40 protein-coding genes, 1 tRNA gene, 3 pseudogenes and 2 CRISPR repeat arrays (1 of these 46 running past the window's edge) are annotated in these 57,671 nt (G+C 68.0%); of the genes and pseudogenes, 16 read left to right on the forward strand and 28 right to left on the reverse strand.

Features of this window, described 5'->3' with window-relative positions:
- Positions 1-853 precede the first annotated feature (853 nt).
- The gene (locus RM609_RS31780; protein ID WP_311615679.1) at positions 854-1,210 is read left to right on the forward strand and encodes a hypothetical protein; all 357 of its coding nucleotides are present in this window, start codon (positions 854-856) and stop codon (positions 1,208-1,210) included.
- Between the two features lie 2,714 nt (positions 1,211-3,924).
- Here RM609_RS31780 and RM609_RS31785 read toward each other — a convergent pair.
- Positions 3,925-4,236 carry a hypothetical protein gene (locus tag RM609_RS31785; protein ID WP_311615681.1) on the reverse strand — a complete coding sequence of 104 codons (312 nt, stop codon included), beginning with the start codon at positions 4,234-4,236 and terminating at the stop codon, positions 3,925-3,927.
- 91 nt (positions 4,237-4,327) lie between these two features.
- On the opposite strand from RM609_RS31785, the gene RM609_RS31790 reads away from it, so the two are divergent.
- Together RM609_RS31790 and RM609_RS31795 are read left to right on the forward strand one after the other, a co-directional pair.
- Positions 4,328-4,474, forward strand: a complete 147-nt coding sequence (locus RM609_RS31790) for a hypothetical protein (protein ID WP_311615683.1) — start codon at positions 4,328-4,330, stop codon at positions 4,472-4,474.
- 648 nt (positions 4,475-5,122) lie between these two features.
- A CRISPR array of direct repeats spans positions 5,123-5,700; the repeat unit is 28 nt; unit sequence GGACCATCCCCGCGTGCGCGGGGAGCAG.
- Between the two features lie 559 nt (positions 5,701-6,259).
- Complete coding sequence (locus RM609_RS31795; RefSeq protein ID WP_311615685.1) at positions 6,260-6,424, forward strand: hypothetical protein; 165 nt, start codon at positions 6,260-6,262, stop codon at positions 6,422-6,424.
- A gap of 4,232 nt (positions 6,425-10,656) precedes the next feature.
- Here RM609_RS31795 and RM609_RS31800 read toward each other — a convergent pair.
- Positions 10,657-10,959: a hypothetical protein gene (locus RM609_RS31800; protein WP_311615687.1), complete on the reverse strand. Its 303-nt coding sequence runs from the start codon at positions 10,957-10,959 to the stop codon at positions 10,657-10,659.
- Here RM609_RS31800 and RM609_RS31805 point away from each other — a divergent pair.
- The 3 genes from RM609_RS31805 (at position 10,958) to RM609_RS31815 (ending at position 15,459) form a co-directional block, all read left to right on the forward strand.
- Entirely contained in the window at positions 10,958-11,080 is a 123-nt protein-coding gene (locus tag RM609_RS31805) for a hypothetical protein (protein ID WP_311615689.1), read from the forward strand. The two genes, RM609_RS31800 and RM609_RS31805, sit on opposite strands and share 2 nt — an antisense overlap.
- 540 nt (positions 11,081-11,620) lie before the next feature.
- Positions 11,621-11,955: direct repeats of the CRISPR family, unit length 29 nt; unit sequence GGGGTCATCCCCGCGTGCGCGGGGAGCAG.
- Between the two features lie 1,497 nt (positions 11,956-13,452).
- Positions 13,453-13,998: a Uma2 family endonuclease gene (locus RM609_RS31810; RefSeq protein ID WP_311615691.1), complete on the forward strand. Its 546-nt coding sequence runs from the start codon at positions 13,453-13,455 to the stop codon at positions 13,996-13,998.
- Positions 13,999-14,982: 984 nt separating this feature from the next.
- Positions 14,983-15,459: a hypothetical protein gene (locus tag RM609_RS31815; RefSeq protein ID WP_311615693.1), complete on the forward strand. Its 477-nt coding sequence runs from the start codon at positions 14,983-14,985 to the stop codon at positions 15,457-15,459.
- Between the two features lie 69 nt (positions 15,460-15,528).
- Here the strand turns inward: RM609_RS31815 and RM609_RS31820 are convergent.
- Positions 15,529-15,762 (reverse strand): annotated as a pseudogene (locus RM609_RS31820) (transposase); the annotation flags it as partial.
- 421 nt (positions 15,763-16,183) lie between these two features.
- Here RM609_RS31820 and RM609_RS31825 point away from each other — a divergent pair.
- Positions 16,184-16,263 (forward strand) — tRNA-Asp (locus RM609_RS31825).
- A 509-nt stretch (positions 16,264-16,772) separates the two neighbouring features.
- On the opposite strand, the gene RM609_RS31830 is transcribed toward RM609_RS31825, so the two are convergent.
- From RM609_RS31830 to RM609_RS31870, 9 genes are all read right to left on the reverse strand, one after another.
- Positions 16,773-17,141, reverse strand: a complete 369-nt coding sequence (locus RM609_RS31830) for a hypothetical protein (protein ID WP_311615696.1) — start codon at positions 17,139-17,141, stop codon at positions 16,773-16,775.
- Between the two features lie 4,754 nt (positions 17,142-21,895).
- A complete protein-coding gene (locus RM609_RS31835; RefSeq protein WP_311615698.1) occupies positions 21,896-22,744 on the reverse strand; it encodes a helix-turn-helix domain-containing protein in 849 nt (282 codons plus the stop codon).
- Between the two features lie 18 nt (positions 22,745-22,762).
- Entirely contained in the window at positions 22,763-23,287 is a 525-nt protein-coding gene (locus tag RM609_RS31840; RefSeq protein WP_311615700.1) for a DUF6879 family protein, read from the reverse strand.
- A gap of 1,865 nt (positions 23,288-25,152) precedes the next feature.
- Positions 25,153-26,043, reverse strand: coding sequence for a helix-turn-helix transcriptional regulator (locus tag RM609_RS31845; RefSeq protein WP_311615701.1), 891 nt, complete (start codon positions 26,041-26,043; stop codon positions 25,153-25,155).
- 1,806 nt (positions 26,044-27,849) lie between these two features.
- On the reverse strand, positions 27,850-28,077 hold the full coding sequence (locus tag RM609_RS31850; RefSeq protein ID WP_311615703.1) for a hypothetical protein: 228 nt from the start codon (positions 28,075-28,077) through the stop codon (positions 27,850-27,852).
- Positions 28,074-28,373: a hypothetical protein gene (locus RM609_RS31855; protein WP_311615705.1), complete on the reverse strand. Its 300-nt coding sequence runs from the start codon at positions 28,371-28,373 to the stop codon at positions 28,074-28,076. Before RM609_RS31855 ends, RM609_RS31850 begins: the two co-directional genes overlap by 4 nt.
- 1,164 nt (positions 28,374-29,537) lie before the next feature.
- Positions 29,538-30,011 carry a hypothetical protein gene (locus RM609_RS31860; protein ID WP_311615707.1) on the reverse strand — a complete coding sequence of 158 codons (474 nt, stop codon included), beginning with the start codon at positions 30,009-30,011 and terminating at the stop codon, positions 29,538-29,540.
- A 468-nt stretch (positions 30,012-30,479) separates the two neighbouring features.
- Positions 30,480-31,154 carry a nucleotidyl transferase AbiEii/AbiGii toxin family protein gene (locus RM609_RS31865; RefSeq protein WP_311615709.1) on the reverse strand — a complete coding sequence of 225 codons (675 nt, stop codon included), beginning with the start codon at positions 31,152-31,154 and terminating at the stop codon, positions 30,480-30,482.
- Positions 31,151-31,513, reverse strand: coding sequence for a hypothetical protein (locus RM609_RS31870; protein ID WP_438828588.1), 363 nt, complete (start codon positions 31,511-31,513; stop codon positions 31,151-31,153). Before RM609_RS31870 ends, RM609_RS31865 begins: the two co-directional genes overlap by 4 nt.
- Before the next feature lie 1,336 nt (positions 31,514-32,849).
- On the opposite strand from RM609_RS31870, the gene RM609_RS31875 reads away from it, so the two are divergent.
- The 5 genes from RM609_RS31875 (at position 32,850) to RM609_RS31895 (ending at position 36,253) form a co-directional block, all read left to right on the forward strand.
- A complete protein-coding gene (locus tag RM609_RS31875) occupies positions 32,850-33,116 on the forward strand; it encodes a hypothetical protein (RefSeq protein ID WP_311615711.1) in 267 nt (88 codons plus the stop codon).
- Positions 33,097-33,612, forward strand: a complete 516-nt coding sequence (locus RM609_RS31880) for a DUF6879 family protein (RefSeq protein ID WP_311615713.1) — start codon at positions 33,097-33,099, stop codon at positions 33,610-33,612. The genes RM609_RS31875 and RM609_RS31880 overlap by 20 nt, the downstream gene beginning before the upstream one ends.
- A 6-nt stretch (positions 33,613-33,618) precedes the next feature.
- Entirely contained in the window at positions 33,619-34,467 is an 849-nt protein-coding gene (locus RM609_RS31885) for a helix-turn-helix domain-containing protein (protein ID WP_311615716.1), read from the forward strand.
- Positions 34,468-34,558: 91 nt separating this feature from the next.
- Positions 34,559-34,768, forward strand: coding sequence for a hypothetical protein (locus RM609_RS31890; protein WP_311615718.1), 210 nt, complete (start codon positions 34,559-34,561; stop codon positions 34,766-34,768).
- An 804-nt stretch (positions 34,769-35,572) separates the two neighbouring features.
- Positions 35,573-36,253 (forward strand): DUF6087 family protein, encoded by a 681-nt coding sequence (locus tag RM609_RS31895; RefSeq protein WP_311615720.1) that lies wholly within the window; start codon positions 35,573-35,575, stop codon positions 36,251-36,253.
- Positions 36,254-36,674: 421 nt separating this feature from the next.
- Here the strand turns inward: RM609_RS31895 and RM609_RS31900 are convergent, their stop codons facing one another.
- The 14 genes and pseudogenes from RM609_RS31900 to RM609_RS31970 form a co-directional block, all read right to left on the reverse strand.
- Positions 36,675-37,247, reverse strand: coding sequence for a transcriptional regulator (locus RM609_RS31900; RefSeq protein ID WP_311615722.1), 573 nt, complete (start codon positions 37,245-37,247; stop codon positions 36,675-36,677).
- A pseudogene (locus RM609_RS31905) lies at positions 37,247-38,828 on the reverse strand (helix-turn-helix domain-containing protein). The gene RM609_RS31900 and the pseudogene RM609_RS31905 overlap by 1 nt, the downstream one beginning before the upstream one ends.
- A gap of 506 nt (positions 38,829-39,334) precedes the next feature.
- Complete coding sequence (locus RM609_RS31915) at positions 39,335-39,772, reverse strand: hypothetical protein (RefSeq protein ID WP_311615724.1); 438 nt, start codon at positions 39,770-39,772, stop codon at positions 39,335-39,337.
- 707 nt (positions 39,773-40,479) lie between these two features.
- Positions 40,480-40,806: a hypothetical protein gene (locus RM609_RS31920; protein ID WP_311615726.1), complete on the reverse strand. Its 327-nt coding sequence runs from the start codon at positions 40,804-40,806 to the stop codon at positions 40,480-40,482.
- On the reverse strand, positions 40,803-41,102 hold the full coding sequence (locus tag RM609_RS31925) for a hypothetical protein (RefSeq protein WP_311615727.1): 300 nt from the start codon (positions 41,100-41,102) through the stop codon (positions 40,803-40,805). The genes RM609_RS31920 and RM609_RS31925 overlap by 4 nt, the downstream gene beginning before the upstream one ends.
- Positions 41,103-41,182: 80 nt before the next feature.
- On the reverse strand, positions 41,183-41,428 hold the full coding sequence (locus tag RM609_RS31930; protein ID WP_311615729.1) for a hypothetical protein: 246 nt from the start codon (positions 41,426-41,428) through the stop codon (positions 41,183-41,185).
- Between the two features lie 499 nt (positions 41,429-41,927).
- A complete protein-coding gene (locus tag RM609_RS31935; protein ID WP_311615731.1) occupies positions 41,928-42,125 on the reverse strand; it encodes a hypothetical protein in 198 nt (65 codons plus the stop codon).
- Between the two features lie 836 nt (positions 42,126-42,961).
- Positions 42,962-43,270, reverse strand: a complete 309-nt coding sequence (locus tag RM609_RS31940) for a calcium-binding protein (protein WP_311615733.1) — start codon at positions 43,268-43,270, stop codon at positions 42,962-42,964.
- On the reverse strand, positions 43,267-44,460 hold the full coding sequence (locus RM609_RS31945) for a DUF7986 domain-containing protein (RefSeq protein ID WP_311615735.1): 1,194 nt from the start codon (positions 44,458-44,460) through the stop codon (positions 43,267-43,269). Before RM609_RS31945 ends, RM609_RS31940 begins: the two co-directional genes overlap by 4 nt.
- Before the next feature lie 639 nt (positions 44,461-45,099).
- Positions 45,100-45,807, reverse strand: coding sequence for a type I-E CRISPR-associated protein Cas6/Cse3/CasE (gene cas6e, locus RM609_RS31950; RefSeq protein WP_311615737.1), 708 nt, complete (start codon positions 45,805-45,807; stop codon positions 45,100-45,102).
- Entirely contained in the window at positions 45,804-46,652 is an 849-nt protein-coding gene (gene cas5e / locus RM609_RS31955) for a type I-E CRISPR-associated protein Cas5/CasD (RefSeq protein WP_311615739.1), read from the reverse strand. The genes cas6e and cas5e overlap by 4 nt, the downstream gene beginning before the upstream one ends.
- Positions 46,649-48,028, reverse strand: coding sequence for a type I-E CRISPR-associated protein Cas7/Cse4/CasC (locus RM609_RS31960; protein ID WP_311615741.1), 1,380 nt, complete (start codon positions 48,026-48,028; stop codon positions 46,649-46,651). Before RM609_RS31960 ends, cas5e begins: the two co-directional genes overlap by 4 nt.
- A complete protein-coding gene (gene casB / locus RM609_RS31965) occupies positions 48,025-48,594 on the reverse strand; it encodes a type I-E CRISPR-associated protein Cse2/CasB (protein WP_311615743.1) in 570 nt (189 codons plus the stop codon). The genes RM609_RS31960 and casB overlap by 4 nt, the downstream gene beginning before the upstream one ends.
- Positions 48,591-50,126 (reverse strand): type I-E CRISPR-associated protein Cse1/CasA, encoded by a 1,536-nt coding sequence (locus RM609_RS31970; protein WP_311615745.1) that lies wholly within the window; start codon positions 50,124-50,126, stop codon positions 48,591-48,593. The genes casB and RM609_RS31970 overlap by 4 nt, the downstream gene beginning before the upstream one ends.
- Before the next feature lie 126 nt (positions 50,127-50,252).
- Here RM609_RS31970 and cas3 point away from each other — a divergent pair, with 126 nt between their 5' ends.
- Complete coding sequence (gene cas3 / locus RM609_RS31975) at positions 50,253-53,186, forward strand: CRISPR-associated helicase Cas3' (protein ID WP_311615747.1); 2,934 nt, start codon at positions 50,253-50,255, stop codon at positions 53,184-53,186.
- Positions 53,187-53,413: 227 nt separating this feature from the next.
- Positions 53,414-53,548: pseudogene (locus tag RM609_RS34565) on the forward strand (helix-turn-helix domain-containing protein); the annotation flags it as partial.
- 415 nt (positions 53,549-53,963) lie between these two features.
- On the opposite strand, the gene RM609_RS31980 reads toward RM609_RS34565, so the two are convergent.
- Positions 53,964-54,791, reverse strand: a complete 828-nt coding sequence (locus RM609_RS31980) for an SDR family oxidoreductase (RefSeq protein ID WP_311615749.1) — start codon at positions 54,789-54,791, stop codon at positions 53,964-53,966.
- A gap of 100 nt (positions 54,792-54,891) precedes the next feature.
- Between RM609_RS31980 and RM609_RS31985 the strand changes: the two genes are divergently transcribed.
- Positions 54,892-55,644 (forward strand): NUDIX hydrolase, encoded by a 753-nt coding sequence (locus RM609_RS31985; protein ID WP_311615751.1) that lies wholly within the window; start codon positions 54,892-54,894, stop codon positions 55,642-55,644.
- A gap of 454 nt (positions 55,645-56,098) precedes the next feature.
- Here RM609_RS31985 and RM609_RS31990 read toward each other — a convergent pair whose 3' ends face one another.
- Entirely contained in the window at positions 56,099-56,716 is a 618-nt protein-coding gene (locus tag RM609_RS31990; RefSeq protein WP_311615753.1) for a TetR/AcrR family transcriptional regulator, read from the reverse strand.
- Positions 56,717-56,839: 123 nt separating this feature from the next.
- Between RM609_RS31990 and RM609_RS31995 the strand changes: the two genes are divergently transcribed.
- On the forward strand, positions 56,840-57,671 hold the 5' portion of the coding sequence (locus RM609_RS31995) for an amidase (RefSeq protein WP_311615755.1). It continues 620 nt past the right edge of the window; 832 of the gene's 1,452 nt are visible here — the first part of the coding sequence; the start codon lies at positions 56,840-56,842; the stop codon falls past the right edge of the window.

A 57,671-nucleotide genomic window follows, 5' to 3' on the forward strand; every position in this document is an offset into this window, starting at 1 on the left:
GTACCGGCTCCGGCGGTGTAGGTGTCTTTCACCTTGACCTCGGTAACACCCCGGCCCTCAGGGAAGACACCGCGCCAGTCACCGGTGACATGGAGCTCGTCAGTACCCATCACACGAACGACCATAAAGCCCACGTCACCCGCAGACCGCCAGGGGAACGGCAGGCTTGGTGCTCTCTACTGCAGCCGTAACAGGAAACACGCTGACGCCCCGCTCCACGGTTCGCCGGCCGCCTTCCACCTCACAGCCACGGCCCCGCACCCCACCCAGTAAAACCAAAGCAAGACCACACAACCACCTTCAAAACGAAGACGCCAGAGCGCAGCAGCGCCTTCGAAACAAACCGCCCAAGCACCCCCGGGTACCGCCCGGACACATCCCGCGCCCGGGCGGAAGGCCGTTCCCCAACCGGTGACCGTGACGAACACCGACAACCAGGCAACCACCACAGCCGAAAAAATGGGCAGTGGGGCCCGTCGTCACAACCGGCGGGACAGGAGCGGCACCGGCGCGGCAGGAGGGAACCGCCGGAGGCTGCCGGACCAGCACGGCGCCACCCGCCAGCGACATCACGCAAAGGGGGGCTCCCGGACTTGATCCGGAGCCCGGCTACGACACCAGCCCCTGCCCACCCTGTATCACGCTCCGGCCGCCCGTTGCCGAGCCTCCCTCCGGCATAACGCCCTGCCGACGAGCGCGGACTTGTCAGACGTGAGTACTAGCGTGTCCGGCTATGGCTGACATCTTCTAACTCATACTCACACTGGACCTGCGCGACGAATTGTCCGAGGCGGAACTCGCCGAGCTCCGGTGGCACCTCGGGCTGGGCCCCCAGCCGACGGCCCTCCGCATCGTGACCGATTTCCCGTTCGTGACGGAGGGCGATCACGAGGAACTCATCATCGAGAACCGTCCCGAGCCCCTTCTGGGCCACCACGGCGAAGCGACCAAGTCAGGCGGGGCACTCGTCTCGGTCCTGCTGCGCAAACAGGACACCCGGCCCGATGCCTGGGCCCTGACCAGCAGACAGGAAATCCACCCCGACGACTTCGAGCGCACCGGCGAACTCCTCACCTGGCTCGCGGACAAAGCCGGCGACCCTCACCAAAACCCCGACGGCAGCATCACCCTCGGATGGACCCGGTCCCATGAAGAGCACCAACCCGAACCACTGGCGGTACATGACGGCGCAGTCATCTGGCCGTCATAACCGCATCCTCAGCCGACCGGCACCGACCACGTACAAGCCCCGGTGACAGTCCCACGAAAGACACCGCCTTCCCACAACCCACCGACGCCCCGTGCTCCCCGCGGTGCTGAGGCCCAGCCGTGCGAGCACCTTCCCACAGCCCGACACGCCAGAACCCCGGAGATGTCCAGCCCCGTCGCCGACGACCCGCACAACCGGAACACACCCAATAACCACTAACTCGCTAGCCAGCCGGCTAGCGAGTTAGTGTCCATCCCCGCACACGCAGGGAACAGCTCCTCTTCGCGGCGACAGCCGACCGTCAGAAAGGATCACCCCCACGCGTGCGGGAAGCAGACCAGGGACAAGCAGTCGCACCAGTGTGCGGGGGGCATCCGCGCGAGCACGGGAAGCGGGGCCTTGGCCGACGGGCGCAGCGCGGTCATGAGGCACCATCCCCGCGTACGGGGAGCAGAGGCCAGGCCGTACCTTCCGGTGACAGCATCAGGGACCATCCCCGCACGTGCGGGGAGCAGTGCGGATTGCCCGGGGTCCTTCAGACAGCACTCGGGTGCATCCCCGCGCACGCGGGGATGCAGACCACCGACACGTCCGGGCCTCCGCTCCCGCCGGGACCACCCCCGCACGCGCGGGGAGCAGGAGGTGAGCTGCATCGGACTGTACGTCCATGTCAGGTCCATCCCCACGGGCGCGGGGAACAGCGGGTTTCCACGCCAGCATATTCCGGTCGATGGGGTCCATCCCCGCAGGCGCCGGGAGCAGCCAGACCGCCAGCGGTCAGGGGTCATCCCCACACGTGCAGGGAGCAGGGGCTGCGGCTGCGTTCCTCGCCAGCCTCGGGGGTCATCCACGCGAGCGCGGGGAGCAGCTTGCCCGCCTCGTGGAGGAGGTGTCCGGCCCGGGGGAAGCAGTCTCGGACGGACGGTATCGCCCCACCGGCCGTCGGGGTCATCCCCGCGCGGGGAGCAGCTCTTCTGAAGTTCAGGGGCTGATCTTCTCCTCGGGTTCATCCCCGCACACGCGGAGAGCAGTCCAGTGGGACCGCGAGATTAGCAAGACCGTCCGGGCCATCCCCGTACGCGCCGCCGGGAGCAGCATCAAGCGGCGTCCTCGTGGTCATCGAGCCCGGGACCATCCCCACGCGTGCGGGGAACAGACAGCGTCCGGCCCGTTCGTCATGTCCAGCGCGGGTACATCCCCGCACGCACGGGGAACAGCCGCCATCGGCCAGCCCCGACGAACCCCTCGCGGGTCCTCCCCACGCGTGCAGGGAACAGGCGAGCATATGCGCATCGCCGGTGGGATGTTGGGTCCGTCCCCGCACACGTAGGGAACAGCGACCCTCATAGTTGAAGTCAGCGTGGAGGCGGGAGCATCCCCGCACGCGCCGGGGAGCAGGCAAAGCCGCCGGTGCCGACCTCCGGGCGGTGAGGACCATCCCCGCGTGCGCGGGGAACAGTTGTGAAATCCACGGCGGTGTCCTTGAGGCCCGGGGGCATCCCCTCGTACACGGGGAGCAGATCGCCAGGTAGCGCGAGTCCTTCTTCGTCGCGGGGTCATCCCTGCACGCACAGGGAGCAGATGAGCGGGCCGATCAAGCCGCCGCCGACCGCGGGACCATCCCCGCATGCAGGAAGCAGAAGTTCTCAGCCTCGGCCCACTCCAGATAGCTGGGTTCATCCCCGCGTATGCGGGGAGCAGCCGACGTTCGGATCGCGGGCCGACGGCCCCCGGGGGAACATCCCCGCACGCGCAGAGCAGTGGTTCCACCAGGCACAGCACTGGCCTCGGTGGGGTCCATCCCCGCATGCGCGGGGAGCAGTTCAGCAGCGGCCAGGCCGGTTTCTTGGTCTCGGGTCCATCCCTGCATGCGCAGGGAGCAGGGCACCGATGCGTCGCTGCCGGATCTCGTGCGGGGTTCATCCCCGCGTACGCGGGAAGCAGCCCACACCGCCCTGTTCTGATCCTGGTCGGCGGGGGTCCATCCCCGCATGCGCGGGGAGCAGATCGCGGCGTCCAGGTCCGGGACGCCGTCCGGGGGTTCATCCCCACGTGCGCGGGGAGCAGATGTCCGTGGTGCCGTCGTAATAGAACGGGACGGGTCCATCCCCGCACGCATGGGGAGCAGCCGTCTGGTCCACGAATCCCGCTCCGCCTCGCTGGGGCCATCCCCGCGTGCACAGGAAGCAGCTACCTTGCGAATCAGGGACTTTGACGCATCTTGGTCCATCCCCGCATGCGCGGGAAGCAGACAAGAAAAGGAGCCGGTGCTCGCGTCGCCGCGGGCCCATCCCCGCGTGCGCGGGAAGCAGCTGCTCGGAATCGTCATCGTCCTGTGCGTCATGGGTCCATCCCCGCACGCGCGGGGAGCAGTCCCGCCCGCACACACGGCCTTTCCGGGTACCGGGAGCATCCCTGCGTGTGCGGGGAGCAGCTAGTCAACGTGTCCGTGGCCACCGACTTCCCGGGGCCATCCCCGCACGCGCGGGGAACAGCCGCTTCTGGCCCTGAACGGCCTTCGCAGCCGGGGGACATCCCCGCGTGCGCGGGAAACAGGCCGGCAAGTGGCGCAAGACATACACGTCCACGGGTCCATCCCCGCACGCGCGGGGAGCAGGACCCAGCGTGCCGCATCTGTGGCGCCCGCCCGGGTCCATCCCCGCGTGCGCGGAGAGCAGACCTTCGACCGCATGTCATAACTCTGGGCAACGGGATCACCCGCACGTGCACGGAGGACCGGCGATTTCACTACTTTGTGGCGTGGCCACCAGGGGTTGACGGGGTGGGATGAGGCTGAAGACTGCCCACAGGCTTCTGCCATCGGGGTCGGTGTCCGTGCCGCAGCTGCCGACGTCCTTGCGTGCGGCGATGGTGCGCAGTGTCCCCTCATCGGCCGGGGCGAGGCCCTGATGGTGGCTGAGGAGCACGATGAGGATCTGGTCGTCCTTGGGGGCCATGTGCAGGCTGATCCGGCCCGTGCCGTCCGAGACAGCCTGGCCGGTGAGATCGGTGACGAGCTCGGCCACCGCTCTCTCGTCGAATCCTGTGTGGCCCCACTCCCTCAGCTGCGCAAGGACACGGCGGCAGGCGGTCCTCGCCGTCCAGGGATACACCGTCATGGGCCAGTTGACGCCGCGCCGGTTGGCCATCATCGGACGGCCACGACTGCCGGCCGGTGGCGTCCAGGTCTCCACCGCGGTCTGCGGGTCCGGCGGGTCGGGGCTGATGGGACGCTTCGGTGGCGGCGGAGTCTTCGGCGGGTAGGAAGGCGGCACCTTCGGCCCCGGGCTCTCAGCTGATGGCAGTGGCGATCTCACCGGGTCCTCCCCATGGGGCGACGTCTCCCGTGGCCCAGTACCGTACCGCCACCACCGGGCACCCATCCAGGACAGGCACCGGTTCTCTCCACGGACCGGCATCGCAGGGAACCACGCATGCTCACCAGCCCGTGACCATCACCAGGCAGCCGCCGCACCACCCCTGACCCGAGCAACACGTCACCTCCCGGTACCGGAAGAGCAGCACCTCGACCGCACCCCCACCCCACCAGCACCACACATAAAACAACACCACACGCACACCCCGGCACGCCCGGCCACGGATCTCCTCCAGAGACCACTTGCCGACGAGCCGTATGGGGACAGTGCCGAGAGCGGGACCATACCCGCACGAGCAGGGAACAGACCCCGCGGGATTCGTCTTCCGCTTCCCCGCCAGGTCCATCCCCGCGTGCGCGGGAAGAGGCAAGGGCTACGTCCAATGGGGCCCTAACTACAGGCCCGTCCCCGCGTACAAGGGACCATCCCCACGCGGACGGGGAGCAGGAAGACAGGCGCATGATGGCGAAGACCGCCTGGGGTCCATCCCCCGCGCGGGAAGCAGCTCAGGACGTGCGGCATTGTCAGGGGCTTGGGGGCATCCCCGCGTGCGCGGGGAGCAGCAACTGCGCCTCGATGAGCTCGCTTCCAATCCGGGACCATCCCCGCGCGTGCAGGGAGCAGCTGCCCAGACCGGCCAGAGTCGGCCCGGCCAGGGGACCATCCCCGCGTGCGCGGGGAGCAGGGAGTAGCCGGTCACCGCCCCGACCGCCTGAATGGGACCATCCCCGCGTGCGCGGGGAGCAGATCACCAGCCGGGGGCCGACCCGCCAGGGCTCGGGACCATCCCCGCGTGCGCGGGGAGCAGAGCTGATCGTGCCGTCGTACCTGGGCGGCATCAGGACCATCCCCGCGTGCGCGGGGAGCAGTTCTCGAACTTGTCCTTGCCAGCGTCGTGCATGGGACCATCCCCGCGTGCGCGGGGAGCAGCGATGCAGCTGCTGGTCACCCCGTCCGTCCTCGGGACCATCCCCGCGTGCACGGGGAGCAGAGGCGGTTGCGACCGCCGATGACGAAGAAGCAGGGACCATCCCCGCGTGCGCGGGGAGCAGCTCCGGCGCCGACCACGAAGCCACGAACTCCCGGGACCATCCCCGCGTGCGCGGGGAGCAGACTCCGCGACCTGCACCTTTACAACCGGGCGAAGCCGTTTCCGAGCACTTCCACCGACTCCGGCATACAGAACATTCCGTCTCTGCTTGTTCTCTGAAGAGCTGACTGGCGGTGGCATGGCGCAACCAGCATCGCAGACCCGGCCGCCCGCCGGCCGGTGCCCGTCAGGAAGCGGCCGGGACGCCGAGAGGACCGCCCCCGCGCCACGGGGAACGCCCTGGCCGGCAGGCCCGCCGGCATACGCGTCCGAGGGCTTCCCCCACACAACGGGCCGCATACGATCCAGCGCGGCGCAGCACGCAGGGTGCGGGCGCGCCGCGTCCCCGCGCCCGGCGCAGCGCAGAGTCGCGGTGCCCGCCAGAGAAAGGCCCCCGGCCGGGATCCCCGGCCCGGCCGTGAGGGCCCGTCACTGCGCAAGACGGGACAAGGGAGCAAGGAGGCGCCCAGATAACCGGAACAGAAGTTCGGGGGCTGGTGGTAGCGCGGAACGCCATGTCTCGCCACCTGTCCGCGGCAGCGGCACTGGCACTAACCTCGGTCAGTGAGGAGGAGGCTGAGGATGGCCCGGGAGCAGGAAAAACAGTGCGACGCCTGCAAAGGTGACGGCCTGACCGAAAAGGAGCAGCACTCGGTCGAGCTCGGCGAGAACGGCAGCCAGGTCGCCGTGACACACCGTTTCCTCTCTTCCTGCACCCACTGCGGAGGATCAGGAAAGGCACGATGAACCAGAAAAAGGAGACTGCTGCGGACCAGGGCGGTCAGATGCGCCCCGTGTTCACCTGCCTGAGCTGCGGGTGCGTCTACCTGCCGCCGAAATCCATGGAATACCCGGACCCGGGCACGAAAGCCTCACCCCTGCACTGCAGCGCGGAAAGGTGCCGCGAGCAATGCGAAGAACTGCCCGAACCGGTACGCGCCATGATGAGCAAGGCCGCGTGGTCACGCGCCGAACCCTGGACGAACCGGGAACTGTCCCCCCTGCCCGAGCGAGCACGCGCCCGCACCACACGGCGAGCAGGCCCCCGGACCCACCGCTCAAAACTGCACTGACCAGACCCCGGTAAGCCCAGCCACAGAACACCATCGGGGGCCAGGGGACATCCCCGCACGCGCGGAGAGAAGGTTCCCCGCCTCATGAGCTTCGCCAGCCCGAAGGGGCCATCCCCGCGTACGCGAGGAGCAGCCGACCACGGCGTGGTGCGTGTACCGCTCGCGGGGAACAGCTTGGCGCGTGCGGGGAGCAGCCGAGTGGCCCGTGCGGGCTTCCGTAGATCTTGGGACCATCCCCGCGAGCACGGGGAACAGGGCTCACGCCTGCACCCAACTACTTGCCGGGCCCATCCCCGCGCGTGCGGGAAGCAGTACGCCATCGCCCCGCAACGCCGTATCGAGCTGGGACCATCCCCACGTACGCGGGGAACAGTCGTGCGCCCACTTGGAGGGATCATCCCCGCACACGTGGGGAACAGCCGCTGGGGCCGAGGGCATCGGCGTTCCCGCCGGGACCATCCCCGCGCGTGCGGGGAGCAGCACCCGGGCCGCGATCGAGAACGCCCCGCGGGGGGGACCATCCCACGTGCGCGGGGAGCAGCACCTCGCGCAGGCCGATTTCCAGTGGGCCGAGGGACCATCCCCGGACGTGCGGGGAGCAGCGACAGCAGCACGCCTTGCAAGTGGCACTGCCGGGTCCATCCCCACACGCGCGGAGAGCAGCAGGTGCTCGATCACCTGCCATGTGGCCGGCCGTGGCCATGCGGGGAGCAGTCGCACGGACGGCAAGGCGTCCTTACTCCTCGCGGGACCATCCCCGCATACGCAGGGAGCAGGTCTTGCTGCGGTGCATGATCTCGAAGACACAGGAGTCATCCCCACATACACGAAGAACAGCTCAGGTGGTTGGGATCACCGAGCGGGGTGAAGGGCATCCCCGCGTGCGCGGAGAGCAGCCGGTCGCGGCCCTGATGATGGCCGAGAAGGAGGGGTCATCCCCACACGCCCAGGGAGCGGCTTCAGCCGCTCGCCCCACGATGGCTGGCGCCGGGTCCATCACCGCGTACACAGGGAGCAGGAGGGCGGTCTGACAGACGCGGAGGTCAACGCAGGGTCATCCCCGCATGCACGGGGAGCAGGCGAGCACCGCGTCGCGGAACCAGGACCAGTGGGGTTCATCCCCGCACGCGCGGGAAGCAGAAGACGGTGTTCGTGGTGGGCTGTCCCGTCCAGGGGCCATCCCCGCGCGCACGGGAAACAACCCGCGCGCAGACCAGCCGCATGACAGCGGTGGGACCATCCCCGCGTGCACGGGGAACAGTAGAGCGTGACGGTTGGTGCGTCGAGCATGCGGGGTCCATCCCCGCGTCCGCGGGGAGCAGCACTCGTGGCTCAAGGGGCGGGCGGAGCGCGAGGGACCATCCCCGCCCACACGGAGAACAGACGCAGACCGACTTCGCTCTGGCCGCGTGACCAGGCCATCCCTGCGCGTGCGGGGAGCAGATGCCCACCCCAGCCTTCCCCAGGAGCGGGACGCCGGGGACCTGGGCCGTGTACCGGCTGGTGGGTTCATCCCCGCGTGCGCGGGGAGCAGAAGGCCCTGGGGATCCGCTCCCCGTCCCAGGTGGGTCCATCCCCGCGTGCGCAGGGAGCAGGACACGGCGGGGGCCTGGCGGCTGACGGTCGCGGGTCCATCCCCGCGTGCGCAGAGAACAGCCTCGATCACCGGAGAGAATGACGTATCGGTTGGGACCATCCCCGCGCATACGGGGAACAGAGCAACGATGCGCCGCTGCCGGATCTGGTGCGGGGTTCATCCCCGCGTGCGCGGGGAGCAGGTTGACGGTGCGGGTAGCGGCGCGGAGCTCAAGGGTCCATCCCCGCGTGCGCGGGGAGCAGACTCCGTGACCTGCACCTTTACAACCGGGCGAAGCCGTTTTTGAGCACTTCCACCGACTCAGACATACAGAATATTCCTCCCCTGCTTGTCGTGGAAACCGATGGATAGCAGCACAGCCAGCCCAGCATCCCAGACACAGCCGCCGGCCGGCTGACCTCAACCCATCCCCGCACGCACGGGAAGCAGCTCCGCAGGATCAGGGAGTAGAGGCCGGGCTCGGGGCCATCCCCGCATGCGCGGGAAGCAGGGCTATTGGCTCCCGAAGCCACCGCCTCTCACGGGTCCATCCCCGCGTACGCGGGGAGCAGCAGGCCACGTCCCTGCAGGTGGCCTGCCTGGCGGGTCCATCCCCGCACACGCGAGGAGCAACCCGGGTTCCCCGGCCTCCCCGGTTAAGCCGGGTCCATCCCCGCACGCGCGGGGAGCAGAGGCGCTCCTGTCCCCCGGGGAGGCGTGCTCGGGACCATACCCGCACACACGAGGATACGAGTACCGTCGGCAAGCCCCGCGCCCCGATAGGCACCGTCCCCACACGCGCGGGGACGGTGCCGGCTGGAGCTGCGACACGGCATTGCGCAGGGAGCCCCGCAAGCGCGGGAAGCAGAAAGCCAGCCGCTGATGCCCGCCCTTGTAGTACGGATCATCCCCGCGTGCGCGGGCAGCAGCTGGTCAACGTGTCCGTGGCCACCGATTTCCCGGGTTCATCCCCGCGTACGCGGGGCACAGCTCGACCGCCCCGGCCCCTGGGGTTCATCCCCGCGAGCGCGGGGAGCAGGAGGTGATGCGCGTGACGCGCCCGCCCTCGATGGGTTCATCCCCGCACGGGCGAGGAGCGGTCGTTCTGCAGCTGGGTCCACAGGCCGGCGGCGGGGCCATCCCCGCGCGTACGAGGAGCAGGTGTTCCCCTGCCCCATACCCGCTGACGTGGCGGGGCCATCCCCACACGCGCGGGAAGCAGCAGCGCCGCGGCTGCCTGAAGGGGAACCACGCCGGGCTCATCCCCGCGTGCCGGGGAGCAGAGCACTCATGGGCTCTGACCGTGGACGGGGCTGGGGTCATCCCCGCGTGTGCGGAGAGCAGGCCGATCTCCAAGTCCACCCAGTGCAGGGTGCAGGACCATCCCCACGTGCGGGGAACAGTTGGTCTCCTTGTCTACGAGCCGCGAGGGGTCGGGGCCATCCCTCCGTGCACGGGGAGCAGGCCTCGACGGCGCGGGGCCCGGTGTCGGGCATGGGACCATCCCCGCGGGCGCGAGGAACAGGTCTTCCCCTTGGCGCGAGCCTCGTGCACCTGCGGACCATCCCCGCCGTGCGGGGGAGCAGGGGAGCCTCATGAGCACCGTAGAGATCGTGTCGGGTCCATCCCCGCACACGCGGGGAGCAGGGAGGAGTATGAACGCCTGGGGGGAAGTAGGCGGGACCATCCCCGCGTGCGCAGGAAACAGCACGCACGCCATGTCGTCGCCGACCCTGCGACGGGGGCCATCCCCGCATACGCGGGGAACAGACACGGAGAACGAGAGACTTGACGAGTGGGTTGGGGCCATCCCCGCATAGGCAGGGAACAGAGGGCGTAGGCGAAGTAGATGATCGCGTTGTCGGGCCCATCCCCACGCGTGCGGGGAACAGGTCAGCCTTGAGGGCCCCGGTGCGGGTGAGCTTGGGTCCATCCCCGCACGCGCGGGGAACAGTCATCGAGCTGACGCACTCCGATGCCCTCCGGAGCGTCATCCCCGCATACGCGGGAAGCAGTCCTTTGCTGGAATCTTCGCGTAGAGGTCCATAGGTTCATCCCGGCGTGCGCAGGGAAGCAGAACGGGCCGACGACACCGTGCGCGAGCTCCGGGGAGCCATCCCCCGGGCGCGAGGAACACGAGGACTTCAACGGCAGGACGACCACTGGCCGGGGGCCATTCCCGCGCGTGCGAGGGGCGGTCAGCCACCGCTCTCTCGCCGCAGCCAGCGTAACCCCACTCCCCCAGCTGCGCGAGGACACGGTCGCAGTCGATCCTCAACTGTCGGGTGGGGGACCCGGTGGGTCCGGTGATCGGCTCACCGGGCAGTTCTTCAGCCGGTGGCGTCCTGGCCGATCGCCCGGATGATGTCGGCAAGCCACACCAGGTGGTAGCCCAGGGCCCCGTCCTGATGCACGAGCAGATCCTCAAGGTGCTGCCACGACTCCGAGAGCTGCCCGATCGTGAGCACTTTCGGCTCGTTGAGAACGTCGTAGAGCCCATCACCGGGGACAGACCAGAAGTACTCGTTGCGGAGCGCCACGGTGTGGCCGGCTGACGCTTCCATATGCCGGATTACTGCGTCGAAGACATTCCGAAGCTGAACAAGCGGGATCTGCAGAGGTTCACTGGCCATGAGCACCATCCTGGCGCAGCCACGCCGGACGGCGACAGTCTCGCGGGGCACGGTCGAGCGCGGACAGACCGAACACGGCCAGGCCGGCCGCGCGGCGCAGCAGCCTGAGCGGCCGGTGTGACTCGCGGGGCCAGCGCCGGATGGGCGGGTGGTACCACCACCTGGGGCTATCCCCGCACGTACGGGGAGCAGTGAGCTGGGGTCGAGACGAGAAGAGGCATCCAGGGACCATCCCCGCGAGCGCGGGGAGCAGACTCCGTGACCTGCACCTTCACAGCCAGCCGAAGCCGTTTCTGAGCACTTTCACCGACTCAGACATACAGAACATACCCACCCCCCACTTGTCACGGAAAGCTGAAGGGCGGCAGCACAGCAAGCCCAGCATCCAGACACAGCCACATGCCGGCTGATTTCGGCCCGTCCCCGCGCGTGCGGGAAGAAGCAACCCTTCAGAATGCCGTCGAGAGAAGCAAAGTCGGGTGGATCCGTCCCCGCACGCGCGGAGAACAAGCAGCGGGCGTGAATCCGAGTTGAAGACGAGGGGGGCATGCTGCATACGCGGGGAACAGCTGGCGGATCCTCGTCCGGGTTCCCAGGGCTTGGAGTCATCCCCGCGCATCGGAGAGCAGCCATGCCGGTCCAGGAAGAGGATGCCGTGCCCGGGGCCATCCCCGCGTGCGCGGGGAGCAGTCCACAGAACTGCACGTCAGCGCCGCTGTGCCGGGGTCCATCCCCGCACGCGCGGGGAGCAGAAGTCCACGGTGCCGTCGCGGGGATCCCAGTTGGGTCCATCCCCGCGTGCGCGGGGAGCAGGTGCGCGAGTCGATGCCCGCCTCCGCCGCGAGGGGTCCATCCCCGCGTGCGCGGGGAGCAGGAGCGCGAGCAGGACAAGCAGCGCGAGGCGATGGGGTCATCCCCGCGTGCGCGGGGAGCAGGCAGACGTCCACGTGCTCATCGGCGAGGGAGGGGGGTCATCCCCGCGTGCGCGGGGAGCAGACTCCGTGACCTGCACCTTTACAACCAGCCGAAGCTGTTTCTGAGCACTTTCACCAACTCGGACATACAGAACATACCCACCCCGGCTTGCCATGGAAAACCGGCAGACAACAGCACAGCCAGCCCAGCATCCCAGACACAGCCACACGCCGACTCATCCCTGGGAGAGACCAACCAACACCTGCGACACCCACCCCGCCCACCAGTTCGAGGCCATCCAGCGTGTCCCCGCATGCGCGGGGAGCAGGCGTAGACCGTGGCCGCGCCGTCGTAGTGCTTGGGTTCATCCCCCACACACGCGGAGAACAGGCTGTGTTTCCCTTCTCTCGGCGCAGCAGGGCAGGTCCATCCCCACACGCACAGGGAGCAGATGGCCGCGGTGACCGCGCCGTTCCTTCTCACAGGTCCATCCCCGCGCACACGGGGAACAGGCCGGGAAGAGGTGCTCGACGAGGCGTCGGTCAGGGCCATCCCCACACACACGAGGAACAGCGCTGGGACTCACCGCAGGCGGTGACCAGTAGGGGACCATCCCCGCGCACGCAGGGAGCAGGATGTCGTCGGCGTGCCGCAGCTGCCGGACGCAGGACCATCCCCGAACGCGCGGGGAGCAGCGGTCGTCGAAGTCCAAGTCGACGTCTGGAGGGGGACCATCCCCGCGCGTGCGGGGAGCATCCCCACACGGGGAGCAGTTTGAGCAGGCCCAGGAGAAGACGGACCGCGAGGGACCACCCCCGCACGCGCGGGGAGCAAAAGGACAGGATGTTCGCGGTGAGCGCGGGGTCGGGTCCATTCCCGCACGTGCGGGGAGATCAGGGGTTCCTCGAAGGCGGTCATACAGCCAGGGAAGAACCATCCTCGCACACACAAAACAGCTGACAGCAGCACGGCGTTCCAGCCTCCGCTGCCGCGCCCATCCCCCGCACACACGGGGAACAAGACGTGCTGTTCCGGCGCACCCGCCACATGAAGAGACCATCCCCGCACGCGGGGAACAGAGCACCGTCGGCAGCTTGGGGTAACGCAGGACGGGTTCATCCCCGGCGGGTGCGGGGAGCCGGCCGGCAGCAGTCCGCGACGGGGCTGCCGTGGGGACGGGGACCCATTCCCCGCGTGCACGGGGAGCAGGCAGCGTCCCGGCACTCCAGGCCGGAAGCCGAGGGTCCATCCCCGCCTGCGCGAGGAGCAGTCCAGAACGGACGCGCCTTTCGTCCCGAGGTTGGGTTCATCCCCGCGAGCGCGGGGAACAGACTCCGTGGCCTGAGCCCTTACCGGCTCCCCCAGCGATTCTCAAGCACTTCCCTCAAGCCCGTCATAACAGAAATAAAGGCTGCTTCATACCAGACCGCTCACGCATGGGAGCAGCCGGCCCGGGCGGTCAGGAGACGGAATACGGAGGACCCGGCCTCAGGAAGCGGGGGATTCCCGCCCCCAGCCGCTCCCGCCCCCTAGACTTCACCACCGAGACCCGATTCCCTCCGAGGAGGAATACCCGTCATGAACCCCGAGCACTTCAAGCTGCTGGAGGAAGCGCGCCGCGCCCTCCCCGACGGGTTCAAGACGGAACTGTCCGGCGACATCATCATCATGCAGGCCTCCCCCTCCGCCATCCACCAGCTCAACCTGAGCAAAATCCGGAAGCAGTTCGACGAACACGTCCCGGCCGGCTACATCGACACCGGGAACACCGACCTGGTCTCACCGCAGACCGCGAAGGTACGCAACCCGGACCTCACCTACCTGCCCGAAGACGCGATGACCACCACGGAGAGCAGCGTCCCGGCAGAACTCGCCCTGATCGCCGTGGAAATCGTCTCACCCTCCAACCCGGAAAACGACTGGGTCGGAAAACTCCGCGACTATCCGCAGATGGGCATCCCTCTCTACCTCGTCATCGACGCACGGCAGAAAACCGTCACCCTCTTCAGCGAACCCACCAACAACCGCTACCGCATGAGAGAAGACGCGGAATTCGGAGAACCCGTCCACCTCCCCCCACCCTTCTCCTTCACCCTCAACACCAGCACCCTCCACCCCTACTGACCCCACCAGACACCCGCAAAACCAAAAACAGCAGACAGAACACACGGCGCAGCAACACCCCCAGCCCCATCAGGCAAAACACCACCCACGACACCACGAGCCATCCCCACACACACGAAGAGCCATTCACCGCGAAGCCAGGCCAGAAAGCCTTGAAAAGCCCACCCCCCGCGCGGAAAGCAAAGCGCCGGCGGCACGGGCACAGCACCACGACCGGGACCACCCCCACACACGCAGGGAGCAGCGGTGCCAGGCGCTGTCGAGGTGGAAAGCGCCGGGTCCATCCCCGCGTACGCGGGAAGCAGGAGGTGAGACCGGTGGCGGAGAGCACGGTGAGGGGGCCATACCCACGCGTGCAGGGAGCAGCGCGCCTCCTGATCGCAGCCCTCTGGACGGGTGGGCCATCCCCGCACACACGGGAAACAGCTCGGTGTTCTCCCCGGTGAGCTGGAGCGTGGTGGGTCCTATCCCCGCGTGCTCGAGGAACAGTTCCGACTACGGCAGCCGGGGCACCGTGACCCGGGTCCATCCCCGCGCCTGCAGGGAAGATCAACCGGCCTCCCTCAACACGCTTCGGTGTAGGGCCATCCCCGCGTGCGCGGGAAGCAGTGAACGCACCAGCGTAGAGCAACCCCTCAGGCCGTCGCGAGCAGCACCCAGAGCTCATACTGCCGACAGGACGGCCTACTCAGTACGTGCGGTGCGGCCTCGGAAGTCGTTGTCGTGACAAGCGGCGGTGATCCTGCGACTGCGGGGTGTGAGCATCACTCGGAGACCCATATGATCGTCGATGTTGGTCGCTTGCCGTAGAGGGGGAACGTGTTGCGGGCTCGAAGGACGGTCCACGCACTATGTTTGATTGGTGCGATTTCACCCCTGTTTGGGTGCGGGACCGGAGCCAGCGCTGAAAAGCACAGCTCCGTCCAGGGCGACACGCCTTCGTCGCAAGCCGTTAGAGCCTTGGGTAAGGAGCAAGTACGAGCGGTGTTACCGGACTCGGACGACGTACCTCCCGGCTGGAAGAAATCCGGCACGCTCAGACTCGATGGCGCCAACCCCGAAGACGGCGGCAGCCTAGCCGCCGGCCGCCTGGGCTACGCTGCGACCGACCTCGAAGGCACTGTTGGATTCGGTCTCCAGACTTACCGGAACCGAGCTCAGGCCATCGGCAGGTACACGGAGAGCAAGTCCAAGATGGCAAGCGCCCAAGCGGGGCGCGCCCAGTTCCCGGACGTCGATGCCGCATTCACGGCCTCCGACTGCATCGATACCACTGCCGGGCGGCATTGCAGCACCTCGATCACTCTCCGCCTGGACTCCGTTTTCGCCTACGTGGTCATCAACACAGTTGGCCCAACCACCGCAGCCGATCCCAAGGTCCTGAACTCTGTCACCCGCATGTTCACCCAGCGCATCCGGCAAGCACAACATGGGCAGCCCCCATCGGCAAAAGCAATATAAAACGACAGACGTCTAACTCTTCAGATTCACTTCAGGGCGTGTACGGATCTTCGTGTAAGCCCTCGGGATTCACTTGGCGTTGAGCCGGTCCTCGAAGAAGAGTGAGAACTGATTCAGTGCTTTCTTCCAGTGTGCCGCGACGTGGTTGACGTCGCGCGCTTCGGGGGTGATCTGCTCGCGGACGGCGAGGTAGAGCACCTTCAACGCCGCCTGCTCGGAGGGGAAGTGCCCGCGGTTGCGGGCGGCTTTCCGCAGTCGTGCGTTGATCGACTCGACCAGGTTCGTTGAGTAGACGACCGTCCGGGAGCTGGGGCCATCCCCGCGAGCGCAGGGAGCAGCCGGTGACCTCTGGCGCACGGTCTTCAGAGGTGGGGCCATCCCCGCGCGCGGGAAGCAGCTCCCGTCCCTGCTGCAGGAGTCCAAGCCCCTGGGACCATCCCGCACGTGCGGGGAACAGAGGATGCGGATGGCGACCTTGACCTGGTTGTCGGGGTCATCCCCGCGAGCGCGGGGAGCAGACTGCGTAACCTGCACTTCTACCGGCTCCACCGGCGATTCTCAAGACTTCCACCGAACCCGGCATAACGCGGCCAACCACGCGGGCGAGAACAAGAGCCATACCCTTCTCCCCAGAGCCCGCATACCCAAGACGAACGCCGAGGGCACAGCCCACCGCCTGACACTGTCCGGCGAGAAGTACTCACAGACTACAATCACCGGCAAGGACGGGGTCGTAGCACAGAGGTAATGCGCCGCGATGTCATCCCGGAGGACGTCGGTTCGAATCCGACCGCCCCGTCCCCATCCACCCTTTGAGGCATCGACGCAGACCCCGGCAGAACCGCGGCGAACACTGCCTCACGACCACCATCCAGACGGAACCAAGGCCAGGACCATCCCCACACACGCTGGGAACAGGGCCGTCCCTGATCGGGATACTGCCAAGGACCGGGGCCATCCCCGCGGGCACGGGGACGGAGGGCCCGGGCGGCTCGCTGCACGAGGCCCGGGGTGACGAGGTCGTGACGGTCCTTCGCACCCGCCGCTGAGCCGGTCCTCCGGATGGACGCCAACAGCGCCGAGCCACTGGAAAACTTCAAGCCAGTACGCGTCGGCACAATCTGGTTCCCCGATACCCCGGACATCCCCCCGGCGCGCGCTGACCACCACACCCCGCGGGATAGTGGGCCCGTGCCATGTCTCAGAGGTCCGGACTTCCCCCGAAGCCGGCGAAGAAATGGGAGTTCCCGCGCTGTACCCCTGAGCAGGACCACGGGAGCCGGTGAAGGCCCGCCATCGACGGCTGGAGCCGCTCAGAACGGCAGCCCGATCAGCCCCCATCCGCGACAGCGGGCTTCGTCGACGACCTCCGCCCAGCCCTGAAGAAGCGCGGCGAACTCCTCGAACCTGCCGACCCACCTCCCCGGGGCAGCCGCGTGGAGGCCGAACGGTTCGCGCAACGCCTCGAGCCGAGGCCCGGCTTCGGCCCACGCCCGTGCCAGGACCGGCACGTCCTGCGGCGGGCAGTAAACCCACACCGCGCCGTACCACGGCTCGGCGTCCCCTTCGTCCCGCGGTTCGCCCTCACTGCCGGGCAGGTCCCACACCAGCCCGGCGAGGAACGTGTCCAGCGCACCGCGAAGGCCGGCCGGGAGGTGCCCGCGAACTCGTACCGGGCGCACCACACCGGAATCCCCTCAGGGGCAGGCGGCAGCCAGACCCAGCCCTCCTCGACCGCCCCGTCATCAACATCCGGGTCCACGGCCTCAAGGAGCACACCCTCACGCTCAAGGGCGGGGATGTTCTCCAGTTCGACCCAGTCCACTATCAGGACCGTGATGTCTGCTCCCATGACTACGACCCTACGGTCCAGCACGACCCACCCCACGCCATCAACGACAACGCTTCAGTGATCAATGAAGCGGTGCCCACCCCCGCGTACGCGGGGAACAGGGACAGTCTCCCGAGTCCCCCGGCACGCTGATGGGACCATCCCCGCGCGTGCACAGCCGTCGGCCGCCATCTCACGTCCGGCCCGGGAGACCATCCCCGCACACGCGGGGAGCAGGAGCCCGGGATGCCGGTGATCATGACTTGGGGGTCCATCCCCGCACACACGGGGAACACACGATCGACCTGATCAAGTACGGGCGGATCTGGGAGGCATCCCCGCGCGCGCGGGGAGCAGGTCGTGGTCGTGGACTTGAGGTGCCGGGGGCCATCCCCGCGTGCACGGGGAGCAGACTCCGTGACCTGCACCTTTACAACCAGACGAGGCCGTTTCTGAACACTTCCACCGACTCAGACATACAGAACATTCCCACCCCTGCTTGTCACGAAGAACTGACAGGCAACAGCACAGGAACCGGGGCCATCCTCACGCCTACGGGGAGCAGTCGGTGACCGCATCAGTCGGAGACGGTCACCAGGAGCATCCCCGCACGCGCGGGGAACAGGCCTGCTGCGCGGCGAGACCTTCGGCGGCGCCGGGGTCATCCCCGCGAGCGCGGGGAGCAGACAATGTCCCGCCGGCCCTTCGCGGGGTCGAAGGGTTCATCCCCGCACGCGCGGGGAGAAGGATGCCCCCGTGTGCCCCGAAGCCTCCACGCATGGCCGTCCCCGCACACGCAGGGGCAGCCGTCACTGCCATCGCCAGTCTCGCCCTGCAAGGGGCCATCCCTCGCGGGCGGAGAACAACTGGCGATCTCAGCCGGGTCGATGCTTCCACCGAGACCATCCCCGCGTACGCAGGGAGCAGATACCGACCGGTGAAGCTGACCGTATCCAGGCGGGGGCATCCCCACGTGCGCGGGGAACAGAGCATGGAGCAGGTCGCCTTCAACCTATACCCGCGTGTGCAGGGAACAGGTGCGGCGATGGGGCCAGGTGGAGGGCCCGTGGGGGCCATCCCCGCGTATACGGAGAATCTGACATTCAGGCCTGGGGTGTCCTGGCGGTCGGGTCCACCCCCGCGTGCGCGGGGAACAGAAGGCCGAAGAGAGCGTCCTCGTCTGCCAAGGGGGACCATCCCCATACGTGCAGGGAGCAGTACACCGGGCCAGCACCCGCGTCGATGGCCGTGGGACCAACCCCGCAGGCGCGGGGAGCAGTCACCGTCGTCATCGCGGTGGCCGAGGTTGTAGGGGCCATCCCCGAGTACGCGGGAAGCAGAGCCAGCCCTGGTAGTCGGCAGACGCGTTGTCGGGTCCATCCCGCACACGCAGGGAGCAGGCTGGGCGACGGTCGTGCCCTCCGGAGCCAGGGGACCATCCCCGCACGCGCGGGCAGCAGGTCAGCATCAGATGGAACAGCCGGAACGGCACGGGACCATCCCCACGCGGGGAACAGAGCGCCTTGACCCGCTTGGACTCGTACTTCCGGGGACCATCCCCACGCACGCGGGAAGCAGGTCATCCCAGCCGGCGCCTCGGTTGCCATCCAGGGGCCACCCCCGCACGCGGGGATCAGGCTTTAAGGGCTTCCTGAACCTCCGGCACGGCGGAGCCATCCCCGCGTATGCGGGAAGCAGCAGGAGCTGACGCTTCTCAGTCTCCAGCGCGAGGGACCATCCCCGCGCGGGGAACAGAGCGCACCCCCAACCCCCTTGCGCTCGCGATCAGGTTCATCCCCGCACGCGCGGGAAGCAGGCGAGGGTCCCTTCGAAGATGAACGAGCCGCCGGGATCATCCCAGCGTGCGCGAGAGCAGCAGTCACGTCGGCTGGCGCGCTGATCGCCGCGTGGGGCCATCCCCGCACGCACGGGGAACAGCGGACATCTTCCAGACCGAACAGGCGTGGAAGGGGGTCATGCCCACGTGCCCGAGGAGCAGCCGGGCCGGGGTGACCAGGTTGGTTTTCGAGACCACGGGTTCATCCCCGCACGCGCGGGGAGCAACGAAGTGGACAGATCGAAGACAGCACTTCGCAGGGGCCATCCCCGCGAGCGCAGGGAACAGTCACCCGTGAGCAGGCACGCGCCAGCTCAGTCGGGACCATCCCCGTGCGTGCGGGGAACAGCGCCGACCAGGGAAGCTGGGCCCGCCACTCCCGGTCCCCCCCCCGCGTGCGCGGGAAGCAGCACATGATGTTGTCGATGTTGTCCACGCGCACGGGTTCATCCCCGCGTGCGCGGGGAGCAGACTCCGTGACCTGCACCTTTACAACCAGCCGAAGCCGTTTTTGAACACTCCTACCGACTCAGACATACAGAGCATTCCCACCCTCGGCCTGTCACGGAAAGCCGCCGATCAGCAGCACAGCCAGCCCAGCATCCCAGACACAACCACATGCCGACCGATGCCTGCGAAACAACAACCGACGCCTGCAACACCCACCCCACCCACCAGTTCGAGGCCATCCAACGTGTCCCCGCGTGCGCAGGGAGTAGCAGGACAGGATCGGGTCCATGCCAGTGTAGAGGGGACCATCCCCGCGCGTGCGGGAAGCAGGGCGCTGCGATCAGGTTCGGTGCCTCAGCCCAGGGTCCATTCCCGCGTACGCGGGGAGCAGAGAGCCTCGGCAATCTGCGTGGTGCCGTTGACGGGACCATCCCCGAACACGCGAGCAGCAGACGATGCCTCGGACTCGTCGACCGATACCCAGAGAGCCATCCCCCCCCCCGCGCGTGAGAAGCAGCCTGCCTTGCGTCCTACTGGTCTCGCTCGCCCCGGTCCATCCCCGCGAGCGCGGGGAACAGCGGTCCTCCGGCAGAATCCGCTTGGAGACGTCCGGGCCATCCCCGCATGCGCGGGGAGCAGATGAGCTGTCCGGTGCCGCACGTGCCGCAGGTGGGACCATCCCCGCATGCGCGCGGAGCAGCCGGCCGGCGGTCTCACGAAGCAGATCCGGACCGGGTTCATCCCCGCGCGTGCGAGGAGCAGCCCCGAACGAGTGGCGCCCTGGATAGCCCCGTGGGGTTCATCCCCGCGTGCGCGGGGAGCAGGACGTAGGTGGTCCACTGCTGTTGCTGTATGAGGGTTCATCCCCGCGTGCGCGGGGAGCAGACTCCGTGACCTGCATCTTTACAGCCGGACGAAGCCGTTTTTGAGTACTTTCACCGACTCGGACATACAGAATATTCCCACCCTCTGGCCTGTCATGAAGAACCGACAGACAGCAGCACAGCCAGCCCAGCATCCCAGACACAGCCGCTCGCCGACCGACTTCGGCCGCGCGTGCAGGGAGCAGAACAGCGCCTCATCAGTGAACGGCTCCAGACAGGGACCATCCCCCGCGCACGCCGGGGAGCAACAAATCGGCCCGCCCGTTCCGAGGATCCCAGTTGGGACCATCCCGCGTCCGCGGGGAGCAGGCTTCAGCTTCCCGCCTTCCACCCGGACATTGGATCCATCCCCACGCGTGCGGGGAACAGCCGTTCGCCCGCGTTGGGCAGGGCCTTGAGCTGGGTCCATCCCGCACGCACGGGAAACAGGTCTCACCGTATTCAGTGCGGGGTGACGGGTAGGGACCGTCCCCGCGCGCACGGGAAGCAGAGTGCGTGACCTGCTCCTCTCCATGAAGCTCAGCAGCCGCGGCTGGTGGAAATAGCCACAGCTGCCCGGCCTCGGCGATAGCAGCGGCGGCCAGGCTGTCGGCATCGGCGGAAACGTGCGGGTAAACGAGGTCGACCGGGTCGCACTCCCGGACGTCGTCGCAGCCGGAGCCGAACACGGCGCAGACCGGGATGCAGATTCCGCCCGTGTCGGGCGCAGGTTCTGGAGGTGGGTGCTCCGGCTTCCCTGGGTCCGGAACCGATGCCCTCACCGCCCAGGGCGGCACCCCAGCCAAGGGGCGGACCGGGGGAGAGAACCTGAGCACGTCAGCCCAGACGGGACACGTCCTGTCCCTGTCCAAGCCTTGTCCGGTCGGGGGCTTACCTGTCACTCCGCCGGGGAGACGCCAGTGACAGGAACCTGTGCACACTCAGGGAGCCGAGGGCGTCCCCAGCGCCTCCGCGATCCGCTCGACAGCGTCAGCCGGGAGCATCCCGAGATGCACGTAAGGACGGCCGGTGTGCGTCACCGTCGGGCGCATGCCGCTCCACACGGACTTGGGAAGACCGAGGGCGGACAAGGCCGCCCGCATCGCTTCGGTGGCGTCAGAGGCCCGTGTACGGCCGTCTCTCCACGTCCGCATCTCCATCACGCCGTCACCGCCCGGGACACTCGTTGGCGTGACGGTAGACGGTCACAGGCGGGCCCGAAGAGCGCTCGACCATGCCACGACGGACGGGCTCCGTCGGCTTCACCGCGCGCTTACAGACGGAACAGCGGTGCCCCGCCGGGGCATACGTCACGTACTCCCATGCGTCAGGGTCGCGCTCCGGGGCCTTCTCCTTCGCCGTTGCCATGTCGCCGCCTCCGCGTAGCTGGTGTGCGGACGACGCTAGAGACGGGACTGTGCGCGGCTCCACCTTGTTGCACCCCGTTGCACGGAATCACCCCAGGGCGGCGAGAGCCTCACGAATGAGGTCGCGAGCTGGCTCCCCTCGTACAGCCGACTGGGACAGCTCAGTGAAGGCGCGCAGGTACGTGCGGATCTCCCCAGGGGCGGTCAGGTTGATCTCGGCGGTGAGCGTCTCGACGGCCACCTGCTGGTCATCGAACGCGTAGAAGGCTTCAAGAGGCCACACTGTCCGAGACGCTCGTCTGGGGATGATGCCAAGCGAGACGTTCGGCCGCTTCATGACAGTCAGCAGATGCTCAAGCTGCTCGCCCATGGCCTCGTCATCGCACACCCGGTAGTAGAGAACTGTCTCTTCGAGGAGCAGGGCGAACCGGTGATCCCCCTCCCGGACGACCCGCGACCGGTCGAGTCTCGCCTTCACCGCGTCGGCCACGTCGTCCGGAGTCCCTTGGAAGGCCGTGATCGTCTTGAGAAGCCCCGTGGCGTATCCGGCGGTCTGGAGCATGCCCGGCATCACGTTCGAGGCGTAGACGCGAAAGGCGCGGGTCCGTTGGTAGAGCGGCACGGTCTTCTCGTGAACCCGTCGCATGCCGTCTTTGTGGATCTGTTTCCACTCGACATACATGGACTCGGCGTTCCGCGAAGCGGCGATGATGTCCGCCGCCTGGTCTTCGGCGCCGCAGGCTATGCACCACGCACGGATATCGGCGTCAGAGGGGGGCGTGATTCCGCGTGCGATGCGGGACGACTTGGCTCGGTGCCAGCCGCACCGGATGGCCAGCTCATGCCCTGAGAGCCCGGCGTCCTTCATCAGCCCTTGCAGGCGGGTGGCGACGGCCTTGCGTGCGGCTTGGGCGCTGGAGAGCGGTGAGGTAGGCATGAGCTGGCCGTCCAGGGATCAGACGACGTACTTCTCGTGGGGGATCGCGCGCTCCCACACGGCTTCAAACGCTGCCGCACACCCTGCGGCGACGACAGGATCTTCCGTCTGGTCCGTGTGCACCCACCGGCCGATGCCGTCGAAGATGTTGAACTGGACGAGCCGACCGTCGAACAGCCAGAAGTCGTTACCTGGCAAGAGCAGGCCGGACGCGGCGCGACGCGGCAGCCAACGAATCTGCTCCCCGGCCGTGACATTGGTGAACGTGCCCGAGTGCTCGAAGGCAATGTAATCGCTGACCGGCTCGGACACGATCCGGGCCCGCCGGATCAGCACTCCCTTCGCCGTCACCTCCTGCACGAGGCCGAGCCAGGGCCGCCACCAGGACGCCCGGTCGTCCGGGTCCAGCCGGTGACCCGCCTTCCACGCGGCGAAGCCCTCGATCTCGTTGTCGACGCCGTAACCGTCCCGCATCTCCAGATGCACGGCCGACTCCCGGACCGACCTTATGAGGCCGGAGAAGTCAGCCAGACTCTGCGACACGGAGCGCCTCCCGAAGAAGCGGGATCATCCGCTTCGGAACCCTGATCACCGACTCGTGGCCAGGGACCGGAACATCCCGCGAGCTCGCACTCACGGTCTCCCCGTCCGCCGTCCACCCCTGCACGACCAGATCCCTCGTCTCCTCGTCCACCCACACAGCGGGTGATCTGTGATCTCCGGACTCGGGATCTTTACCGACGAACCGTAAAGCCATGGCGTCCCTCCCCATCGAGCACGTCCCGCCCGGTCGCACGCCCCTCACTCTGCCCCAGAGCCATGGCCGGCGGGGAAGAATCCGCCATGCCGAACCCTGCGGTACTACGCTGGCCCCACCCCGAATAGCACAAACAAACACCTTCAACACCCGCCCCACCCACCAGTTCGAGGGCGAGACTCCGGCACAGAGACCATCCCCGCACGCCCGGGAAGCAGATCTGCCGGGGCCCCCGGGGTGAGGCGGATTCTAGGGGCGCGGGGAGCAGGGGCACCGCTGTTCGTCATGCCGGGGACGTGGGGCCATCCCCGCGTCCGCAAGGAGCAGTACGGCACTGAACTCAGCGCTGTTGAGGCAGCGAGCCCATCCCCGCGTACGCGGGGAACAGCGAGGCGGGCGCGGGGAACAGCCGCGCGGGTCGAGGAAGAGGATGCCGTGCCCGGGGTCACCCCGCACGCGCGGGGAGCAGCTTGCAGCGGTTCGAGGATGTTGCGTTCGATCGGGACCATCCCCGCATGCGCGGGGAGCAGTGAAGCTGCTGCCCTTCCCCGAGACAGGTCACGGGTCCATCCCCGCGTGCGCGGGGAGCAGGCATCGACGCGGTTTTCCCCGATTTCGTGCTGGGGTTCATCCCCGCGTAAGCGGGGAGCAGTCGAGGATCTCGCGCATGCCCGGGTAGGCGGCGGGACCATCCCCGCACACGCGGGAAGTAGGCACTGATCGGCAGCCGGTTCGCATCCGTGACGGGGTCATCCCCGCGAGCACGAGGAGCAGCCGTTCGCAACGATGACCGTGGTGGAGGACCCGGGTCCATCCCCGCATGCGCGGGAAGCGGGCTGCTCGGCACCGCCGGGTGCCGGGTCCGTCCCCGCACGCGCGGGGAACGGGAAGCGTCTGCCGGAACGGCGGGGCAGCTCGGGGCCGTCCCTGCTGAGCGGGAGCAGGTCCCCGATCGCTTTGGTGACGGCGGAGTCTCTGGCGGGTAGGCAGGCGGCACCCCTGGGTCCCGGGCCCTCGGCTACCGCAGTGGTGATGTCACCGGGGCTTGGGCGATTTCCTGCGTCTGCGACGATCACGGGGACTCGTACCACCAAGTACCCGGGTTGCTGCAGGTCTGACCGTTCCACTCGAAGGAATAACTGCTCTCAACGGAGATCCGCCAGGTCTGGTTGGCTCCTATGCACCAGATCCGGTTTTTGTGGAAGACGTAGCGGGCCAGTACCTGGACGGAACTGCCATCGTTGGTGCAGTGCGTATAGACCCGGTACCACCCGTCCAGATACGCCCCACACCGGCCGTTTGGTGCAACTCTCGTACCGGAAGACCCGAAAGCAACGCTCTGAAGGGGCGATGTGCGGGCAGCAGCGGCCGAAGGGTGACCCTGCTGATCGGGCTGCTGGGCCGAAGCGGGCGCGGCTCCCGCAAGTACGAGCGCTGTAGCCACCGGTGCCCCGGCCAGTCCGAGCTTCAGCCTGGCGCCCCACGACCGGTCCTTCGCGCCACACGGCTCTGCTTGCGACATGATCCGTTTCTCCTCTCCCCACAGGTGGAGGTGGTGCCTTCCGGCACCGGCCTGCGCGCTCAGCTGTCCTGAGCACGTCCTGTGACGAGCTTCGGGGAGATGACAGGCGGGAGCGTAGAAGATTCTTGCTCAGTTCCTGTGCACTGCCCCGGCCGGCTGCAGCAAGTCCCGCACGGAGCTGGGGACTGCTCCGGCATGCCGGCGGAACACTCTCGTCATATGCGCCTGGTCAGCAAAGCCGTACTTCGCCGCCAGGACACGTAAAGGCTGTCCTTCCGCGATCTCCTCAGCCACAGCACGCACTCTCAGTAGATTGCGGTAACCAGTAAGCGTCTGCCCGGTGACCCACCGGAAGATCCTGCTCACATGGAACGGCGAGCAACCCACCTGACGGCTCAACTCTTCCAGCCCCATAGTCAGTGGCCCTTCGATCAAAGCCGCACGGATTTGATGAACAATCCTGCGATGGGCCAGGACAGTGGACGCGCGCCGCCCGGACGCATCAGGAAACGGTCCGCCGGACAGCCTGGCCAACAGATCGCATACACGTTCCAACGCTTCAGACGGGTCAACCCCTGCACGACAGGCGGCCACCAGACTCCGGTGCGCAAGATCGAGCCCGGCAGCAACCGGCATGCCCTGCGGCGCTCGCGGGGCCGAAACACTGTCATGGACACCTTGACCGATCTCCAGCAGAGTACTGACGTCACAAGTGCGGACCGGATGCGAAACAGCCGCCTCGTCCCCCTGGCAGATCACAAAACCCATGGCCGGATCGATGAACTCCTCACGCCCACCGGCTCTCAAAAGAAACCCGCCCGACCGAACAAAAAGCACCAGCAGAACAGGGGTATCCGGAACGCCCCTCACGATGGTCGGCCGAAAGGACCTCCGATCCTCATGACAGACGAGTTCAGTCACACGAAAACCCACGCCCTCCACGAGACAGTCCCTGACCACCGGGTCATCGCCCAGCACATCCCGCCCCACAGAAAAACCTGTCTCCTGCCCCTCCACCATGCCCCCCTGCAAACGGACCCCTGCCTCAAGAACACCAGCGTCACACCCCGCCATACAGGAACGCCACCCCGGTAACGAAGCGGCGGACGCACGGCCCGAGACGGCCCACATCCCCCACCCCCGGCGACTCCCCCCTCCGCGCCTCCCGCACGGTCACCGCGCGAAACAGCACCAGGACAAGAAGGGCACCACCCCCACACGCATGGGGAACAGTCCACGACGCCCCCGATGAATGTGGCAGACATGGGATCATCCCGCACCGCACGGAAAGCAGCCTTAAAGGGAATAAAGGCCGCCTTGACAGTTTGGTCTATCCCCGCACACACCGGGAGCAGTTGGGCGCCCGGGTCGCGGGCGCGGTGTGCTCAGGCCCATCCCCGGGCGTACGGAGAGCAGGGCGGGACTCCTCGACGTCAGGACCGGCGGTAGGGACCGTCCCCAGACAGGCAGGGAGCAGCCGACAGCGCTGGCGTCCGGGCTCGTCGCAGCGAGACCACCCTCGCGAGCACGGGAAACAGCCACCGGCCTTGACCCGCTGCCCTTCCCGGATGGGTTCATCCCCGCGCGCGGGGAGCAGATCATCCAAGGACAGTCGCGGCCCGCCAGTTCGGGACCATCCCCACGCGTGCAGGGAACAGCAGCGCGGCGACCTTCTGCCACAGCCCTGGCCCGGGTCCATCCCCGCGCGCGCGGGGAACAGGGCCAAGGTCGGGCCGAGAGTGAGGTTGTGCGAGGGAAGCAGGGTGGGGGGGTGGACACGCAGGCCGTGGCGGTCCAGGGACCATCCCCACGTGCGGGGAACAGCTGGTCTCCCTGTCTACGAGCCGCGAGGGGCCGGGGCCATCCCCGCACGCGCGGGGAGCAGGGGGACAGCCTGGACCGCGCGCTGGAGGGGGCGGGGCCCTTCCCGCGTACGCGGGAAGCAGGCAAAGAACCGCAAGATGATGCCGACCGCGGTGGGACCATCCCCACACGCGCGGGGAGCAGAACAGGAGCAGCGGTTTGGTGGAGATGGGGTAGGGGCCATCCCCGCGCGTGCGGGGAGCAGTTCTCGGAGGTGCTGCCCACCCTGGAGCGGCTGGGGCCATCCCCGCACGTGCGGAGAGCAGTCTCAAACCCAGTCAGCGCGGTACCGCGGCGTGGCTCCATCCCCGCGTGCGCGGGGAACAGCCCAGCTCGCCCAAGCCCTGGCCGTTGTCGTCGGGACCATCCCCGCGAGCGCGAGGAGCAGCTCACTCACCCGCTGGAAATCCGACGGGCTCGCAGGGTCATCCCCCGCGCGTGCGGGGAGCAGGGGTGGACGACGACCCGGGCGGTCGACGTGTCGGGGCCATCCCCGCGCATGCGGGGAGCAGCGCTTGCGCTCCTGGTTCTTCTGCTTGTTGATGGGACCATCCCCACGTGCGCGGGGAACAGGTGTGACCGGCTTGAGCCTGACTTCTTGGGCGGGGCTCATCCCTGCGTGCGCCGGGAGCAGCGACCGTGGCGGTATACCCCGGAACAGGCGCGGGGTCCATCCCCGCGTAGGCGGGGAGCAGCGCGTCGACACGGTCGAGGACAGCAGCCGGTGCGCGTGCCGCTTCCGCCTGAAGCTGGGAGCCGGTAAGTCCGTGCGGGCCTAACGAGTACGGGGCGGGACACGGCGTCCGACGTGTACTGGGGGTCACGGGCTTACGTGTGGAACAACGACCGGGACACGTCGGCGCTGCGGGATGCGGGTGGCCGGGTCGTCGCGATCAGGTCCTGGCGCTGGGCAGAAGCGTTCAAGCTCCCGCCCTGATCCCGGGCGGGGGGTGTTGTGTCTTCTCAGCCGACGTAGTTGATCTGGACGAGGGTGATGGTGTCGTTGCCGATGAGAATGACGCCGGCGGTGTGGCCGTGGGCGATAGTGCGGAAGATGCCGTAGGGGGTGGAGGCGCCGATGGGGTCGGCGAGGGCGTCGAGAAGGCAGACGGCGAGGTCGCGTCGTGCTCCGTCAGGGAGGCTTTTGTAGGTGGCGTGGAGGCTCGGGTCGATGTGGAGCCCGTAGGTCACGCGGCACCCCGGCTGCCGTGGCCGGCGGCGGCGCGGAGCTCGTCCTCGCTCACGTCGACGAGACCGGCCGTATAGGTCTCGGGGAGACGGCCGTTCTCGCGCACCGCTGCCCGGAGATACTCGAGACGGTCCCGGCCAGCTTCGAACTCCTCAATGAACCGCACCCACCGGTCGAGGATCGCAGGCAGCTCCCCGACCTCCGTGAAGGACGCTTCTCGCATGAACGTGGCGCGCAGCTCGGGGTGGGGCAGGGCGTGGGCGATGCTGTCGATGGTCCACGGCTGACTGGTGCTCACGGGCCCTCCAGGCGTCGGCTACTCACGCGGTTCACGATATCGCAGCCGATATCACGGGGCGCGTCCCTTCACGGAGCCGCCGCCTTACGGGCCCGTGGACGATCTCACTGCCCGGGCAGCGGGCCGGTGCGGCGGCCTGGTCCGGGTGAAGTCCCGGTGGGGATCCGGACACCGGGTGACGGAGACCGCCCCGGGAGCTGAACCTGGATCACGGCCCGGCCGGGCAGCCCCGACGGCGTGGCGATCTCCAACCTGGAAGACGACCCGCTGATACCGGGCTGGACCAGGTACCGGACAACGATGGTGCCAGGCAAAGGGCCGGAGCCACCCGGGAACGACAGCCCCAGAACAAGACACCATGAACACTGCGGCCCGGGACCACCCGGGCCCAGCCCCACACGCACGGGGAGCAGGCCGGCCTGCTCCCGGGGGTGATCTGGTGCCCAGGAACCATCCCCACACACGCGAGGAGCAGGAGATGTCACCTTTGTACCGGTAGGCGGAGCCAGGTCCATCCCCGCGTGCGTGGGGAGCAGTCCTTCACCTGTGAGGTGTCGGTCCCGATGCCGGGGCCATCCCCGCACGCGCGGGGAGCAGACCGTGACGGCCACGGCCGAGTAGGCGTCCTTGGGACTATCCCCCGCGCGTGCACAGCCGCCGGCCGCCATCTCACGTCCGGCCCGGGAGACCACCCCCGCACACGCTACTCGGACGCCTCACGGGCGAACGCACTGGGACCATCCCCGCGCGTACGGGGAACAGCCGCGCTTGAGACGGCCGAGAGGCAGGCGCCGGAACCATCCCCGCATACGCGGGGAACAGAGCGGCGGGAGACGTTCCAGGGTAACGGGCTCGGGGCCAACCCCCCGTGCGCGGGGAGCAGGCATGCAGGCGTTCGCGCCGCTCGCCGGCGTCGGGTTCATCCCCGCGTGCGCGGGGAGCAGAGGCGTCAGGTTCTGGAGGAATTCTCCTCAGATGGTTCATCCCCGCGTGCGCGGGGAGCAGACTCCGTGACCTGCACCTTTACAGCCAGACGAAGCCGCTTTTGAACACTTCCACCGACTCGGGCATACAGAACATTCCCGCAACCATCAGCCCTGGGAAGACTTCCGTGGCATCTGCCGCACTGTGCCTGCGGGGACACGGTTGCCCGGCCGAAGTGGTTCACATGTAGTCGAAGTAGCGGTGCCACCACATGGTCTGCCAGTCCTCCAGGTTCCCCCCGTCGTACCGCTCTCTCAGCACGTGCCCGGGGACATAGATGCAGCCGAGTTCAGCCGAGATGGCTGCGATCTGGTCCAGGTCCTCCTCACGCAGCCGCTCGACAGCCTGGACGCCACCCCGTGCGAGGCCGCCGGCACCCGCCGTGATCAAGGAGCCGAAATTGCTGAGGCGGACAATCATCTGTTCCCCGCTCTGCACGGCCGTGGAGGGCAGAACGATAGCGCCGTGGAAGGAGGCATCCTGCACTTCACGATCGACTTCGCAGAAGCACTGGAACCGCTCTTCGAGCAGCCGGACGAGCCGCTCGAACAGGCAGGAAGCCGCTTGTCTCGCGTCGCCACCCGGGGAATCGATGGCCTGCGGGTCGTCCAGCTCGCGCAACATGCCCCGCAGGCGGCCGTCGTCGTAGATCACGGACCAATTCTCACGCACCCACCACAAGCACCGTCATCACCCCGAGCAGAAACCTCAGTAGCCAGACACTTCCTCACTCTCCCCCAACGGGAACCATCCCCACACGCGCAAGGAACAGATCACCAGAGCCGAGAACGTCAAGCATGCCCTGGGACCATCCCCGCACGCGCAGGCAGCAGTTCAGCAGCGGCCACGCGGGCTTCTTCCTCTCGGGTTCATCCCCGCGAGCCCGAGGAACAGCCAACTGCCTTGAGAGCCACCATCTGCGCGATGGGGCCACCCCCGAGCGCGGGGAGCAGTCGGCGGGCGTTCGGCCTTGTGATCTTGCACCGGGTCCATCCCCACGTGCGCGGGGAGCAGTCGGTGAACGCCTCCGTGGCATCGAAGGCCGGGGGGATCCCCGCATACGCGGGGAGCAGTGCGCCCCATGCCAAGGAACTCCTCTGCATAGGGCGGCGGGACAGCCTGTCAGGCCTGTTCGTCGGGTTCTTCATCAACGTGCAGACGGGCGTCCAGCTCAGTGGCCCATGCGAGCGCCCAGGTGCGCAGTTCAGCGGTCTGGGCCTCGGTGAAGCCGTAAGCGGCGAATTCCTCGTCGTCCAGCCAGTCGGCGCCGGCCAGGCGGTCACGCAGATCCTGGAGGCTGAATTCGAAGCGGGCGTGGCGGCGGCCGAGGGTTTCCAAGTCGGCGACGGTGCGGTGACGGGAGGCGGCGTGGACGTCGATGAGGTCACGGGCGGCACCGCGATCGGCCAGGGCACGGACTTTGGTACCGATGACATCGTCGAGTGCCAGGACCGGGCCGTACTCCGTCGTGCGGGGCGGAGCCCAGAACGCTTCCTTGAGAATGTCGACCTCGCACTGGGCACCGGTGGAGGGGTCGGTGGCGATGAGGCGTCCGGACAGGGGATCCGACCGCACCTGGGCTACGACCCAGCCACGCTGGATGAGGCCGTCACTGAGAGTACGGACGATCTCGCCCATAGGAGCGGGATTCTCGGTGGCCACGTCGAGGTCCTGGCTGATGCGGTCGACCAGCCCGTGGGCCTGGACGGCGTAGCCGCCGGTGATGACCAGGGGGTAGGACATGCCGATGGCAAGGACGTCGGCCAGCAGACGGCGGTGCAGATCGTCCAGGTTCATGCAGCAGCCGCAGCACGGTCGGTGAGTTCGGGGAAACGGGCTTCCCACACCTCACGAAGCGGGCGGCTGATCAGGGTCCGCAGCACCGGCCACTGGTCAAGCAACAGGTCACGGTTGAGGTAAGTGACCACGTCCTGGCGCAGTCCTTCGGCGAGGACCGTACGGTACAGGCTCATCCGCAGCCGGGGCCGGTCCAGGTCGAAAGACCGCACCCCCGACCACACCACATGCAACGGCAGATCAACCCTGCCCCGCACAGGACCAGCCAGATCATCCAGACTCGCGGGCAGCTGACCGGCATACCGGGCACGCAGCACCTCAAGCGCGGACACCGCATCGAACGGGGGCATGGAAGCCATACCCCGATTATGACGCACCACACCACCCCAGACGACCCACCCAGCCACCCGCACAGGGGCATGACCGTGCCAGCCTTCCACCCCCCGAAACGAAGCCAGCCAGGCAGAGACCATCCCGCACACGCAGGAAACAGGCTATGCCGGCGAACACCGGCCCCAGCACGACCGGGCCAACCCCACACGCGCGGGAAACAGCCTGCATCAGCGCTCATCTGACTCCGACCGGGAGGGCCTCCCCCACACGCGGGGGAGCCGGCCGCAGGGCGGCTGACGCGGAGTCGGTGCCGGGTCCATCCCCCGCATGCGAGGAGCAGGGGTCGTGACCCTGGGGCTCGGTCTGGGCCTGGGGGTCATCCCCGCGTGCGCGGGGAGCAGCCCAGTGGCTGCTCGGTCGTGCGCTGGAAATCGGGGTCATCCCCGCGTGCGCGGGGAGCAGTGTGGATAGATAGTTTTCGCAGGTCAGGGCCTGGGGTCATCCCCGTGTGCGCGGGGAGCAGGCTCCGTGACCTGCACCTTCACAGCCAGCCGAAGCCGTTTCTGAGCACTTCCACCGACTCAGACATACGGAACATTCCCGCCCTCGCTTGCCATGAAGAACCGACAGACAGCAGCACAGCCAGCCCAGCATCCCAGACACCGCCACATGCCGGCCGATCCCTGGGAGACAACAATCGACACCCACCCCACTCACCAGTTCGAGACCATCCCCGTGGGCACGGGAAGCAGCAACTCCATCTGACGGCACTGAAGAAGAAGCTGGGTTCATCCCCGCGCGTGCGGGGAGCAGGCAAGCCGGAAGGTCGGCACGACGCGCTCGAAGGGTTCAGCCCCACACGCGGGGAGCGGCTCTGCGGGCGAGATCTCGTAGAAGTCGTAGGAGGGACCGCCCCCGCGCGTGCGGGGAGCAGTGCTGGAGGGCGTCAGCCAGGTTGGTGTGGCTGGGACCATCCCCACGCGCGCAGGGAAAGCCTGACCTGCACTTCTACCGGCTACCTCAGCGGCTCTCAAGCACTTCCACCGAACCAGACATAACAGGAACACAGAAGATTTCAGAGCAAAGCAAGGCGCACGGGGAATAGTCGATGAGTACTACAAGGCATGCCCCTGGGAGGGCCATCCCCGCGCGCCGCAAGGAGCACTCTGGCCGGCAGGCCCGTCGGCGTACGCGTCCGAGGGCTTCTCTCGCACCAAGTCGATCATTCGCCGCGTACCCAGCCCCAAGCAAGAGGCGCCGCTCCGCAAGTCTCTGGCCAACAAACACCCTTGACGGGCTCGGCTGGCGGGGTGATGGTCATGCAATCGGTCGCAATCCCGTCGACACAGGGAGCGGGTAGGAATGAAGCTGCGGTTCCTTGGGATCATCCCGAACACCGGTAAGGACGACTCGCCCACGATCTGGGTAGACCAGGACAGCGGAGACCTGCTGATCCAGTCCTATCGGGCCACCGAGGAGGAGCTGAAGGCGTGCAAGGAGATCGGCTCGATCCCCGGTCACGGTACGGACGTTCCGGATCACGAGACGGTCATCCGGCTGCCGAAGGTCATGCTTCAGTACATCCCCCGACCGGACGGAGACGCCGCCGATGAAGCCCCCGGCACGTGAGTCCTTGCCCCAGGCCCAGCGGTCTGCGATCCACCTGGAAGTCCGCGACCACTACCACAGTGAGGACCCGGACTTCCTCGCATGGCGAGAAGGCCGCCGCGAGTTCACGCCGGACAACCGGGCGGACTGGTGGGAGGGCTGGCACGATGCCGTACACGCTGCCGTGTCCCGAGGCGTGACCGTCCGCCGTGCCCGCGTCGTCTCCGAGCCGCTGAGTGAGTACGTGCGCTGGGAGTACGCCTACGCCGTGACCAACGTCGCCGCCGGCGAACAGGTCCGCTGGCTCCCCCGGCGCCATGCCAAGGATCTGGCCGTCCCTGCCGTCGACTTCTGGGTCTTCGACGGCGAGCTGGTGCTGCTCCACCACTTCAGCGGGGATGGCGTACTCATGGAGCGTGAGTATGTCACTGACGGCGCGCTCGCAGCGTGGTGCACGGAAGCTTTTGAGGCGGTCTGGAAGCGGGCCACGCCCCACGAGGAGTACAAGCCGGTCTAGCGCGCCATGTCGGTATCAGGATCATCAAGCGTCCAGCAAGCCCGGCAAGTCCTTGCCGACCGCCTTCGCGAGTTGGTCAAGGACGCCGGGATGGACGGCAAAGACCTTGCCGCGCTGTGCGGCTGGCACCCGTCCAAGGTCTCCCGGATCTCGACCGCGAAGACACAGCCCAGCGCCGATGACATTCGCGCTTGGTGTCAGGCGTGCGACGCTGAGGATCAGGCAGACGACCTGATCGCCTCCCTGCGGGCCGTTGAGGGCACATGGCTGTCGTGGCGCCGGCTGGAGCGTGCGGGGCTGCGACGGTCCCAGGTGGAACGCCTCCCGCTGTACCAACGCACGCGCCGGTTCCGTTCGTACTGCTCTTGGGCGCTTCCCGGACTCCTCCAGACCTACCAGTACACCGAGGACGTGCTTCGGACGATCCAGAAGCAACGAGTGCCGGTTGATGACGTGGCCGATGCCGTGGCAACGCGTATGGAGCGGCAGCGGGTGATGCGCGAGGGACAACGCCTTTTCGCGTTCTTGATCGAAGAGCCCGCACTCAGGAACACGCTCAGCTCCGGGGAGACGCAAGGGGCGCAGCTAGAACATCTGCTCAGCGTGAGCCGTCTGCCGAACGTCAGCCTCGGCGTGGTCCCCGTGGCCCAGCAGCGCCGACAACTACCGGTCGAGAACTTCTGGATCTACGACAATGCCCAAGTCAATGTCGAGCTGGTGTCCGGCTACCTCACGATCACACAACCCAGCGAGATTGCGACGTACGCCGAGACCTTCGCGACGCTGGCCGACATGGCGGTCTATGGGCAGAAGGCCCGCAAGATGATCGCAGCGGCTATCGCGGACCTCGGATGATCGCTTTGCAATCATGTGCAATCGGCTGGGGGTTGAGACTCCGCTATTCCTAGCGTGGTGATTCCTTCGGACCACATAAGGGGATGACGAGATGGGCAGTCGCACACAGACGGCGGACGCCGACGCACGTCAGTGGGAGTACGTCACTTACGCGCCGGGCGGGGAGACGTGTCCCGCCTGCCGGAAGAAGATCAAGCCGCTCGAACCCTGCCGCCGCTCCACAGCCGAGCACGCCTCAGCCGCCCCCGCCGTCACATACCGACACGTGCACTGCAGCAACCCCCAGATGACCAAGCAGTGACATCCCCCGCCCGGCTCCACAGGCACCCCGCACACCCGATAGCGACGCATCGCCAGCCGTCATTGAGGGCAGGGCCATCCCCGCACACGCAGGGAACAGCCGGCCTTGACATGCTCGATCCCCGCGATCGGACCATCCCCCCGTGCACGCGGAGCAGTCCGCGCTGCCGCCCAGGAGCTGAGCCACCGCGGGACCATCCCCGCGCATGCGGGGAACAGGCCCAGCGGAAACCCGCGGAGTCCTCACCTTCGGGGCCATCCCCGCCCCCATGCGCGGGGAGCAGCTCTGGCCAGCCACCGGCACCGACGCGTCACCGGGTCCATCCCCGCGTGCGGGGAGCAGTTGAGGTCGATCTCAATCCACTCGCCGAACGGGGGTTCATCCCTGCCTGCGCGGGGAGCAGAAGTGCCGGGCCGCGTTGAAGACGGGGGTGCCGGGACCATCCCCCCGTGCGCAGGGAACAGTGCACCGTCGCCGTCAGGTGGCCCGTCCGGCGGGGTCCATCCCCGAAGCACGGGGAGCAGGACGACTGGAACCGCGAGCCCGAGCCCGGAGAGGGGTCATCCCCGCGCGTGCGGGGAGCAGGCTCCGATCCCAGCGTTCTTCTGGTGACCGTCGGGGCCACCCCCGCGTGCGCGGGGAGCAGACTCCGTGACCTGCGCTTTTACAGCCAGGCGAAGCTGTTTCTGCACACTTTCACCGACTCGGACATACAGGACATTCCTGCCCCCGCTTGCTACGAAGATCCGACGGACAGCACAGCCAGCCCAGACACAGCCACATGCCGGCCGACCCTTGGGCGACGTGCCGCAGTGGGTGGCGTACTTCGGCGCAGCCGAGCACGCTGGCGCCCGCGCTGTGGCAGCCCGCGACCTCGCCGCGGCCGGACACCGCCCCAGGGCCGCGAGCCGCTACGTCACCGACGCCTTTACCCTGCGCAAGCCCGGCTTCGAGCGGGTGAAAGTCACGGACCGGATCGGGCTGGCCGCCGCCCTGTTCGACGAAGGCGACGCCGAGCAGGGCGCCGCCGCAGCCCAGCAAGCCCTGACCGATGCCGCCCGCGTCGGCTCCGCCCTCGTTGCCTCCCGCCTGAACACCCTGCTGGCGGCCGCCCGTACCGCACCGCCACGGTGGAGGAAGTCCGTACCCGGGCGGCGGATCTCGCGGCAGTCCACCCGACAACAGTCGCGGCCTGAGAGCATCGCTTTCATGGGCAAGCACTCCCGGTCCGGGCCGCCGAACCAGCCGCCCCGCGCCGTCCCCCGCGCTGATCCGGGCGACCCGCTCACGGCGTACAACAAACGCCGCCGCCCACCGCTGGGCATCTACCGGCGCCACCGGCCGCTGCACGGCGGCGCCGGCCACCTCCGCCCCGACCAGCCCAGGGCCTTGGAGCAGTGGGACGGCTTCACCTACGTCCCCGCCGGGACCGCCCCGGACCTCGCCGCGGCCCGGCAGTGGGCGAACGAACAGACCATCGCGTGATCCGCAGGGCGTAGCGCGGGGCAGCCACGTCCTTGCCCGCGGCTTCTCCTCCTTCGGCCGGATGCGGCAGGCACCCGCGCACGCGGATCGGTGGCTGGCTACCTACAGCACTCCCGCCGGACCGCATCGCGCAGCTGACCGTCGTGAACCTGAGGGGAGGCTGTTCTACACCGGCACGATCGCTCCCTCGCCCCAATGGACCGCTGAGGTGGAGCGATACGGCTGGAGCGTGATGTACGTCGGGAAGATCGGACTCGCCGGAATCCCCGCCGGCGATCAAAAAGCCAAGAACCACCTCATGCGGAACGCCCCTGCAGGACAGTTCATCGACGCCCGCATCACCGTCCACCACCTCAATTCGCCGACGGCTACCCAAGGTGAAGGCGGGGACGCCCGTGGCATCCCCGCCTGGCATCAGCTACTACGCGGCGAAGCCAATATTGGTGACGTACTCGTACTGCCCCCACTGGGAACCCAGGTCGACGATCGTGTCATCCCAGGCAGCGTCGAGGCCCTGATGATCGCCGGCCGCCCAGGAACCGACGATGCGGTCCCAGCGGCGCACGTTCATCGTCCGGTACTCCACCACCCGCTGCAACGGCCGGGCGACCTGCGACTGATCCAGCGGGTGGATCTCCACCCGGGTCCCGCGCCCCTCCCGGTTCAGCCGCTTGAGAAGGTGACGGGCCACGTTCTGACGGCGCACCGCCCGGTAGGCGGTGTCGATCCTGGCCAGGTTCGTCTTCGACGGCGACTGCTTGCCCTCCAGCCACGCCTTCAGTGTCCGGTCGGTGACCGTCAGCCCGGCCTCCTTCGCGGCCTGGCGGCTCTTACCCGACTTCGTCAGGTAGTGCAGACGCGCTATCCAGCCGCGCTTGACGGACACCGGGGTGGCGATGCCTCCCGCGAGCTCGTCGAGCTTGCGCGCGACCGCGTCGCTGCCCTTGATGCCCCGGGCCCCGAACTTCCCGAAGTCGATGTTCTTCTCCGGCACTACCCCTCCTCCCCTTCCGTTCCGACGTGCTCGACGGTGTCGGTCCCAGCGGTGTAGATGTCCTTGACCTTCACCTCAGTAACGCCCCTGCCTTCAAGGAAGACACCACGCCAGTCCCCGATGACGTGGAGTTCGTCGGTGCCCATCGCCCGGACGACGGTCAGGCCCTCGTCATGGGCCTTGAGCGCCTTCAGCCAAAGGTTCGCGAATGCCTGCGAGCGGATGATGTGCATCCAGTCCGGACGGTACAGCTCCCGGTTGTAATTCGACTCACCCATTGTGGAGACGAACTTCGAGTACATCGCCTTCACGTACTCCAAGGTGACCTCGTCACCGGCAGCGATCGCCGCGTCGCGGGCGTCCTTCAGGGCGATGCGGAACTTCTCCAGCAGGTTCTCCGTCGCCCCGGAGGTGTAGGACTCGTGGATCTCGGGGGGCGTGCACAGGCCGTACTTCGGACCGGACAGGCGCAGCAGGAGGCGCAGGGTCGGCTCGGTGACCCACAGCGGCCCCGGCTCGTCGCGCTGACCGATCGGGTTCGGCAGCACATCCTCGTGCTCCCATACGGGTGGGGTGATGAGGTGGACGCCAGCGCGGCGGCGGTCGTGAGGGAGGCCTGCGGAGTGCTCGAGCCGGCCGAGGGGGAGGTGGGTTTTGAGGGCGGAGAGGTAGGCGCCGTTGATGTCGAGCGCCGTCACCTCATGCTTCCCGGGAGGCAGCTCGGCCCGGGTCCACTTCGGGCGGGCCTCCCAGATCTGATCCGCGCCGCGAGAGGTCTGCTTCTTGAGGATGTCGGGAATCCAAGGGTGGGCAATCACGTCGTAGCGGGCACCCTTACGAGTCTCGTCCAGCAAGCGCATCGCGTCCGGGATCGCCCGCTTCAGCAGAGCGGCCGTCGCTGCCTCGACGTCACCGTGGTGCTCGGCGAGCGCGGCCTGGACCGCCTGACCGATCAGATCGACCGGACCGGACGGCTCCTGGAACGCACGCCGGGCTGGCCCCTGGGAACGCTCGGAAGGACGCGTCGTACGCGGTGTGGGCGTTGTCGGCTTCCCAGCCGGAGCGGTCTCGGGCGAGGCAGGCGTCGCAGCGGGCTGGGCGGGCGGCACGGCACCGGCGGGCTGGCAGTCGGCAGGGTCCAGGTGCTGGGCGAACCCCGCCACCCGGGTCCCGGCCGGATGCCCGCACAGCACACACGGCTCAGGCACCGCGAGAGCCTCCACCTCATCACCCTCACCGGCTGCTTCGGGCGCTGGTGAAGCCGAAGGCGTCTCGGCTGCGGCAGGGGTCTGTGCCGCGGTCGGCTCGGCGGCAGACGGCGTGACCTGGGCGGTGTCGGCGGCGAACTTGGCGGCCAGTCCGTCCAGGAGGTAGGCGTACTTGGTCTGGGTCTCGCCGGCCGGGTCCCCGGCCGCTCTCCCACCCGGTCACCGTGGACGGGCTCACGCCGAGGGCCCGGGCGACCTGGGCCTTGGACAGCCGGGCCCGCTCCCGCAGCTCCTGGCGGACCTGGGCCGAGGGAAGATCGGCTTCCGGACCGACAGCGGCGAGGAGGGAATCGATCGCGTCGAAGTCACTCACCGGGCCACCCTCTTCTCGGTATTGGCACTGCGGCGCCGGGCGGCGGGCAGCGTCTCACACGCCCGAGTCGGACCCGCCAGCAGGTCCAGCGCAGCGATCTCGTAGTACGGACCATCCCCGCGCGTGCGGGGAGCAGACTCCGCGACCTGCACCTTTACAGCCAGCCAAAGCAGTTTTTGAGCACTTTCACCGATTCGGACATACGAAACATTCCCACCCCGATTGTCATGGAAAACGACAGGCAGCAGCACAGCCAGCCCAACATCGCAGACACAGCCACTTACTGGCTGATCTCTGGGAGGCAACAGCCGACACCTGCGGCATCCACCCCACCCACCAGTTCGAGGCCATCCCCACACACCCGGGAAACAGCCGTCGGGTCGATATGGAGGGCCCGTAGCGCGGGGCCATCCCCGCGTGCGCGAGGAGCAGACTAAAACTGGCTTCCTGCATGCGGGCAGCCCGCAACGGTATCGAGGAACGTCCCCCGAACCCGGTGGTGTTCTTCAAGACAGCTGTAGCAGGGCGAGGCCGTCGATCCGGGACCTTGCGAAGTCGCTGCCGCAGGCCGGGCACCCGCTCACGATGCGGTGCCGAGCGAGGTTGCATCCCAGGACAGGGATCGCCACCTCAAAGTGGAGCACCTCGAACCTAGCATCGCAGACAAAGCACTTGTGCCGCAGGAGCTCGGCAAGCACCACGCCCGCCAGATCGTCCGGCGCTTCCACGGCGTCCTCAGCCAGGTCAGGCAGGGTACCTTCGTTGGGCCACACCGCTACGTACGGAACCTCCGGCCACGCCCGCCGCAGGGGGAAACGCAGTAGTGCCGGCCTGAACCTGCCGCCGAACCGCGCGGGAACCTCCGCGATGCCAGCCACGGTCGGCGGAAGAGCCTCGTCCGCGAACACACGAAGCTCGCCCCAGGGCCCCGCGAACAGCCGCATCCGCCGTCTCCTCGTTGCACCTATCCAACGTCAGCACAGATGTTCGCATGCCCGTGTCGCCGGAGCCAGTCAGCCGCCGCGGAGTCCGGTATGGCCGCCGGCACCGGATCGACACCACTCTCGTCGAGCAAGCGGCTGGCCTGACCTTGGAGCACGGCCGTCGGCCTCACCTGCAGCGGCCGCCGCAGGCACCACGAGCGCGGACAGCGTCCAAGCCCTCGTTCGTGCCCTGGCGCTCCCTATGGAGCACGCCGACGCGTGCCGTACGGCGGAGCTCGCCGTCCAGTACGGCATCCGGCAACTGGTGTAACCGCGGCAGAGGCAGTCCGTCCCTGGTCACCCCGGGCGTCGATGGGGGGTGGCTGCAGTCCGGGACCCGAACGGCACGATGGGAAATCATGGAGCGCCGGCGGAGACGGAAGAGGAAACAGGGCACGCCAGCGGCCGCCGTGAATTGCGGGCCTGCCTGGCGGCCCTGCCGACGACGGCCGGGGCCGTGCAAGGGCCGCCGCCGAAGTTCGTCGAACGGGTGAGCGCGGGGACCGACCAGCAGCAGGCCGACGACGTCGAGAGCAGCGGGATGGGCCTGAGCGGTGGCGGCCGCTGTGCGGTGTTCGCTCGCCAACAGCATCAATGCCGGGGCCCCATTCACTGTCCTCCACCATGGGCCACGGTGGCAGGCCCATAGGGTTACCGTCGCAGCCTGGTCAGAGGTCGGGCCAGTCGTCTGAGATCACGATGCGAGCGATGTAGATGCGTGGTCCGTCGTCGCCCGGCTCGCCTTCGCGTACGTGGTACTCAGCGAGGCCGATGTCCCGGGCGAGCGGTACCGAGAACCAGCCCGGCCGCCCAGGCACCGGGTGCGCGAGCGGAGGAACCGGGTGCTCGCGCAGCTCGACCATCAGGTTCATCACGGCGGAGAACACCGAGGCGGATACCTCGGGGGCAAGCAGCGGAAAAGTGGCGGACGAGAGCTGGATGCGGTCTTCCTCGTCCTCGCCGCCGTCCTCCCGCTCGTGGTGCTCATCGCTCACCGGCTATCAGCCTCGCGTGCCGCCTGGGCCTCATGCAGCACCGCGGCCGCCGGACGTCCGGGGGCCGTCCCGGTCTCGATGGCGGTACGAACAGGCTCCGCAAGCGGGTCGGCGTACATCATGGCCCGCATCCACCACCGGCGCAGTACGCCCAGCAGCTCGTGCTCGTCCGCCTGCCCCATCTCCCGGTAGAACTCCATCCGGTCCGCCGGCGGCAGCGCCTCTGCCACGCCGTTCTGGGTCCGCGGGATCGACGGCGCCCCGCTGTCGCCGTAGTGCACGGGTTGTGCGCGCATCGGTGTGCCCCTTCCGTCACCTCCGAGTCTGCCCCATGCGAGCTCTCCAGCTCGCGGGGACTCCTTAAATCGAGAGAGGTTCAGCGGGAGGACGTTCTCATCGAGCCCCTTGCTGGCCAGGCCCTGGCGGCGCAGGGGGCGGCGCAGGGCTCAGCGGCCTGCCGGATCGCCTCCTGGGCGGGCGCCCTATGCAGGCCGGGGGTGTAGTAGTGAAAACGAGCCTGGCCCTGGGCCTCCAGCCAGCCAAGCCGGACCAGCTCACGGATGTCGTGGATGGCCTGCTGCTCGGACAGATCCGCATCGGCCTGGTAGCCAGTCCGACGCACCTTCGAGCATCAGAAGGCCTGCAGTGGTGTGTAGACCACCCGTTCGTCCAGTCCGTCACGCTTCGTGGTCTCGCCGAGGTGGATCCAGGCGCGGGAGAGCAGATCGTACGGCGCTGGGCCTGCGGGGCCTGGCGGTGATGGGCCTCCGGGCAGAAGCTGACCCACGGGTGGATATCACGCGCGGCGGGCCGGCGCTGGCCGCCGACCTGCTGCAGGACGCGGTGGTAGGCGTAGGTGTTCTATGCCTTGCCCAGTCGTTCCTCTGTGGAGGAGAACTCCGGAGGCAGCAGGCTCTGGGACTTCCGGGCGAAAACGAGCGTGGACACGGCGCGGGACATGCGCCCGTGCCATCCTTCCACGGGACGTTCACCGGGTTCAGATGCGCCGTGAAGGCCCGCGCAGGGACCGGGGCGGCCAGGTCGTCGGCGTTGAGCCAGTCGATCAGCTCCTAGCTCCTCCATCAGCGCCGGAACGTAATCGCAGGCCGGGGCCGGTGTACTCAGGTAACCAGCGGATCGTCGGGGCTGGTGACACGGACCGGCCCGTCGCGCCTGCGGCCGGGCCGCATGCCGAGATGATGGGCCTGCATCATGCAGTGCAGCCCGTTGAGCAGACCGGCGTCAGCGCGGAAGCCATTCCCGGCGTCAGCGAGGGCTTGGATGTAGGTCATCGCCCGCTGGTAGCCCTCGAGCTCCACGCGAGTGCGCTCCGCCGTTTTCAGCGGCTCCTCGCCGGTCTTCAGATCCTTGACATCATCGACGGTGCCGGCGTAGCCCTCGATGGTGTTCGACCCGGTGATGGCAGCCTGGAGGCAAGAGGCTTCACCGCCGGGCGAGCGTGCTCGACCGGCAGATCCACACTTCCACCGATTCCAGGTTTGCCGGGATCTTCGCCGTCAAGAAGTCCGGCCAGAACGTGGAACATGGAGAGCTGCGGAAGGGCGGCTGCGCCCCGGTCGGGCACTCCACAGGGGTGGCCGGCCGACCGAGAGCATCCCTGACGGGCGCACCTTGTGTGTCACTGAGCGGATGACGCCGGTCACATACTGCGACCGAGCGGCGACGGGGTGTTTGACTACGGCGAGAGGCCTACAGCGTACTGTCACCGACTGGGCACGCCCTGGGGCCTTCCGTTGCCCCGAGGCGTTGGGCCTGTGCCCATAGGGCCTGAGTGAGGGCCGATCTCACCAGGAATGGAGGGACGATGCGCTGCTGGCATGAGGAGCCTGGAGCTCGCGAGTGGCAGGAGACAGCGGACGCTGCCGTCCGGTTGTGCGGTCCTGGTGTTCCCGCACATGCACTACCGGCATCTGTACGAAGGTGCCGGGAACTGAACGATGTGCGGCGGCTGCCGTCCGACCCGTTGGCGCCGGGCGCCCTGACGAACAGGCCGATAGCAGGACCATCCCCGCATGCGCGGGGAGCAGCGAAGCCCGCGGTGAATATGCGTGCTCTCGGTGGGGCCATCCCCGCGTATGCGGGAAGCATGAGGGCGAGCCGCTGGAGCACCGTTACTGGCTGGGGTCCATCGCGCTCAGGTTGCCCAGTGCTGGTAGGCAGAGATCCATTCGGCACCGTCCGGGGCGGGGGTGGGCAGGGGAAGGTCGAGGATGGCGATGGCTTGGCGGTGCGGGCCGCGGGTGCACCAGGCGATGATCTGGTCTCCGGTGAGGTCGACGGAGGCGACGGTAACCGTGACCCCGAGCAGGGTCGTCTCGAATGGAAGTGCCAGGTGATCGGCGATCATCGTATAGAAGCCGGTGAGCTGCTCGTCCTCACCGTAGGCGTCGACGGTGGCTTCCTCGATCAAAGTCTGAAGGCGCTGCTCGCTGAGCTCGTTCACCTGTCGCCCTTTTGTGGAGTGCGAAGGAGTTGGGTGAGGCGTTGTCCGACCACGGAAAAGCTGGGGGGCGTCTCTTGCTGGTAGAAGGACTTCTTGCGGGTTCGCAGCAGGTCTTCGCCGTCACGCTGCCAGATGAAGCTCGGCTTGCCCAGGAGGGTTCGGAAGACCGTGTCGGCGCCGTCGGGGTGGCGTTGGGCCAGGCGGCGCAGGGGCAGCGGTGAGACTGTGTCGTCGTTCAGGTAGTCGCGGAGCAGAGCGATGGAGGTGCGGTCCTGGGCCAGGGCGGGGTTGGCGAACAGGGAATCCAGACGGCCGAAGTCAAGGTAGTAGTTGAGGCCTTCGGTCTCGTCGTAGATCAGCCCGATGCTGGGAGCCTCCATGTATTGCTCGGGCAGGCGCCCCATCTCCTCGGCGGTGGGGGCTCCGTCTGCGGCGGGGTCATCGGGCAGATTTTCGGCTTTGTCTGCAGCATGTGACTGTTCGAGGCGGCGCCGGTGATGCTCGGTCAGCCGTTCCTGAGCTTCGGCCGACGGCAGGATCACAAGGTCTGCCCCGAAGAATTCGATGAAGGCAGTCCGGTCTTCGTGCTGCATCTGCCAGGCTTGCCGGTACAGATCGGGGTTGCGGCGCAGCAGTTCTGGGTCGGTGGTCGTCATCTGCAGGGCGGCTTGTGCGATGTCCGGTCCTGAGGACTGCGGGTAGGGCATGAGATGGCCGCTAATCAGCCAGTGGCCGGTGGCGGGGTGAACTGGCACGATGCGGCAGTAGACGAAGGTTCCCTCGGTGAGGGTAGTGAGCGCTGCGGGGCCCATGTTGGAGTGGACGACGTAGTGCAGGTCGTCGATGAGGTTGTGGAGTACGACGGAGCCGGTTCCGTCGTCGGCTCGGTGGACCTCGAACAGTCCCTCGACGACGTCGCGCCAGCCCAGCAGCATCGCGCGCTCGTCGGTGGCAAGAGGCGGCCGGCGGTGTGCGATGAACCGTTCCAGGACTGTGGTGCCATCGCGCAGCTGGTGCTGCAGGGCGAAGTGATCGATGGTTCGCACCACCATGTCTTCGTCCAGCGGCTTGTCGCCTTTCGCTGCGTTCAGGCGGGCCCTCAGCTGCCTTGTGAAGCGGGGATGCTGAGTGAATTGCACCAGTTCGCTCTTCAGCATCACACTTCGTTGTACCAATTCCTCAACCGACATGTCCGGCTCTCTATCGGCCGCACCACAGTCGCCTGACATGTCATCATCTCGGGGCATCTGATCCATGACCACCTGGACCCTCTTCACAGGGCATTACAATGCGTCGCAACTCTACCGGCACAGCAGCTTCCATAACCCGGTTATGAAGCAAAGACGATGAGTGCACCGGGGCCCACGCACCGTCATGTGCCGCGTGGCGCTCCGCCAGCAGTCAGACGGTTGCAGATGCGGACGATTCCTTGCCGACCCTCCCGGCAATCCGCGTAACCGGCCCGGGCTGACAGGCGAGGGCCGACGAAATCAGCGTCAGCTGGCCCGCGTGGGCGGGGAGCAGCCGAGGAACGACTTCGGGACGTTCAGGGCGTCGGGATCATCCCTGTGCGGACAAGGAACGGAGGCCCTCATTGTCAATGCACACGCAGCACCGGGGACGTCCCCGCGCGAACGAGGCCATGTTGCCCCTCTGCTGCTTTGAGACTTCAAGTCGTGGGAGCCGTCCCGGCCACGGCCAGGTCTGGGGTGTCGAAGTCACATACTCCTGAGCCATCCCCGCAAGTGGCGGGGCAGAGGTCATAGTACCGCTGCCCCGCCGTGCTCACGTCAGTGACTGTGTCATGGCCGACCATTCCGCCAAGGCGGTCACGGTCCGCTCTGTCGGATGAGTACGAGCCCACAGCCGTAGGCGCGGGCGGAGCCGATACCGTCGGCCAGGGTGCTGTGGAAGGCGCCCGGATCGGTTACGGCGAGCTTTCCCCTGACCTCCGAACGGTTGATCTTGAGGCCGGCGTGGTGGCTGCTCGTGACAGGTGGCAGCATGCGAATGGCGAGTGACTGCGGGTCAATTTCAGCGCCGATGAATCGGGCGCCGCTTTCGGCGGTCGTGCCGTCGAGGGTCGGCTGTGCACGTTTCATCAGCCAGTCGCGTACATGGTCCGGTCTGGCCGCGGGCATCTTGCGGGTGCGGCGCTCGGGGGTCCGCGCATCTCGCCGGGCGGTAAGGGCGTTGACGACCGTGCGGAAGGTGAACTGGTCTCCCTTACGGAGGGGTTGGTCGACGCTGATGGTTTCGATCCTGGTGGTGAGCGCGTCCTTGGGGATGAGGGACCAGTTCGGGGCGAGCTTGGACTGCACGACCATCAACAGTGTGTTGCTCTTGAGGTCCACGTTCCAGGTCGACAGGATGCCCATCTGTGCGCGGGCGTCCGGTTGACCGTCCTCGACCCAACCGTGGAAGCCGCTCATCACCAGGCGGTGCATGTCCTGGGCGTCGAGGAGGGCTCTGGCGGCGACGGGGTGCCGGGCGTTCAGCGCGATGATGCTGTGGCAGGCGATCAAGCGGGCCGTCATGGAATCAGGTCCTCCCATCGGATATCAGGGGCCGGGTCGGGGGTGACACGGGTCCTGATCTCCCAGCGGACGGCGTGCATGCGTCGTTCGGGGTCGAATGTGTCCGGCTGGTCGGCGGTCCGGCTCGCTCCCGCAGTGCCCGGCGGGGTTTCGCACCACATCCACGGCGTGTCGACGGTGGCGTTGGGGAGCAGGCTCGTGGTCCGGAGGACCGTTTCCAAGGTGCCCGGGTGCACCCCACCAGCGATGGTTCCCGACGGCGGGCAGGACTTCCGGCCAAGCCACAGGAGTCTCTTCGGCTGCTCCAGGGCAGCGGCGATCTCCTCCAGCAGGCTGCGGTCCGTGCTTTGGAAAGCCGCGACGAAGGCGGCATCCGCCAGGTACCAGCGGTAGGTCTGCATCGGGTCACGGCGCAGGTTTCCGGCGGTGAGGGCCCCGGTCTGTTCGTCGGGGGCGATCTCCTTCGGCGCGCCGTACCAGGAGGCGAGTGCGGTGCCGGCGGCTCGACCGAATGTCGGGCCGCTCTCATCGTCGAGCCACGCGGCCGCCGCAGTGGCACGCCGGTGATCGGTGATCACGTCGCGTGGGCGTAGGGGCATCGGGCCGCCACCGACGATCTGGTAGTCGTGGACGGGTGCGCCGGGACGGTCTGCCCGGACGCCGAAGCGCAGCGCTGCCAGGTGGCCGATCTCGTCGGTGTGGTCGAGGCCAAGGGCTGCAGCGATCAGGCCGATGCAGCCGGATTTAGTGGGGTGCAACTGGGTGTTGCGGCGGTCGAAGTGTGAGCCTCTCCCCCATGACTGGAGTGGCGCCGCGAGTCGCACGAGAAGGACGGAGTCCGTCACGGGCGGGTCAGCTCCTCGATGGTGTTGACCTCGCTGCCGGGCAGGGTGCCGTTCTTGGCCTCCTCAGCGAGCAGGTGTTCGACGCCGAGGTCGTAGGTGAGAAGGCGGGCCGGGGTGATGTCGTCGCGCTTGCGGGTGACGAGGGCGTGTTGGGCGAGGAGGCGCCGGGTGGCTTCGAGGGAGGCGGGGCCGTCGTTCTCCTCGAAGATGGCGTTCTCGAACGCGAGGCCGTAGTTGAACGGTCGCTTGCCCTCGAAGGCCATGACGAGTTTGGGCAGGGAGCCGGTGGAGGCGGTGGTGTTGGTCTTGGCGCGTGGCTGGGAGTTGACGAAGGCGTCTACCACCTCCAGTTCGGCCGCCGTTGCGGCGGCCTCGATCTTCTCTTCTGCCATGCCGGCGGCTTTGAGGTTGGCGCGCAGCTTGTAGCGGTCCAGGACGGCGTGGCGGTAGAAGGTTCCGGAGACCAGGGACTGGTATCCGGTCATTCCGGCGCCGGAGTCCTCGGTGGCGTCGAGGTAGTCCAGGGCGTTGGCGCGCGAGTGGTTCCTGCGGTCGAGCTTGGCGTCGTCGGCGGCCGAGTAGAAGTCGTCAATGTGTTCGGCGGGCTGGACGGTGAAAGCGTGGGCGGTCTGGATGGCGCCGTCGACGTTCGGTGAGTCGGCGATCTCGGCGAGGAAGCGACCGTAGAGGGCGATGTCGATGGCGTCGCCGGGCGCGAGGGCGGTGAGGACTGCCGCCCGCAGATCCTTCGGCAGGACGGGCAGCTTCTCGTCGGCGTCCTCGCTGCCGGTTTCCTGCGGCTCGTCCGCAGGTACGCCTCCCTCCTTGCGGAGCTTGGCCTGGGCCCGGCGCTTGGCAACAGCCTTCGCCTTCTTGTCTGCGGCAGCGATGTGCGCTGCCGTGTACTCGCTGCTCCATTCGACGACGGCCTCACGGTGCTCGGTCAGTTTGGCGGCGAGGACCTTTCCTGCGTTCTCGGGGGCGAACAGCAGGACCTTGGTGAGGTCTGCTGTGTTGGGCTTGTCCCCGAACTTGAGTCCTACGCCGCTCAGTACGGCCTTGCTGGTCGCCAGGGCCGCTTCCTTGGCCCAGCCCCGGGCCTCCAGTTCGGTGGCGGTGATCTTCGCCCACTCACGCGTGCGCAGGCCCATCGTGTGGCCGGCCAGCGGCCCGTCCCCGGTGTTCGCGCGGGTGCGGGAGTAGGTGCGTTCCGCCCGTCGGCGGGACTGCGAGGTGATCATGGTGCGCAGGTCGCCTCCCAGGCTGATTGCCTTGGGCATGCCGTTCTCGTCACGAACCGGCAGAACCGCGACCATGGTCTCCAGGAGGTGCAGGGAGAGGTACTGCTCACCGGTGAAGGTGGGTGCGGTGGTCACTGGGTGTCTCCGATCGGGGCGAGGGCGAGAGCGGTCTCACGTGGTTCGGGGGTGAAGCTCGGGGTGTAGAAGGATCGGGCCCACTGGTACTGGACCGGTCGTCCCTTGCGGGACCATCCGGAAAGGTCTTCGGTGAGTGTGGTCCAGGAGGGGGGAATCGTGTCGCAGGATCTGGCGCGCTCGATCGCATGCTGCAGGTGGCGCCAGGGGATCCTGCGAGAAGCGACAACGCGGTCCAGTAGGCGCACCGCACCCGGGTTGGTCGGGCCGCGGCCCGCTCCTGTGCCGATGCGGCGCAGGGCGGCGCCGGTGTCGCCTGCACCGGGGGACGGGTCCAGCCGACCGGCGTGGTAGCGGGCGAAGAGGAAGGCCACCTGTTCGAAGATGTGGCGGCTGTCTTCGGACGGAGCGAAGTTCGCGGCGGTGAGGCGGGCTTGGGTGAGCGCGGCCGGGCGGCGAAGGTCGGCGAGCTGTCCGTATTGCCGTGCTCGTACGAGGCCGCAGAGCCATGCGGTGAGCTGCTGTCCCGGGGAGGGAGTGGGCGGGTCCTGGGCAGGGGCGGTCATGGGGTGATCTCCTTCAACGGGGCCGGCGCCTTGGGGCTGTCCAGTTCCTCCTTCAGCCGCTGTTCGGCCCGGGCTCGGGTGTGCAGTCCTCGGCCGGTCGGGGGGAGGCTCTCCAGCCGGGACCTGAGGGCATCCGTGGCGATGGACCGGATGATGCGCCCGTATCTGGAGAGTGTCGCTGCGACCGGATGGCCGTCGGCAACGGCGTCGAGCATGGCGTGGAACTGCACGCCGGCACCCGCCCACATCTCGGGTTCGCCGTTGAAACGTGCCAGCTGGCTCGGCTTGTCGGCTGGTTTGGGGTTCTGGTAGGCATGCTCGCGGGCGGTGGCTGCCGCCCGTTGGAGCGCGGTGGCCGCGTATTCGGCGACCGCGGAGCCCTGCTCGCTGGCGTGCCGGAGGTTGGCTTCACGGCCAGGCACGAACGGAAAGCGGTCGTCCACCCAGGACATCGGGTTGCCCTTGTCGGCCAGTAGACCGACTGCCCAGAGTTCCGGTCGCTGGCTGTGGAGCATGGCGAGGCGCCCGTAGAGGTCGCTGCCCTTGACGCGCTCGGCGACCGCCGCGTACAACGCGTGTGATTCGCACCATAGGTCGCGGGATGCCTGGGGTTTGAGGGTCACGAACTTGCGGTTGCGCATGACCAGGATCTCGTCTTGGCGGTAGGCGGCCGGAAGGTCGGCGAGGGTCTCGCCAGGGCCGACGAGGACGCGGTCGATCCCCGGTTGGCCGTCCGGCATCTCGGCGGGGCGGAACGCGATCGAGCGGCCGAGGACGGTGTGGAGGTCGGCAGGCCCGTCTGGCCTGCGGGTCTCGTTGGCGCCGGTGCGAGCGAACGGACGGCGCTGACGGTCACCCCAGGTCAGGTTGAGGGTGCCCGGCTCGCCGTCCCACGGTGCGAGGTTGAGCCGCAGGGTGTCGCCGAGCGTCGGACCGAGAGCGAAAATGCGGACGCGTGAGCCCAGGCGACAGGTCGACAGGTTGGTGAACGGCGCGGGAAAGCCCATTTCCTTCCCGGGGATGCGAGCGCGACGGCCTTGCCCGAAGGTGTGCTGGGTGAGCATCGCACGCCACGCGGCATCGGCCGGGAGCGGCTGAGGATGGTGCAGGTGGCGGTGGTCGAAGTGCTGGTTGTAGTCGCCGGCGTGCTCGATGACGAGCTGGGCCGGCCCGACGCCGAAGGTGTTCAGGTGGCGTAAGAGCGCGGCATTCTGCCCGAGAGGTCGTTCGCGGTCGAAGAGGTCCCAGGTCCCGTCATGGCTCGCGAGCCGGTTGGCGGCAGGGGCGAGCGGTTCACGCTTCTCCACCCAGGTCAGCCACTCACCGGGGGTCTCCGGGTAGTGGTCGGTGGCGTACAGCATCCCCAGCAGCCATTCCAGGAGCGCGGCGGTCTCTCCAGGAGTACTCCCGCAGACGGCAGAAATCCGGTCAGCGTCCCTCAACGCCTGGACGCCCGACACCTTCGTGAGCTTCGGCTCACCGTCGATTGTCAGTGCCGGGATGCATGCTTGATGCCGCGGATCCCAATGCAAGACCGCTCCTCCTCTCCGAGGGGCGTCGCCGCCCCGGCAGACCGGCTTTCATGCGAAAACCTTCTAAGTCACAGACATCGTTGGGATAGCTTCGCGGCACGACAGTAGCAGGTTCCGGAGGGCATATTGACAGGCCATGAGATCTTCAACATCCCTAGTCACCACGCTATTTGGGGGAAGACGGACAGGAGCCGCCTCTCACGGGGCAATGGCCGTCCGGCGTGGAATCCGCTCACGGCCCACATCCTCGATACCGCCGCTTGCGCCGGTCAGCTGTGGGACCGCTACCTCACGCCCGGCATGCGCATGCGGCTCGCCGAGGCGTTCGGGTCAGGTGACGACGAGACCGCGCGCACGACCGTCATGTTCCTCGCCGGCCTTCACGACCTCGGCAAGGGGTCGGGCTGCTTTCTCCGTACGTTCGGAACAGGCGCCCATGACGATCCAGGGCTGAGAGGGCCCGAACTGGCAGCATGGCGAACACTCGCCGACGAGGTTCGTCTACCGTGCGACGACCATCCCAACGGACAGGTCGACGCCCGGCACGAACTCATCACCGCTGCGCACCTCCCCCGGCTCCTCGGCTGTAGCTGCCGCTCCTGCGGAGGCAGTGGTGACGAGGTCTCCGGCCTGCACTCCGTCGCCCTGCTGCTCGGAGGCCACCACGGTCATATCCCCGACAGGGACACCGTCGATCGGGCCTCCGGAGCCGCTCCGATCGAGAAATGGGAACCCGTCTACCGAGCACTCATCGGTGAGGTCGCAGACCTGCTCGGCGTCACGCTGAGCGATCTGCCAAAACATGTTCGACCAGAACGTCCTTCTGTGTTGCCCATGTTCGCAGGGCTTGTCATCCTCTCCGACTGGATCGCCTCCAGCGACGACCACTTCACCTACCGCAGACTCGGTGAACCATCCGCCTGCTGGTGGTCACAATCGCAGCGGCAGGCGGAAGCAGCGATCACTGAGCTGGCACTCGACCGCTGGCTCCCACAGACCAGGGCATGGCACGAGCTGTTCCCCGACACACAGCCACGGCCGTTCCAGGACGCTGCACTCGCCGCCCTCCCCGGTGAGGGGCCTGCCATGGTCATCATCGAGTCCGACACCGGTTCGGGTAAGACCCGGCTGGCCTTCGCCATCGCCCACCACCTCGCCCGGACATGCGGGTATCAAGGGCTCTTCATGGCGATGCCCACTCGGGCCGCCACCAACCAAGTGGCGAGCGAGCTGGCAAAGTTCATCGAGCGTTCGACCTGCAACTCGACGACGTCCAACCTCGCCGTCGTCCATGCCGCGGCCGGCGCCTCCGACCTGGTCCACCGGCTGATCGACGCCTCTACCACCCCGCACCAGAGCGCTCTGCGTTCCTTGCCCGACTCGGTCGCCGCGGCGACCGCCGACAGTGCAGAGACCGGCCGGGTCGCCCTCAACCCGTGGTACCTGCGGCGGTGTCTCGGACTCATCTCCACATTCGGCATCGGCACCATTGACCAAGTCGTACTGGTCCCACAGCCGGCCCAGCACTGGATGCTCCGGTTCTTCGGCCTGGCAGGAAAGACCGTAATCATCGACGAGGCTCATGCCTACGAGCTCTTCCAGCAGGAGATGCTCAGCGCCGCTGTCGAGTGGCTCGCTGACGCGGGAGCCTCCGTCATCGTCCTGTCCGCGACGCTGCCGACGTCCGTCCGACAAACACTCGTGAACGCCTGGTGCACAGGCCATCAGGTCACCGCGAAGGACACCGGGCAGACCGGACCCATCGCCCTCATCGACCAGCACGGCACTGTCCGCCGGACCGGAACTCCCGGAGGTCAAGAGCCGCGGGCTCGCACCGACGTGCGCCTACAACCGCTTCCCGGCCCGAAGGCGCTCAGCACACAACTGCTGCGAGAAGCGTCCGGCGGCGGGGTCATCGCCGTCATCTGCAATCGCGTGAAGTTTGCCATCGAACTGCACCGTACCCTGATCGCCCAAGGCGATGAGCACGGCTGGCACGAAGCCGAGATCGTCCTGCTGCACGGCCGACTCATGAGCCGCGACCGCCTCCCCATCGAGATACAACTTGTCGGCGATCTCGGGCCCGGCCCAGACCGCGACCTGCCGAATCCATCACGCCCGCGCCGGCTTCTCGTGGTCGCGACTCAGATCGTCGAGCAGTCCCTCGACATCGACTTCGACGCGGTCTATACCAATCTCGCGCCGATCGACCTGCTCATCCAGCGCCGAGGGCGCTTACACCGTCACTCCCTCAACAGGCGGCCCGAGTGGGGCCGCGAGCCGACACTCACCGTTCTCTGGCAACCCGACGCTGCACGCCTGCCCATCGTCGAACCTCCGGACGAAGCCGTAGGCCGCCTGCAGGGCAACCACGACAGCTCCGTCTACGCCCCCTACACGCTCGCGGCCTCGTGGCATGCCCTCGCTCGACGGACAGACGAGTCCGGCCGAGCAGTGATCGGCGCCGACGAGCACAGCGCCCTCATCCATGAGGTATACGGTCCCACCACCCCCCAACCCGGATTGCTGGGGCAGATGCTAGCCCGAACCGGGGCAGCCTGGGAGGCCGGGCTCACCGACGTCCAGAGCGAGGCCGCCCCGCGGCCCTTCCGTGCGTTCGGCCGACGGGGCCGGAACCGAGTCACCGCCCTCAGTCTGACGTCCGGCGCCGCACACGGCGGCGGGAAGCACGAAGGCGCCCCAGGCATCGCCGCAGTCTCCCGGCTCGGGGAGCCCTTCATCGAGTGCCTGGCTCTCTACCAGCAGGACCACGGGAGGCTCTCGTACGATCCGCAAGGAATGCTGCCGGCCGACACCCGATACCACCCAAAAGACACGCCCGAACGCCGGCAGCAGCAGAAGGACTTCCTCCTCAACTCCCTCGCCATACCAGCACGATGGTTCAGCGTCGGCCGACTCCCGCTACCCAACGCCTGGCCCAAGATCGACCGCCCTGGCCTGCGCTACCGCCCTACAGCCCTCTTCGACCCCGCCACCGGCCTCTGCATCAGCGGCCCTCGCGGGATCTCATATTCCACCTCTGAAGGGCTGAGCCAGTGAACCCTTCTCATCCTGCGGTTTGAGGCTGATGACGAGGGCTGGTGGGGGTTCGTGACGTGGCAGGGCTCCTGGTCGTTCGGTTGGTGATCTCACTCATCAACGCCCGGACACAGGAGCCCGGTTGATTCCCTATCGTGCCATGCTCGACATGCCGCATGAGGTAGTCGAGTACGTCTCCTTGCCTCATCTACTCCCGAAGGCGTGAACGGCGCTCGCGCTGGCGACGGCTGAGCTGTTTCCAGCAGGCCCTGCTCGTCCTGGCGCACCTGCGCAAGAACGAGACGTTGCAGCAGGTGGGGGCTGGATTCGGCGTGTCGACGGCGACGGTCGGCCGATATGTGACCGAGGCCGTCGACGTCCTGGTCGGCCACGCCCCCACCCTGCTAGACGCGCTGCAAGACCATGATCCAAGCGAGTTCCTCATCCTGGATAGCACCCTGATCAGGACGGACCGAGCGGCCGCCGACGAGCCGTACTACACGAACCCGACCAGCGGGCTGGAACCACACCCGCACACGGGCCCGCTTGACCGCGCCGCTGCCCCTTCCACACCGGCCCTTGGCTCCCCGCATGTGCTGGGAGCAGGAGCGACCGAGGTCCGCAGTAGCCGATTGATCGGACCATCCCGCCCATGCGGGAAACGCGGTCAGCCCCTCGCTCCGAGTACCACCGGGGCCATCCTGGTGCGTCTATGGGGGCGCACCGGAGTCGGTGTGTGTCGATGTCGTGTGAGCTCGCCGACGCGCACCGGTTTCGGCACGTCGTTGGCTGGTGTGCTCATGCCAGTGTGGTGCAGAACTGCCGAGCGCCGCGCAGCGCGGTGCGCAGCTTCCGTTGGGTCCCGCGGCTGTCGAGGCGTACGTCGAGGGCGCCGGGCAGTGTGCTGTCGGCTCGCAGGCCCGTGGGCAGCCGGGAGCCGTCGAGACCGTCCCGCTCGGCGATGAGGACGGCAAGCTCGTGACGGCTCAGGGCGTCGGCCCCTGCGAGATGGTGGATACCGGATGCGTCGCAGGCCGCCAGCTCCAAAAGGGCGGCGGCCAGGTCGGCGACGTGCACCGGGCAGCGGATGTCGTCCGTGAACAGGACGCCGTCGCGAGTGCCGGCGACGAGTTCGTGCACGGCGCGCTCGTGCTCGGAGCGCCCGTATCCGATGATCAGCGACGTGCGGGCGACAACGGCCTGCGGATGCACAGCGAGGACGCCTGTTTCCGCCGCCGCCTTCGCCGCTCCGTAGGGGGTGACGGGGTCAGGGAAGCAGGTCTCGTCGTAGTGCGTTCGTGTGCCTGAGAACACGGCGTCGCTGGATACGTGGACCAGGCGGCTTCCGTACTTGGCCGTGGCTGTAGCGAGCCGGACGGGGCCTTCCGCTGTTACGGCCCAGTCGGCCCTGCCGCTCGAAGCGTTCACGACGAGGTGCGGGCGTACCTCGGCCATGACAGCGTTCAGTCGTCCCGTGTCCCGTAGGTCAAGGGGGTACCACATGGCCTGGGGGGTGGCGCCGGGCCTGGTCGCGTGCGTCGCGGCCGTAGGGTGTCCAGCCGCTGTGGCCTGCTGGATCAGCTCGGTTCCCAGGAATCCGCTGCCGCCAACGATCAGAATCGTCATGGGGCGAAACGGTAGACCGGCCCCGGCAGTACCGGCAGGGATTTGGGCTGTTCGCCGGGCCGTACCGGGCTGGTGGACCTCTCGCCCTACGATGGGCTGGGTGACCGGGACGTCGCCTTCGGGCATGGAGCTTTTCGATGTTCACCGCCTTCGCCTGGTCGAAGGTGAAGCTCCCATGCTGCCTGCGGAGCTTGAAGCGGTGCGGGACCAGGCGTGGGAGACGGCGGTCGCAGCCAATCCGGCGCTGTTCGACGGGCCGGTGGTGGCGTGTGCGGAACTCCAGTGGGAGGAGCCGGACACGTTATTCCTGCGCTGGGCCGCGGTCACGTACCGCCACTATGCCCTGCGCCGGGTCCCTGGCGGTGGGGCGTTGCCGTCGTTGTTCGTGAACGCGATCCAGCCGACGGATGACGGCAGGGTTGTCGTGGCGAGGATGTCGCGCGCGACGGCTGCGCCTGGCCGGTGGCAGCTGCCGGGCGGCTCGGTGGAGCCGCCCCGGGACGGTGGGGCGCTGGATGAGGAGGCCCTGAGCGGGCAGGCGGCGCGGGAGCTGGCCGAGGAAGTCGGGGTGGAGGTCAAGCCGGACGAGCTGCGGCTATGGGCGGCCACTCGGGGCGGGAACTTCAGCGTCGGCCTGACCTACCTCGCTCCGGCCCTGCCGGAGGCCGAGCTGAGCAACAGGTTCGCCGCGGTGGCAGCAGCCGAGCGCGCAGCAGGCCATGAACCAGAGCTCGCTGAGATCGCGTTCGTGGCTTCCCCGCATGAGCTGGCCGGCCTGACGGGGCCGCATGCGGACTATGTGGAGCCACTCGTCCGCCGGTACGCCGAGGCCGTATTGCGGCGCGGCGTCTGACTCGGGTGCGGGTGAGGAAGTCGCGGCCGCGCTGGTCGAGCTCTGCCACGCAGCGCAGGCCACGGGCCCGGAAGCGGGCAAGATCGCCGCGCATGAGGCGAGTGCCCGGTCCTGAGCGTCAAAGGTGCCTCGATCACTCCGTGGGTGCCGTGGAACGGCAGGCAGGGACACCGGTGGCGTCCTGGAATGGTCAGGTGGTTCGCGGCATCAGGTAGCCGGGAGGATGGCGCGGCGCTCGGCGGGACGGGTCAGACGGCGAGTGAGGCGGAAACCTATGCATGGCGAGGCGCCTCGTCCGCGACGGCGTCCAGTGCTCTCCTGAGTGTCACCCGGCGCAGCGGAGTTCCGCTCGCGCTCGTGGCCGTCGTGAAGAGCGGACTCGGCGGCGGGTTACGCGGCGACGGACAGGTGGCTGGTGAGCCGATCGGGTCGGACCCCGGTGCCGGGCCCCGGCTCAGCGTCCGCCGCCCGTCCTGCCTCGGTCCAGGACGCCCTCGACCGCAGTGAGGAGCCGCTCCCCCACACGGTCGACGCTCCCGTTCTGAGCACTGATCTGAGCGCCTTCCATGAGGAAGGTGATCTCCGCGGCGGCCTCGCCGGGGGCCCGCACACCCGCCCTCTCGCACATGCCCGTGAGCCGGCGCAGTTGGGTGGCCTTGTGGTCCTCGATCAGTCGGCGGGCCGGGTGTTCCCGGTCGGGCAGGCCCGCGATGGAGTTGACGAACGGACAGCCCCGTCGCGCGATGTCCGGCAACCCCTCGGCGATGAACCGCGTCACGGCGAGGACCTGGGCGCGGCCGTCGCCGGGGTGCTCGGCCTCCGTCCGGTCGAAGGCGGTCGAGTACCCCGCCGCGACGATTCTCAGCCACTCCTCGATCAGGGCGTCCTTGGTGACGAAGTGCCGGTACAGGGCCATCTTCGTGGTCTTCGCCCGCTCGGCGATGGCCTGGACCCCGACGGCCCGGACGCCCTCGCGCAGGAAGAGCTCCTCGGCGGCGTCGAGGATGCGCTCACGCGGGGGCAGGCGGGCCACTCTCGTGTCCCGGCCGGGCCTTGGGGGGCTGCTCGCCATCTCCGCCTCACTTCGGTCACCGTCGCCGACCTCTCCCCACCGATGCTACGTTACCGACCGACCCCGAACGATACCGATCGGTATCACGCGGGACCGATCGGACCACCGAGAGGACCGAGCGACTTGAAGCTGCATGAATACACCCGGTACGACGCCGTAGGGCTGGCCGGGCTCGTCGCACGAGGAGACGTCACCGCCGCGGAGCTCGCCGCCGCGGCCCAGGACGCGATGGCCGCCGTCAATCCCCACATCAACGCCGTCGTGGAGAGCTGGCCGGCCGAGGACGCTCCGAGCCCGGGCAGCACACCACTCGCCGGCGTCCCGTTCCTCATCAAGGACCTGGCCGTGGCCATGAAGGGCAAGCGCGTCGAACTGGGCAGCCGCCTCGCCGCCGGCAATGTGGCAGCGGCGGACTCCTTCCTCATGCGACGGTTCAGGCGGGCCGGCCTGGTGACGCTGGGCCGTACGGCGACCCCCGAATTCGCTTACAGCACCACCACGGAGCCGGTCCTCCACGGAACGGCCCGCAACCCCTGGGACCTCACCAGGACGCCGGGCGGGTCCAGCGGCGGGTCGGCCGCGGCCGTCGCCGCCGGCATCACCCCCCTCGCCCACGCCACCGACGCGGCGGGCTCGATCCGCGTCCCCGCCGCCAGTACGGGCCTGTTCGGACTCAAACCCACCCGCGGCCGCGTCTCCATGGGCCCGGACGCCGACGAGGTCTTCAACGGCTTGGCCGTGCACGGCGCCCTCAGCCGGACCGTACGCGACAGCGCGACGCTCCTCGACCTGATCCAGGGCCCCGAAAGCGGCGATCCCTACTTCGTGGCACCTCCTCGACGCCCGTACGCCGAGGAGAGCACCCTCGACCCCGGGCGACTGGACATCGGACTGCTCACCACCCCCTGGAACGGACGCGCCGTGGAGCCGGCCGTGCACGAGGCCACCCTCACCG

Origin of the sequence: Streptomyces hesseae, from assembly GCF_031845785.1 — a bacterium.
In the GTDB taxonomy this organism is placed as follows: Bacteria; Actinomycetota; Actinomycetes; order Streptomycetales; family Streptomycetaceae; genus Streptomyces; species Streptomyces hesseae.

Coding starts and splice junctions, on each gene's coding strand:
- RM609_RS31885 (WP_311615716.1), top strand. CDS start 33,619: ATGTCGGTATCAGGATCATCAAGCGTCCAGCAAGCCCGGCAAGTCCTT.
- RM609_RS31810 (WP_311615691.1), top strand. CDS start 13,453: ATGAACCCCGAGCACTTCAAGCTGCTGGAGGAAGCGCGCCGCGCCCTC.
- RM609_RS31990 (WP_311615753.1), bottom strand. CDS start 56,716: ATGGCGAGCAGCCCCCCAAGGCCCGGCCGGGACACGAGAGTGGCCCGC.
- RM609_RS31835 (WP_311615698.1), bottom strand. CDS start 22,744: ATGCCTACCTCACCGCTCTCCAGCGCCCAAGCCGCACGCAAGGCCGTC.
- RM609_RS31800 (WP_311615687.1), bottom strand. CDS start 10,959: ATGGCCAGTGAACCTCTGCAGATCCCGCTTGTTCAGCTTCGGAATGTC.
- RM609_RS31925 (WP_311615727.1), bottom strand. CDS start 41,102: ATGCGCGCACAACCCGTGCACTACGGCGACAGCGGGGCGCCGTCGATC.
- RM609_RS31805 (WP_311615689.1), top strand. CDS start 10,958: ATGAGCACCATCCTGGCGCAGCCACGCCGGACGGCGACAGTCTCGCGG.
- cas6e (WP_311615737.1), bottom strand. CDS start 45,807: ATGACGGCCCGCTTGATCGCCTGCCACAGCATCATCGCGCTGAACGCC.
- RM609_RS31845 (WP_311615701.1), bottom strand. CDS start 26,043: ATGGTGGAGGGGCAGGAGACAGGTTTTTCTGTGGGGCGGGATGTGCTG.
- RM609_RS31880 (WP_311615713.1), top strand. CDS start 33,097: ATGAAGCCCCCGGCACGTGAGTCCTTGCCCCAGGCCCAGCGGTCTGCG.
- RM609_RS31915 (WP_311615724.1), bottom strand. CDS start 39,772: ATGCGGCTGTTCGCGGGGCCCTGGGGCGAGCTTCGTGTGTTCGCGGAC.
- casB (WP_311615743.1), bottom strand. CDS start 48,594: ATGACCGCCCCTGCCCAGGACCCGCCCACTCCCTCCCCGGGACAGCAG.
- RM609_RS31945 (WP_311615735.1), bottom strand. CDS start 44,460: ATGTCGGTTGAGGAATTGGTACAACGAAGTGTGATGCTGAAGAGCGAA.
- RM609_RS31870 (WP_438828588.1), bottom strand. CDS start 31,513: ATGGCTTCCATGCCCCCGTTCGATGCGGTGTCCGCGCTTGAGGTGCTG.
- RM609_RS31980 (WP_311615749.1), bottom strand. CDS start 54,791: ATGACGATTCTGATCGTTGGCGGCAGCGGATTCCTGGGAACCGAGCTG.
- RM609_RS31795 (WP_311615685.1), top strand. CDS start 6,260: ATGGCCCGGGAGCAGGAAAAACAGTGCGACGCCTGCAAAGGTGACGGC.
- RM609_RS31790 (WP_311615683.1), top strand. CDS start 4,328: ATGGGCCAGTTGACGCCGCGCCGGTTGGCCATCATCGGACGGCCACGA.
- RM609_RS31865 (WP_311615709.1), bottom strand. CDS start 31,154: ATGAACCTGGACGATCTGCACCGCCGTCTGCTGGCCGACGTCCTTGCC.
- RM609_RS31890 (WP_311615718.1), top strand. CDS start 34,559: ATGGGCAGTCGCACACAGACGGCGGACGCCGACGCACGTCAGTGGGAG.
- RM609_RS31875 (WP_311615711.1), top strand. CDS start 32,850: ATGAAGCTGCGGTTCCTTGGGATCATCCCGAACACCGGTAAGGACGAC.